Consider the following 55,254-nt stretch of genomic DNA (forward strand, 5'->3'; position numbering starts at 1 on the left):
CCGGTCAAAACACAACCAGAACCCAAGGAAACGCCGCCAACGCTGGTGTTTTATCCCTTGTGTTCTTTCATTGGAGCGAATCCATGATCTCTGCCAAACTGACGTCACTCACCGCTGTTCTTCTCGCACTTGGCACGACTGGCGCTTTCGCCTCGTCGCAAGATACCGTCGACCTCGTCTCCAGGCAGATGATGAAATGCCTGAAGATCCCGGCAGACGCGCCGGAGACCTACAGCGTGAATGCGGTGGTGGTCTTGAAGAATGGCTCGGCGGATGTGGTTTCCATCAACTTTCGACAAATGCCGTCACCGTGGGAACAAGCCGCAGCGCCTGCGATCACCGATGCGATCACACAGTGCGAGCCATATGGTTCGATCTCCGAGAGAATCGAGCTCTTCGTGACGCCTGAACTCGTCGATGCACATTAGAGCCTCGGGATCATCTTCAAACGCGGACACGATGGACGCGCGCACCGCTCGGTTGCTCCCTGCCCGACTATTCGTGTCTGTCGTTGTCCTGTGCGTGTTTTTTCTCGCCCTCTTGTTCTATCAATTCCTGCCGATTTTGAGCGTCGGCTTGGTGATATGGGGGCTGATCCTTTCTGCCAATTTGTTCGACAGAGGACACACGATCAGACGTTCAGCGTCCGCGACGGAGTTTGTGTGTCCGTCGGCAGTACATGCGGCTGCGGACGACTCAATCGACTGGATTTACGAACACCCGAACTTCATCGTCGTCAGGTTCAAAACTGCGATCAAGCAGCGATCCTATTTCGGACCGATGACTTTCGGCCGTAGGGAAATCACGATTCGGCGCGCCTACATCAAAAACGCATCGGAGATCTGGGCACTCATCCGCGAAATTCCGGGAGACCGCCGCCGGTTTTTGATGCGAGAGCTTCTCTACTGGGCATTCTGAGGCTTCCCAGCACGACGCCGACGCCCATCTGCAAGCGTCTTGCCCAAACGTCGTTCGCGGCGCTTTTCATCAAGCCGTTCACGAACGTCTTCAGGAAGCTCGTCGCGCAGCGTCTTCCAGTCAGTGCTCATGGTCTTTCTCCATCAACAAACCGCGCCCATCATCATGCCGAATGTTATCTAAAAATCTAGCTTGGCTCAACAGAGCCCCTACCCCGCCTTCGCGTCAATCATCGCCACCAGCGTCGTCAGCCTATCAGCCTCATAGGACGGCTTGTCCTGGCGCAGGCGCGAGATGCGGGGGAAGCGCATGGCGACGCCTGACTTGTGGCGGTTGGAGCGATTGATGCCTTCGAAGGCGACTTCCACCACGAAGCCGAAATCCTTGTCGGCGCGCACGGCGCGCACCGGGCCGAAGCGTTCGGTGGTGTTGTTGCGCACGAACTTGTCGAGGATCTCGAGCTCGGCGTCGGTAAAGCCGAAATAGGCCTTGCCGACGGGCACCAGCTGCTCGCCGTCAGGCGTTTCGGCCCAGACGCCGAAGGTGAAATCGGAATAATAGCTCGAGCGCTTGCCATGGCCGCGCTGCGCATACATCAGGACGGCATCGACATTATAGGGGTTACGCTTCCACTTGAACCACGGCCCCTTCAGCCGCCCGGCCTGGTAGACGCTGTCACGGCGCTTGATCATCACGCCTTCGATGACGGGATCGGGCGGGGTCGAGCGCAGGTCGTCGAGTTCTTCCCACGAGGAAAACGGAACCAGCGCGGAGAGGTCGAAGCGCTCGTGCGGGGCCGTGTCGACGATTTCGCTCAAGCGGGCGCGGCGTTCGAGATAGGTCCTGGCGCGCACATCCTCCTCGCCGTCGAACAACAGGTCGTAAGCCCTTATGAAGGCGGGGTAATCGTCCTGCATCTTCTGCGTCACGGTCTTGCGGTTGAGGCGCTGCTGCAGGTCGGAGAAGGTGCGTGTCGGGCTGTTGGAGCGGGCGGTGCCGCCGACCAGAAGCTCTCCGTCGATGACGCCGTCGAAACTGATCGAATCGACGATATCGGGGAATGCGGCGGAGATGTCGTCGCCGGAGCGGGAGTAGATCTTGCGGGTCTCGCCGGCGCGCGACAGCTGCACGCGGATGCCGTCCCATTTCCACTCGGCGGCGTAATCGGCCGGATCGAGCTGCGTGAGATCGCCCTCCTCCACCGGATTGGCCAGCATCACCGAATGAAAGATCGCCGGCGTCGCCAGCACCGGCTTGCCGCCCTTGCCCTCCAGCCAGGCAAACAGGCTTTCATATGGCGGCTGCAGGCCGTGCCACAGGGTTTCGATCTCGGTCACATCGGGTTCACCGAGATCGGCCAGCGCTTGCTTGGCGAGCCTTGCCGAGACGCCGATGCGCAGCGCGCCGGTGGCGAGCTTGATGAAGGCGAAGCGGCCGGAGGCGTCGAGCCGGTCGAGCAGGTCGCGGACATAGCCGCGCACCTCGGTGCGGCCGAGCGAGTTCATCTCAGCCACCACCTCGCCGAGCCTCGGCTGCGCCAGCGCCGAGCGCTCTATGTCGCGCTCATTGTCCCAGACGAGCGAAATGGTTTCGGCGAGATCGCCGACATAGTCGTAGGAGTAACGGAAAAGGACGTCGTCGATGCGCTCCAGCGCCAGTTCGCGCAGCATGGCGGGCTTGACGTTGCGCACATCGAGGGTGCCGGCGATGGCCGCGAGGCCGTAGCCGCGGTCGGGGTCGGGCGTATCGCGGAAGTAGTCGGTCAGCAGCTTCAGCTTGCCGTTGCGGGATGGCGTTAGGACCAGGCGGTCGAGGAGGTCGGCGAAGGCTTTCATGGGTGGCCTCCGCTTGTTTTCTCGGAGGCGTTGGTGGGTGGGATACCCCCCTCTGTCCTGCCGGACATCTCCCCCACAAGGGGGGAGATTGACTTGTTGCAATGGCCTCCCCAAACAATGAGCGTGGAGCGAGCGGCCGCCCCCAGCCAATCTCCCCACCTGTGGGGGAGATGCCCGGCAGGGCAGAGGGGGGTATCACGGGCGCCAAGCGTATCGACGGCGCGAAGGGCCATTATACTCATCACTCCGCCTCATCCTCATACCCCACCAGATGCAGCGGTTTGGCCTTGATGCCCTGCAATTCGCACCAGCGCACCAGCGCCTCCTCGCGCCCATGCGTCACCCAGACCTCGGCCGGATGAAGCTCGGAGATCGTGTCGGTCAGTTCCGGCCAGTCGCAATGGTCAGAGATGACAAGCGGCAGTTCGACGCCACCCTGCTTGGCGCGCTGGCGCACCATCATCCAGCCGGAAGCAAACGCCGGGAGCGGGTCGTTGAAGCGGCGGGCCCAGCGGTCGGCAAAGGCTGAGGACGGGCCGACGACGACGGCGCCCTTGAAGGCGGATTTGTCTCGTCCCTCGACGGTTGCCGGGCGCAGCTCGCCCAGGTCGATGCCTTGGCTGACGTAGTAGTCGCAGAGCCGTTCCATGGCGCCGTGGATATAGATGGGCTGGTCATAGCCGGTGTCGCGCAGGAGGCGGATGACGCGCTGCGCCTTGCCGAGCGCGTAGGCGCCGATCATGTGGGTGCGCTCGGGAAATTGGCGGAGCGACGCATAGAGCTTGGCCATTTCGCCCGCGGGGTCCGGGTGATGGAACACGGGCAGGCCGAAGGTCGCCTCGGTGATGAAGACGTCGCAGGCAACAGGTTCATAGGGCGCGCAGGTCGGGTCGGGGCGGCGCTTGTAATCGCCCGACACGACGATGCGGATCGCGTCCTTCTCGATGGCGATCTGGGCGGAGCCGAGCACATGGCCGGCGGGATGGAAGCTCACCTTGACGCCGTTGACGACGATTTCTTCGCCGAAGGCCGCGGCCTGTTCCGATCCGCAGAAGTCCTCGCCGTAGCGGATGCGCATGATGTCGAGCGTCTGGCGGGTGGCGAGCACATGGCCGTGGCCCGAGCGGGCGTGGTCGGAATGGCCATGGGTGATCAGCGCGCGCTCCACGGGCCTGACCGGATCGACATAAAATCGGCCCAGCGGGCAGTAGAGCCCCTCGGGCGCGGGATAAAGCAGCGCGTCAAATCTCATTGCCATAGAGATAGCGGCAAATGGCGGAAGAACCAGAGGGGATGGAGAGCTGTCCTCCCGCCATTTGCCACGCTGAGCGCACACCCTGACCACGGCGTGCGTTCAGCTAACCTGTGGGCCTGCCAGTCCGCTGGCTTGCCAGCCTGCCGGCGTGTCAGCCGACCTGCGGCATTTCCCGCAGCAGCTTGTCGAGCGTGACCGGGTAATCGCGTACCCTGACGCCGGTGGCATTGTGGACAGCATTGGCGAGCGCGGCCGCAACGCCGCAAAGTCCAAGCTCGCCGACACCCTTTGCCTTCATCGGCGAGGAGTATGGGTCCGTCTCATCCAGGAAGATCACGTCCTGGTGCGGAATATCGGCATGAACAGGAACCTCGTAGCCGGCGAGATCGTGATTGACGAAAAAGCCGCGGCGCTTGTCCACCGCCAGCTCCTCCATGAAGGCGCCGCCGACGCCCATGGTCATCGCGCCGATCACCTGGCTGCGCGCCGTGATCGGATTGAGGATACGGCCGGCGGCGCAGACGCTCAGCATGCGGCGAATACGGATTTCCGCCGTATAGGCATCGACGCCCACCTCGACGAAATGCGCGCCGAAGGTAGCCTGCTGCATCTGCTGGCCGAGATCGCCGAACTCGATCGTGTCTTCGGCGACGATGCCCTCCTGTCCCGCGGCCTCGGTCAACGGAATGCTCCTGTTGCCAGAGCGGATCGCGCCGTCCGCAAAGGTCGCGTCGGTCGAGTTGAAGCCGACCTTGCGGGCGATTGCCTCGCGCAGCGCAACACAGGCCGCGTAGACGCCGGCGGTCGCGCTGTTGGCGCCCCATTGGCCGCCCGATCCCGCCGAAACGGGAAAGCGGGAATCGCCAAGCTGAACCGCGACCTTGTCCATGCCGACACCCATCATCTCGGCGGCGGTCTGCGCGATGATCGTATAGCTTCCGGTGCCGATATCCGTCATGTCGGTCTCGACGGTGACCACACCTTCGGCATCCAGGCGCATGCGGGCGCCCGACTTCATCACCAGATTGCCACGGAACGCCGCCGCGACGCCCATTCCGCGCAACCAGCGGCCGTCGCGAAGGCGGCCAGGCTGGGCACTGCGCCCCGACCAGCCGAAGCGATCCGCGCCGGTGCGCAGACACTCGACCAGCTGCCGGTGCGAGAATTTCTTGTCGGGCTTTTCGGGATCGACCTGCGTATCGTTGAGAATGCGGAATTGCACCGGATCCATGTTCAGCTTTTCAGCCATCTCGTCCATGGCGATCTCAAGCGCCATGAGACCGGGCGCCTCCCCCGGCGCGCGCATCGCGTTGCCTTCCGGCAAATCGAGCGTGGCGAGCCGCATCGCCGTCATCCGGTGCTCGCCCGCGTAAAGCAGGCGCGTCTGCTGGACGGCGGATTCGAGCTTGCCATCAGGCAGGTTCCCGCTCCAGCTTTCATGCGCAATCGCCGTAATCCGTCCCTCGCGGGTGGCGCCGATGCGCAGGCGCTGGATGGTTGCCGGGCGGTGGGTGGTGTTGTTCATCAGGAACGGCCGGGGCAAGGCCACCTTGACGGGTCGCCCGGCGGCCTTGGCGCCCAGCACTGCAAGCAGTGCATCGGCGCGCAGGAACAGCTTGGAGCCGAAACCGCCACCGATGAAGGGCGACATGATATGCACCTTCTCGGGCTCGACGCCCAAGGTGGCGGCCAGTTCAGCGCGGTTCCAGGCCACCATCTGGTTGGAGGTCCAGACCATGACCTCGTCGCCATCCCAGGCCGCCATCGATGAATGCGGCTCCATCATCGCGTGCGACTGGTCGGGCGTCGTGTAGCGCTCATCCAGCTTGACCGCTGCCTGCTCGAAAGCCGATGCGAAGTCGCCGGCCGCGCTGTCGGCGTCATCCCCCTCGGAACCGGACGGCTTCGTGGCCGAGCTCTGGGCGGCCTGAAGATCGTAGGCGCCGGGGGCCTCGACATAATCGACCTTCACGAGACTCGCGGCCGCCCTCGCCTGCTCGAAGGTTTCGGCGACCACGACCGCGATCGCCTGATGATAGTGCGAGATCTGCGGGCCGCCGAACAGCTGGGCGATATTGAATTTGCCCTTGCCGAGCTCGCCTGCGCTCTGGGCCGTGACGACGGCAATGACGCCGGGTGCGCGCTGGGCGGCCTGCACGTCCATGGAGCTGATCCGCCCCTTGGCGATGGCAGCGCCGACCGGATAGCCATAGGCCGCGTTGAGATTGGCGCCGTGCCATTCGTAAGCGTAGGTGGCGGTGCCTGTGACCTTGCGCGGACCATCGATCCGGACGATCGGCTGACCGACAACCTTCAGCTGATCGATCGGGTTTGTCGTTGCGGGAGTGTCGAAGCGCATGGTTCAACCTTTCATTTCGTCGAGGATGCCCGCGAGCGTGCGCTCGACGAGGGTCACCTTGAATGCATTCTCGTGCGTGGTGCGTGCCCCCTCGAGCAGCTTCGCGGTGACGGCGACAGCACCGTTCGGCAGTTCGGCGTCCGCCGCCTCGACCCGCCATGGCTTGTGCGCAACGCCGCCAAGCGCCACGCGCCCGCTGCCGTCGTTCCGCACGATGGCGGCGACCGAAACCAGCGCGAAGGCATAGGATGCGCGATCACGAACCTTGCGATAGACATGCCGTCCGCCGATCGGCGGCGGCAAGATGACCGCGGTGATCATCTCGCCGCGCTCCAGCGCGGTTTCGATATGCGGCGTGCTGCCCGGCAGGCGATGGAACTCGCCGATCGGGATCGCGCGTGTCGAGCCGTCGGGTTTCACCGTCTCGACCACGGCGTCGAGCGCGCGCATGGCAACCGCCATGTCGCTCGGATGGGTGGCAATGCAGCCATCGCTGACACCCATGATGCCATGCAGCCGGGTAAAGCCGCCAATCGCCGAACAGCCGCTTCCCGGCTGGCGTTTGTTGCAGGGCTGGTTGGTGTCGTAGAAATACGGACAGCGTGTCCGCTGCAGGAGATTGCCCGCGGTCGTGGCCTTGTTGCGCAATTGTCCGGATGCTCCGGCCACCAGCGCCCGCGACAGCAGGCCGTAATCCCGGCGTATCCGCTGGTCCGAGGCGAGATCGGTGTTGCGCACCAGCGCTCCGATCCTAAGCCCCCCGGCTTCCGTCGGCTCGATCCTGTCCATACCAAGACCATTGACGTCGATAAGGTGGGTTGGCGTCTCGATCTCGAGCTTCATCAGGTCGAGAAGGTTGGTGCCGCCGGCGATGAATTTTGCGGTCTCGTTGCGGGCGGCGGTGGCGGCGGCGTTCGCCACCGAGGTCGCGCGTTCGTACGAAAATGTTCTCATGCCTGCCTCCCTGCGACTTCGTTGATGGCTGCAACGATGTTCGGATAGGCGCCGCATCGACAGATGTTACCGCTCATGCGTTCGCGGATTTCCGCATCGCTGACTTCGGTCGGCGCCGTCAGGTCATTGGTGACATGGCTTGGGATGCCGGCCTTGATTTCCTCGAGCACGGCGACGGAGGAACAGATTTGTCCGGGCGTACAGTAACCGCACTGGAAACCGTCATGCTTGACGAAGGCGGCCTGCATCGGATGCATGTCGGCCGTGGTGCCGAGCCCCTCGATCGTGGTGATCTGGTCGCCCTCGTGCATGACGGCGAGCGACAGACAGGAATTGATCCTGCGGCCATCCACCATGACGGTGCAGGCGCCGCACTGTCCGTGATCGCAGCCCTTCTTGGTACCGGTCAGGTGCAGATGTTCCCTCAGCGCATCCAGCAGGGTCGTGCGGTTGTCGAGATCCAGTTCGTGTCGCGTTCCATTCACCGTGAACGCGACCTGCGAATGATTCTCCGCGCCTGCCGGCGCAACGGATTGGGCGAATACCGGGCTTGCCGCATTCGCGGTCGCGACGGAAACGGCGGCGGTCCCCACCATCAGGTCCCGCCGAGATATTTCGATCATGCTTGGGACGGTCTTCAAGGCTTTCTCCTTTGCTCAGTCGCCACGGCGGCGGCCGACCTCGGACGAAGTTTGAGGCAAGGCCGACAGTCCGCTTCGTTGAGTGAGAAAGGTTAGGTCAGAGAGAGACGGTGATTACCGGCCACATGACGATAAGGCTTATACTCTGCGTTCACCAATGCAGAAAATTTGAAATAACAATATATTTCAATAGGTTGAATAATCGGAAACTGGCCAGGATCAAATTCACGGCCGGTTAAAGAGAAAGTGAACCGGTCGTTAGAAGCGTGGTGCTGTCCGATTTCAAAGTTTGTGTCATATATGCGAGAGATTGCTCGGCGCACGATGTCGGTAAAACGACGGGGCGTTGGAACTAAATGCTTCGCAATTCGTTAGTCCACGCTCGTATCTTGCACGATCGATCATAGCATCTGCCACGCCTGCGGATTTATGCTCTGGATTCATAACCCTTATGACTTCTAGCGGTCTATTCAAGCCGCGGATATTCGGGGAAGCTGAGCGACCGAAGCGTGACTGACATTGGTCAGCGCGACGGATCGCGAGACATTCTCACCAGTATCCGACCAAGCTAAGGCACAAAGATGAAAATCCAGATCAATGGTCAGGCCCACGATGTGACATCGGAGGGCGACACACCACTCCTGTGGGTAATTCGTGACGAGCTCGGAATGACGGGCACGAAGTATGGTTGCGGACTTGCGCAGTGCGGGGCCTGCTCCGTCATGGTCGATGGCGAAATCGTCCGATCCTGCGTCACGCCGCTCGAAAGCGTCGTCAGCCGATCGGTTACCACGATCGAAGCGATCGAGAACGATCCAGTGGGCCAGCGCGTCGTGGCCGCATGGATCGCGCACCAGGTGCCGCAATGCGGCTACTGCCAGTCCGGCCAGGTGATTGCGGCAACCGCGCTCTTGAAGCAGACCGCCACTCCATCAGACGACGAGATCGCCGCCGCCATGGTCAATCTCTGTCGTTGCGGAACGTATAACGCCATCAAGGCAGCGGTTCAGGATCTCTCCGGTCAGAAGGTGGAAACGCTATGACCGCCCCCGTTCGCGAAATCGACGGTCAGACGGAACTGACCACGGCCGTACCGGTCAACGTATCACGGCGCAACTTCCTGCTCGGCTCCATCGGCGCGACCGCCGGTGCCCTGGTGCTGGGTTTCGGGCTGCCGATCGACGGCGCACGCGCCCAGGAAGCGGCCAAGACGATGGCGCCGGGAACCCGCGTTCCGGCGTTTCTGGAAATCCGCCCGGACAATACGGCGCGGCTGATGAGCCCCTTCGTCGAGGGTGGCCAGGGCGTTTTCACCGCAATGGCCCAGATCGTCGGCGAGGAGCTCGACCTCGACCCGGCCTCCTTCGTGGTGGAAAACGCGCCGACCGGACCGGATTATCTGGTCGTCAACGGCACGATGCGCATCACCGGCGGCAGCATGTCGGTGCGCACCAGCTATGACACGATGCGCAAGCTCGGCGCCCTCTGTCGGGCGATGCTGGTGCAGGCGGCCGCAACGCGGCTGAACGCGCCCGTCAGCGAATTGACGACGGAGCCCGGCCATGTGGTGCACGCGGCCTCGGGACGCAAGCTCGCTTACGGCGAACTCGCGACGGAAGCGATGGCGCTTGATGTTCCGGCCACCGACAGCGTTACGCTCAGGGACCGGTCGCAGTTCCGCTGGATCGGCAAGCCCGTGCAGCGCCTCGACGTGCTCGACAAATCAACCGGCAGAGCGGTCTACGGCATCGACTGCAAGGTCGACGGCATGTTGCATGCGGCTGTCCAGCACGCGCCGCGGCTCGGCATGTCGGTCGGCGACATCCGCAATGAGGATGCCGTCAAGGCGATGCCGGGTATCCACTCGGTGCACCGTCTGCCCGGCGCCGTCGCGGTCGTCGCGGAACGCTGGTGGAACGCCAAGCGCGCCGCCGAAGCACTGCAGGTCGAATGGCAGGAGGCAGGCGCCAAGCCGGTGATCGACGGCATCCGCACGATGCCGGCGGATTTCTCGACCGCAGCCTTCAGCCAGCGTCTGGCCAATGAGCCGGGCGACGGCAAGGACGCGGAAAAGGTGGGAGATGCGACGGCAGTGCTTGCCGCTGCCAAGACCGTCGTCTCGGCCACCTATCACAGCCAGTATCTGCATCACGCACAGCTGGAGCCGCCTTCGACGCTGGCGCGGTTCAACGAGGACGGCACCCTGGATCTGTGGATGCCGAACCAGGCGCCCGAACAGTATCAGGCGAACATCGCCACCCTTACCGGTCTCGATGCATCGAAGATCAACGTGCACAGCCCGCTGCTCGGCGGCTTCTTCGGACGCCACTTCCTCTATCCCGCGGCCAACCCCTACCCGCAGGCAATCCAGCTTGCCAAGGAAACCGGCCGTCCGATCAAGCTGATCTGGAGCCGTGAAGAAGAGTTCCTGCGTGATCCGATGCGGCCGATGGCGGCCGTGCGGTTCCGTGGCGCGCTCGACGATAACGGCATGCCGGTGGCCATCGAGGCCGTCAGCATCTGCGAGGGACCGAGCGAGAACATCTACGGCCACAGCGACGACAAGATCGACGACACCGCCGTGGAAGGCCTGACAGGCAAGGCCTACGCCATCCCCAACCGGCGCATCGCTCAGCTATACGTCGAAAATCCGACCATGCTCGCCTACTGGCGTTCGGTCGGCAACTCGATGAACGACTTCCTCTATGAGTCGTTCCTCGACGAGCTGGCCGACAAGGGTGGCAAGGACCCCTACGAGCTGCGCCTTCAGCTGTTGAAGGACAATCCGCGACTGAGCACCCTTCTCAAGGCGGCGGGCGAGCTGTCGGGGGGCTGGAAGCGCGGACCGTTCACGGCGGCCGACGGCTCACGACGCGCCCGTGGCGTGGCCATGGCGTCGGCTTTCGGCAGCTTCACCGCAGCCATCGCCGAGGTGTCGATCTCGGCGGGCAAGGTTGTGGTGCACGACCTGTGGGAAGCGGTCGATCCGGGCAACATCGTCAATCCGGCGATTGTCGACGCCCAGATCAACTCGGCGGCGGCGCTGGGTGTTTCCCAGGTCCTGCTCGAGGAAGTGGTATATCAGGATGGGCAGCCGATTGCCCGCAACTACGACCTCTACCCGATCCTTTCGCCAGCCGAGATGCCTCGCGTTCACACGCGGGTCGTCGAAAGCGGCGAGAAGATGGGCGGCATCGGGGAACCGGGTCTTCCGGCTGTCCCGCCGGCGGTCGCAAATGCGGTCTCGACCCTGACGGGCCAGCGCATCCGCAGCATGCCTCTTTCTCAATACACGTTCGACAGCTAGCGCGCCGCGCCCCTCCGCCGTCAGCAACGTTGCCGGGATCTTTTATCCCGGCAACGTTCTGGTAACCGCCGCGGTCGAGCCACGCGCGCTTGCGCAAAGCCGTCAACATCAGCCTGTTTCAAGAGGATGGATTGTCCTTGAAAAAAGTCTTTCTGGTCGTTCTTCTAATCATTATTATCGTCGGAGGCGGCCTTTTCTGGTTCGTCACCTCCAAACCCTCATCACCATTCGAGAGCGCCGGCATCACCACCGGCGCCGCCAGCGAGCTCGTTGCCCGCGGCGAGATGGTCGCGCGGCAGGCCGATTGCGTTGCCTGCCACAGCCTTCCCGATGGCAAGCCGTTCACCGGCGGGCTCGAAATGGGCACGCCGCTCGGCTCCATCTTCGCCACCAATATCACGCCGGACAAGCAGACCGGGATCGGCAACTATACGCTCGCCGATTTCGACCGCGCCGTCCGCCACGGCGTGACCCCCGATCGCCGGCGGCTTTACCCCGCCATGCCCTATCCGTCCTACGTCAAGCTGAGCGACGATGACGTCCGCGCGCTCTACGCGTTCTTCATGGACGGCGTGCAGCCCGTCAATCAACCCAACCGCCAGACGGGCATCGAGTGGCCGATGAACATGCGCTGGCCGCTGGCGCTCTGGAATGCTGTTTTCGTCGACCAGGGCATCTATGCCGACAAGCCAGCGCAGGATGCGCTGTGGAACCGCGGCGCCTACCTGGTGCAGGCAGCCGGCCATTGTGGCGCGTGCCACACGCCACGCAGCGTCACGATGAACGAAAAAGCGCTCGACGACGGCAGTCCGCTGTTCCTGTCCGGCGCGCTGCTCGACGGATGGTATGCACCGAGCCTTCGGCAGGATCACAATACCGGCCTTGGACGCTGGAGCGAGGACGATATCTTCGCCTTCCTCAAGAACGGCCGCAACCAGCATGCCGTGGTCTTCGGCTCGATGGCCGAGGCCTATAACAACTCGACGCAGTTCATGAGCGATGACGATCTCCGGGCGATCAGCCACTACCTGAAGTCGCTTCCGGGCGATCCGGCCCGCGACGGCACTCCATGGGTCGTTCAGGCATCGGCGACCGCCGTCACGAATGTGAGCAGCACCGCGGATGCAGCGCCCGGCGCCAAGACCTATGCCACCAGATGCGGATTCTGCCATGGGCCTGACGGCGGCGGCAAAGCCCCCTGGATTCCGCCGCTTGCAGGATCGACGGCTTCGCTGATCGACCACCCGGATTCCCAGATCAACGCAACGCTCAACGGCTCCGCCCGCGTCGTGACCGCCGGTGTTCCCGACGCCTACCGCATGCCGCCCTTCCGCGAACAGCTCTCGGACCGCGAGATCGCCGATGTCCTCACCTATGTCCGCTCCTCGTGGGGCAACCATGGCAAGGCCGTCGCCCCGACCGAGGTCAAGGCCATGCGAGAGCATACCGACCCGGCAAGCAGCAGCCCGATCGTTCTGCAGATGCGCTAAGGCAGTCGTTTAAAGGTCACGGAAAACAGCGCCTCCCGTCCCGCTCAGCGCGGGGCGGGAGGCTATCACGTTGATCCGGCATATACCGGGCTCTAGAGCCTTTCCTGGTTAGCTTGCAGCATTCTGCCGGAGCAGGTTTTCGTCAGGGCAAAGGCGATTGGCGAAGGGCATACCCCTAGGTACGGTCGAGCCGATCGCCTTTGATCCTGGCGGAAAGATGCCCGGCCCTTCGGGTTGGCTGAAACGGGCCGCCTGATCGTCCGGCCGGCGCGTGTCGTAGCCAACGCATACGGCCAAGCCGGCCGGACGACCATCCGACTCCGTTTGAGCCAACAGAATGCTGCAATCTAACCAGGAAAGGCTCTAGTTGGCCGGCTGGACCGAGACGCTTTCCAGGTAGGATATGATGTTGTGCCTGTCCGCGGCATTGCCCACGGAGATCGGCATGAAGGAGCCCGGGACCATCTGGCGCGGGTTGGTGAGAAACCTGTCCAGGCTTTCCGCATTCCATTGAACGCCGAGTGCCTGCATTCCCTTCGAATACCGCGCGCCCTCGACACTGCCAGCATGGCGGCCGACGACACCATCGAGATGCGGCCCTACCCTCTTTTGAGCGGCATCCAGCGCGTGGCATGCCGAGCATCGCTGCCGGAACAACATCGCGCCGGCGGAGGCATCCTGTGCTCTTGCGCCGATATTGGGAACGGCAACGAGAACCAGACAGGACATCGCGAAAGCGAGGCGGTTTCCCGAAAATGTCATGGGTATCCTTTATTCAAACGGCTCTGGGCTGATTGTTGTTTGCGCGCGGAAAGGCCGGACTAGCGGCGGAGAGCGGCGATATCGGCGAGGATCGACAGGGAAAGCGATACCGCGTCCCGCGCCTTGGAAAAGATCCCGATCGGCGCCTTGATCCTTTCGATGGACGCTTTCGAGCATCCGAGCTCCTCGAGCTTCGCAACGCGCCGCGCATGCGTTCTGACGCCGCCGAGCGCCCCGATATAAAACGGCGCGCCGGCAAGGGCGGCGATCAACGGCCCGACTTCCCGCTCGATATCGTGATGCAGAAGGACGAGCGCGGAATCGGGATCGAAATCTTCCGGCTTTGGCGCGTTGGCCGGATCGAGCTGGCGCACCTCGTAACTCGCCGATTGCGCTATGCGCGACAATGTCTCGGTTTCGATCGACTGTCCCGACACGAAAATGAGCGGCGCCGGACGATACGCCATCGTGAAACCGGCGTGGGACCAGCCGGTCTCGGACGCCTGCGCATCGAGCACGAGGGAGGAGGATGCGGGGACGTAGCGCAGGGCAACGCGGCGCCGCGCCATCAGACCGCGGACGATCTCACTCAACGCCGTGCCGTCCTTCAGACAGTGTATCGTCAATGTCAGGCCGCCGCCGCAGGGCAGAACAATGTCGAAGTAAGGCGAGCCCGCGCCAAGCATCAGCTCCTTGTCCGTGCCAAGCTCCAGCGCCTCCAGCGCCTCTGCCGCAACCGCGGCCTCGACGCATCCGCCGGAGACAAATCCACAGAAGCCGCCATCGGCCCGCACCGCCATCTGCGCGCCAAGCGCGCGCGCCGCACCGCCTCGGATTTCGGTGAGAAAAATGAGGGCGGCCGGCATTCCGGATTTCAGGGCATCGAGCGCGAAGGACAGGATTTCGAGCGGGGCGTCCGAGCTTTTCTCGCGAAACGGCACAGCCAGCGCCGTGCTGTCGACACCCTGGTCAAATCTCGTGTTCATCGGCGCTCACCTCGCTGTGACCGATCATGGAAGCGACAGGCTCGAAACAGACCTACGACATCGCAACCGACAATGCCAATGTTCCGGAAATGCTCATCGTCGATTCCGCGATCGATTGAAGTCGGACACAAACGGTCGACCATCCATCTTGGAAAGTTAGTGGCGAAGAGGCAAGATCGGTAGATATTGAAAACAGATAAAGCTTATGAATTGAGATTATGAATGTGACGGAAGACCAAATCTAGAGCCTTTCAGGAAGCCGGGAACCTGATCGGCGGGCAGCGGCCTGGAGAAGCGATAGCCCTGCGCCTCCTCACACTTGGCGAAGCGCAGGAACTCCCGCTGCTCATCGGTTTCCACGCCCTCGGCGACCACTGTGAGCTTCAGGGTCTGGGCCAGCGAAATGACGGCGAGGCCGATGGCGACGGCGGTCTTGTCCGACGGCAGCGCCTCGATCAGCGAGCGGTCCATCTTGAGGCGGTCGAAGGGGAAGGTCTTCAGCGAAGCCAGGCTCGAATAGCCGCTGCCGAAATCATCGATCGAGAAGCGGATGCCCAGCGGGCGCAGCGCATTCATCGTCGCCAGCGCGCGGTCCGCATCCTGCATCAGCACGCTTTCGGTGAGCTCGAGCTCAAGCCAGCGCGGCGCGAGGCCGAAGCGCTCCACCGCTTCCTTTACCAGACGCGCGAAGTCCTTGTCGGTAAACTGCCGCGCCGAGACGTTGACGCCAATGCGCAACGGCGGCAGGCCCATGTCCTGCCACGCCCGCGCCTGGCGGCAGGCTTCGTTAAGCACCCAAAGGCCGAGCGGGACGATCAGACCGCTCTCCTCCGCCATCGGAATGAAATCCGCCGGCGGCACCATTCCGCGGGTCGGATGCTTCCACCGGACAAGCGCTTCGAGACCCGTGACCGCGAGTGTCGAGACATCGACCTGCGGCTGATAGTGGAGGATGAGCTGATCGGAGATAATCGCCTGCCGCAGTTCCTCCTGCTCGCTGACCGGTAAATTGAGATCGGCGTCGCGAGCGCCGTGGTAATGTTGCAGCGTGTCGCGCCCGAGCTGCTTGGAGCGGTACATGGCGCTGTCGGCGTTTGCCAGAAGCTCGTCGGCCGTGGCGCCGTCGCTCGGGAAAGAAGCGACGCCGATGCTGCAGGTCACACGCAGCTGCTTGTCCTGGTAGTTTATCGGCTTGCGCACCGCCTTGTGCAGCTCGCGCAGGCGCCGCGTGATGCCGGTGTCGTGGTTGGACTGGTGCACGAGGACGACAAGGAATTCGTCGCCGCCGAGGCGCACGACCATATCGGAGGCGCGAACGCCATTCGCCATGCGGGCCGCGACTTCCTTCAGCACTTCGTCGCCTGCCCCGTGGCCCAGCCTGTCGTTGATATCCTTGAAATCGTCAAGGTCGATATAGGCGACGGTCACCTTGCGGCCGCTGCGGCGCGCCTGATGCAGGGTCTTGGCCATGCGCTCCTTGAAGAAGGCGCGGTTGGGCAGGCCGGTCAGATCGTCGTGATGGGCCATGAACTGGATGCGCTCGTCGCCGCGGCGGCGCTCTATGGCGATGCCTGCGATATGGGTCGCCATGGCGACGAACTCCATCTCGCGCGGCGTCGGGCGGCGGACCTCGCTGGAATAGAGCGCGAAGGTGCCGAGCACATTGTTCTGCGCCGTCATGACCGGCATCGACCAGCAGGAGCGAAAGCCATATTGCTGCGCGACACCACGGTAATCAGCCCAGAGCGGATCCACCATCATGTCCTCGACCATGACGAACTTGCCACGCCAGGCCGCCGTTCCGCACGAGCCGGCGTTCGGACCAATGGTGACGCCATCGATCATGCGGCTGTAGATGCTTGGCAGGCTGGGCGACGCGCCGTGACAAAGCCGCCGTCCGTCGCGATCCAGAATGAGCACCGAGCCCATTATGCCCTCGATCTCGGCCTCGACCAGAAGGACGAGTGCCTCAAGGATCATCTCGAGCGGCTCGTTGCGGGCGATCATCTCCACCACCTGCGCCTGGCCGCGACGGAATTCTTCCTGCCGCTTGCGCTCGGTGATATCGCGCGAAACGCCGATCAGGCCGACGACTTCCCCCTTCTCGTTGCGCAACGGAAGCTTCGAGGTGAGCCGGCAGGTGACGAGTTCGCTCAGGGGCGAACGGACCATCTCCTCGACGTCGAGCCGATGCTCGCCCGTCGCCATGATCTCCTGCTCGATCTCGAAATAGCCGCGAGCAGTCTGGAAGTCGAAGAAATCGAAGTCACGCTTGCCGGTGAGATCCTCGGGATCGTCAACATCGAAGGCCCGCGCGACGGTTGCATTGGCGAAGACGAAGCGGCTGGCGCGGTCCTTGACATAGAAGAAGTCGGGAAGCTCGTGGATGATCGCCTTCAGCCCGAGATCCTCGATACCGGCGGCCATGCTGCGGCTGCTGGAGACAATGAGCGCTTGCGCGGCGGTGACGATCCTGCCCGTATCGATCTCGGTCGTATCGGCATCACCAAAGCTGGCACTCAAGTCATTCATGGTCAGCCCCCAGAGTGGCCGCACGGCGAGCCACACCATCAAACACAGTCGCACACATAGTAAATCCTGAAGTGTTTCCGAATTCTTGGCGCACACTCAAATAAAAAGGTGAATCATACACCAACGGAACTGCACGAATTCCATGATTAATAAATAATAATGCCCGCAACCTTGAGTGTGCCAAAACGATACTTCGATCGCGGCACGGTTCCTGCATGGCTGACATCATGAACAAATCGCCGCTCCTTTCGTCCCTCCCGCTGGCGTCCCGCCGCAACCTCTTGCGCCTTGCCGCCTGCTCCACCGTCGCCATGCTCGCGCCTCCCGCCTTCGCGGCGAGCCGGCAGCCGGATCTGCGCGGCTCGATCGACGCGGTGAAATACAAGGCCGCACCCGATCCCGGCGATCGCAAGAGCAGCAGCCTGCAGAAGATGATCGACGATGCCTCGGCGGAGAACGTTCCGGTGTTCCTGCCGCCAGGTGTCTACAAGGTGTCGAACCTGACCTTGCCCGACAACACGCGCATCACCGGCGTGCCGGGCGCATCGCGGATCGTCTATACCGGCGACGGGCGCCTGTTTACCGCCGAGAACGTCAAGCGCATCGAGCTCTCCAATATCGTGATCGACGGGCAGAACCGCTGGCTCGGCGACAATGCATCCGCGTTGGTGCAATTCTCAGGCGTCGACGACGTCGTGATCGATAATTGCGAGATTTCGGGAAGCCGCAAGCATGCGCTGCAGCTGGAGCGCTGCGGCGGGCGGGTCGAGCGCAGCCGGATCTCGGGGGCCGCGCAATCCGGGCTCTACGCGGTGGAATCCTCGGGCCTTTCGGTGACCAACAACGAGGTGTTCGATTGCGGCAGTGGCGGCATCCTGATCCATCGCTGGAAGAAGGCGGCCGATGACAGCATCGTCAGCGGCAACCGGATCTACAGGATCGGCGCGACCGATGGCGGCACCGGGCAGAACGGCAACGGCATCAACCTGTTTCGCGCCGACAATGTCATGGTGAGTAACAACCATATCTCCGACTGCGCCTTCACCGCGATCCGCGCCAACTCGGCCTCCGACGTGCAGATATCAGGCAACCAGTGCCGGCGATCGGGCGAGACGGCGATCTATGTCGAATTCGAGTTCGAGGGGGCCGTGGTCGCCAACAACATGATCGATGGCGCCGCCAACGGCATCTCGATCGCCAATTTCGACAAGGGCGGCAGGCTTGCCAGCGTCACCGGCAACGTCGTGCGCAATCTCAAGCTAGACGGCCCCTACAAGCCGGATGTGAGCTTCGGCATCGGCATTGCCGCCGAGGCCGATACGCTGGTTTCGAACAACATCATCGAGGGTGCGCCAAGATGGGGCATGCAGCTCGGCTGGGGTCCCTACATGCGCAACCTGGTGGTGACGGGCAACGTCATCCGCAAGGCGCCGGTCGGCTGCGCGGTCTCCGTCGTCGATGGAGCGGGCACCGCCGTCATCACCGACAACGTGTTTCAGGATATGGCCGAGGGCGCGGTGGTCGGGTTCGAATGGGACAAGAAGATGTCTGGAGAAATGGCGGATGGCGCCGGCAGCTACGCGCATCTGACGGTCGAGCGCAATCGCGTGTCTTAAAGCATGTCGCGCAAAAATGTGCAGCGGTTTTGCGGCGCCGACATGCGACGAGCCTTAAGTCACCATCAAAAGCTTTGATTGACCCATCAGTCTTGAAAGCTTCCGCTTGATCGCCCTAACCTCTAGGCTCGCCGCAGGTTTTAAGAGGGGCACATCATCATGCTGACAATCTACGGCGTTTATCGCTCGCGCGCCTCGCGCGTCTACTGGATGGCGGAAGAGCTCGGGCTGGAATTCACCTCCGTGCCGGTGCTGCAGGCTCGGCGCCTCGACAACCCGCTGGCGTCTGATGCGCCGGTCAATACGCTGTCACCTGATTTTGCCGCCATCAATCCGATGGCCATGATCCCGGCCATCAAGGACGGCGATCTCGTCATGCACGAGTCGCTGGCGATCACGCTCTATCTCGCCCGCAAGCACGGCGGCTCGCTCGCCGGCCAGAGCGTGGAGGAAGATGGCCTTCTGACCATGTGGACGATGTGGGCGGCGACCGAGGTCGAAATCCACACGATCAAGCTGGTGATGACCTACGACAACGAAAAGGAAGACACCGAGGAAGGCCGGGCGACCATCGCAGTGGCCAGCCGCTCGCTGAAGCGGCCGCTGGCGATGCTCGAAAAGCATCTTGGCACGGCCGACTATCTCGTCGGCAACCGCTTCACCGCCGCCGACCTCAACCTCGCCGAAGTGCTGCGCTATGCCCAGTCGGAGCAGGCGTTGTTTGATGCGCATCCCAAGGTCGATGCCTGGATCAAGCGCTGCCAGGCCCGCCCGGCCTATATCGCCATGCAGGCGGCACGGTCCAAAGAGGCGGTGTGATCAGATAAAGAGCTTCAAGGTCTCGGCCATCTCGGCGCGGATCCAGGCCTTGAAGTCCCTGACCTTCTTCGGTTCGCGCACCCCGTGCGCGGTCACGAAATAGTGGCCGAAGCCGGTTCTGGCGCGAATGCCGAAGGGCGCGACCAGCTGGCCCTGCTGCAGCGCATAGCCGGCCAGCGTCTGCCAGGCGAGCATCACCCCCTGCCCGGCGATGGCCGCATCGAGGCACAGCGAGGCGTCGTTGAAGACGTGGCGGGTTTCGAGCGCCGCCCCGTCAAGCCCCGCCGCGCGCATCCAGACGTCCCAGCCAAACATCGCGCGGCCGTCGATGATCGCGGGCAACGCCAGAAGGTCGGCGGGTTCGCGCAAGCGCTCGGCCATTGAAGGCGTGCAGACCGGGAACACCTCCTGCTCCAGCAACAGCTCCGCCTTCACATCCGGCCAGCGCCCGTCGCCGACGCGGATGCCGATATCGACATCGCAGAGCGCCGGATCGACCAGCTTCATGGTCGCATCCATGCGCAGGTTGATGTCGGGGTGGTGTTCGGCGAAACGATCGAGGCGATAGACCAGCCAGCGCGCGGCGAAGACCGGCGCCACCGAGATCGTCAGGATGCTGTCATCGCGGCGCTGCGCAAGCGCCACCGCCCGCGACAGATGCGCGAAGCCTTCATTGAGCGCCGCCAGCAGCGGAGCGCCCGCTTCGGTCGCCAGCATGCCCTTGGGCGTACGCTCGAAGATCATTCGATCAAGCTGTGCCTCGGCCTTGATCACCTGCTGGCTGACGGCGCCGATGGACACACCAAGCTCCTCGGCCGCCGCCTGCAGCGAGCCTAGCCGCCCTACCGCTTCAAGCGCGCGCAAGCCGTTCAGATGTACCGAGTTCAGATTTCTCATATAGATTTTCTATATCAGAATTCCGTTATTCTCAATTGAAACCTTCCCCGTTTCGAGAGGATATTGCCTCGCATCACGCATGCATCTTTCGATTGCCAAGCGAGCTCCCACCGCTGGCAGCGACCGAGAAAGCGAGGCATCCGATGCAATGGCTAAAGTTTTTCTTGAACGAAGAGATAGTTGAGCCGTCTTATGGGACGGACCCGACAGGCGATCCGCTCTCCCATCCCGATCTTGCGCGGATGTCGCTCATTGAGTTGGCGGACTTGCCGCTCGAACGTTGCGAGCAATCCAGCCCCAACCTGGAGCGGCCCGAACTGGCGCTCTGCGCATAGGCTTCGAAATCTGCTAGTCTCTCCCTGACGAGGACGGGGAAGATGTATGGCTGAGGATATCGACGCGATCTTCAAGCGGCTGCTGCGGCTTGTGGCCGAGGCGAAACTGCCGGGCGTCGAGGAAGGCACGTCCTACGGCAACCATGCGCTGAAGGTCGGCGGAAAGTCCTTCGTGGCCGTGAAGGACAACGAGACGATCGTGGTCTCGATTGCGCTCAACGAAAAGGAAGCGCTGCTTTCGCTGGCACCAGAGATCTATTTCCAGACGCCGCATTATGTCGGCTGGCAGTATCTGCCCGTGCGTATCGACGCTATCGGCGATGCGGAACTGACGGATCGGCTGATCGGCGCGTGGCGATTGCGCGCGCCGAAGAAGCTTTCGGCAAATTACCAGCGGTGACGCGGCTTACGCCTTCTCGCGGGCGAGCGCGCGCCGCACGGCCGGGCGCTCGAGCATGCGGGCGTAGTGGTCGGCGACCTTGGGGAAGCGTGCCGGGTCGACATCGTCGCTCGGCAGCCAACCGGTCATGACGAAGAGATAGGGATCGGCGACGGAGTAGCGCTCGCCCATCACCCAGGGCCCGGCAAACATGCCGTCCTCGATCAGCGCGAAGCTCTCCGCCATGGTCTGCGGCACCTTGGCCTTCATCGCTTCATGGGCGGCGGCGTCATCGGCCCAGCGGCTAGCGCGGCGGCCGTGGGCGTGGTTCACATGCACCGTCGAGCAGATGTAGCTGTTGAAGGCCTGCAGGCGGGCGAATTCGAAGGGGTCGTCGAGCGGCGCGAGGCCGGCCGCCGGCGCGATGGCGGCGATATAGGCGAGGATCGCCGGCGTTTCGGTGAGCACGCCCTTTTCGGTCGCAAGTGCCGGAACGCGGCCCTTGGGGTTGATCTTGAGATAGGCTTCGGAGCGTTGTTCGCCATTGGCGGTATCGACCCGCTTCGCCTCGAAGGGAAGGCCCGATTCCTCGAGCGCGATGAGGCTGGCGCGGGAACATGTGCCGGGCGCGTAATACAATGTCAGCATGACGACTCCTGTTTTTCAGGAGAGCATAGAGCGCGCGCGGGGGATTGCGAGCGAGAAAGAGAGACCGCATGCGCGGCCTCCCCGATTTGTCTGGCGTAGCTTCAAGCAGCCTTGGCGCAGCCCGGCACGTCTTCCAGACGGTACCAGACGGGAATGCCGCGCTCTCTCGCAATGCGGACATCGTTGTCGGCGCCCTTGGATTCCCCTTCCAGCCGCAGCACGCCTTCGCACAGTTGCAGCAGGCGGCCCGCGACCGGGTGGAATATCCGCTCGTAGAGATCATCGCCCACGCTCTTGCCGCCGGCGGCATGCCAGACCGGCAGGGCGACCCATTCGCCGATCATCGGCACGTGGCCGGCTTCGAACAAAGCGTGCGACGGCGCTTCCAGCCGCTGCAGGTTAGCCGCCATCTTCGCCGGATCGTCACCGGTTCCGGAACGATAGGGGCCTGCAATCAAGATCAACATGTCATTTCTCCTCAACTCCCGGCTTCATGCACGGGATTGCGTGAAAATGCATGATATTTCTTGATTGTCGAATCATTTCGTGCAAACTCAAGAAAATTCATTCAACTTCGTGAGCCTTATGCTGACCTCCCAACGCAAGACACTGATCCTCGACCTGCTGCGCCGCGACGGCCAGGTGATTGCCAAGCGGGTGGCCGAGGACCTCTCCGTGTCTGAAGACACGATCCGTCGCGACCTGCGCGAGATGGCGGCGGAGGGGCTTTTGAAGCGCGTGCATGGCGGCGCGATGCCGCTCTCGCCGGAGCTGCCCGATTTTACGACCCGCAAGGATGTGTCGCGGGACGCCAAGCAGCGGCTTGCGACAAAGGCGATCGGGCTGATCAGGCCGGGCCAGATGGTGTTTCTCGACGGCGGCACGACCACGGCGGAGATCGCCCGGCAGCTGCCGCGCGGGCTATCGGTCACCATCGTCACCCACAGCCCGACGATCGCCGCCGAGCTCGAGCACCATCCGAGCGCCGAGGTGATCCTGATCGGCGGCAAGCTCTACAAGCATTCGATGGTGGCAGTCGGTGCCGTCGCGATGGCTGCCATATCGCAGCTGCGGCCGGACCTGTTCTTCCTCGGGGTGACGGCGGCGCATCCGGTGAACGGGCTGTCGACGGGGGATTTCGAGGAGGCCGCGATCAAGCGGCATATCGCCGGCTGCGCGATCGAGACCTACGTGCTGCTGACGGCGGACAAGCTCGACCGGGCATCCGCCTGCCAGGTGCTGCCGGTCGCTTCGGTTTCGGGGTTGATCATGCCTGACGATATCGACGAGGCGCAGCTTGCGCCCTATCGCAGCCTCAACGGCGCGATCCTTTCAGCATGAAGGGCGTCATCAGGCGGGCACGGAAGTCCTCGATACGGGGGCCGAACAGGCTTGCCGCGAGTGCGACCGAGAAGACGGCAAGGGCCAGATAGGCCAGCCGATCATCCAATGCGCCAAGTGTCAGCGCTGTCTCCAGCTTCGGCTGCCAGGTGGCCAGCAGGACTGAGAGCGCGGGCATGTCGAGCAGCCGGCCGGGCATCCAGGCAAAGGTGGGTGTCTGCGCGAGCGCTATCATGGCGCCATACAGGGCCGAGAGCCGGATCGCGACGCGCAGCCAGCGCCAGGGACCGAGCGGCTTACCCCCTCCATCCTCGAACGACCAGCCGATATAGGTGCAGAACACCACGAGGAAGGGGAAAGCCACCGGCAGGTTCTCCATCACCATTTCCGCGTTCATCTGGCCGGTCCAGACATTGGCGAGCAGAAGCGGAAACGGCGCCGAAGCGCCGAAGAGGACGAGCACGAAGAGGCACCAGAGCCAGCTCATGCCGACGTGATGGATGCGGGCGCAGGTGATGACGAGGATGATGCCGCCGGCGATGTAATAGCCGATGGGCTTGATCGTGCCGGTCATCAGCAGGATCAGCGGCCCGCAGGAGCCGGCCACCCGCGCGCAACTCGATGTCGCGACCGTTGCCCAGGTGACGTAATCGAAGCTCATGGCAAAGAACAGGAAGACCGCCAGAGCGATCAGCATCCACCAGAGATAGCGGCCTGCAAACATATCCTGCCCTCATGGCAATCGATGTACTGCGCCAAGAGTAGCTTAACCGGATGAAAGCGCACGCGCCGTCATCCGGTTCAGTTTCGCATATATTAGAATTGGCTATCTTTTATGTTTGGAATGTATCGTTCCGGTACGCTTTAATCAGAGAGTACCGCCGCCGCGCGAATGTCGCCGACGTGAATACCATTCCAGTTGTGCATGCTTGAAGTCGCGAGGTCGGTGAGACCGACGCCGATGGCGCTATCCTTGTCGAAGAAGCGGGCAAGAGCCGCGGCAACCATGCTTTCGGCGGCGCGCGCATGGCCGTCGTCGCATTTGACGGCGATCGAGATGCCCTGGTCGGGAATGGCGGCGCAGAATACGCCCTCGGCACCGGTCTTCGCGAAGATACGGCCGGGCGCCAACTGCATCAGCTTCGTGCAGAAGCGGCCGGTGCCGGCGACATAGAAGGGCTCGGCCATGCATGCGTCAAACAGCCGGCGCGAGGCTTTGGCGCGCAATGGTTCGAGGCCGTTGCCGGTCGCCATCCTGGCGAAGCCATGAGCCAGCCCCTTCAGCGGCACGGCGTAAGTCGGGATCGAGCAGCCGTCGGTGCCGCAATTGTCGTGGCCGAGCACGGCGCCGGTCAGGCTTTCCATGGTGGCGCGGATTTCGCGCTGGAGGGGATGATCGTAGCCGATATAGCCCTTGGGATCGACGCCCTGATGCACGCAGGTGCAGACGAAGCCGGAATGCTTGCCGGAGCAATTGTTGTGCAGCGCCGTCGGCTTCTCCATCGTGCGGGCCTGGTGGATCAGCACCTTCTGGCTCGATGACCAGTGGCCGCCGCATTCGAGCGTTTCGACATCGCGGCCGGCGCGCGCCAGCATCGAGGCGGCGACCGCAACATGCTCGTCCTCGCCATTGTGCGAGGAACAGGCGAGCGCCAGCTCCTTGTCGCCGAAACCGTAGGCATCGGCGGCGCCGCTTTCGACCAGCGGCAGCGCCTGCATGGCCTTGCAGGCCGATCGCGGAAAGGTGGGCGCCTCGACATCGCCCAGCGAGAAGACGACCTTGCCGTCGCCATCGACCGCGATGACGGCGCCGCGATGCCGGCTTTCGACGCGCGCGCCGCGGGTGACTTCAACGGTGACGGGATTGGTCATGAGCTTATCCTAATATTCTGAACAGGCTGTCACGCATAAATGATGGGCGCGATAAAGCAATCGGGTTCATGTTGAAAAAGAGCGGCGCAATTGCGCCATCTTGCTCGTCACATCCTTGGCCGCAACCGCACGTCAGCAAAGGTCCCCGGCGTTTCATGCGTCATCTCAAACGGCTCCTTCTTCTCATCCTTGTCGTCTATCTGCTGCCGGCCCTGGCGTCGGCCGGGTGGTGGTCCCTGCAGAACCACCCCAGCTCATGGCGGGAGGCCGAATGGGGCACGTCGGGCGTGCTGCCTAGGGCTGACGCCAGCGGGGACGCCAAGATCTACATCATGTCGGCCAGCACCGGCGGGCTGAAGGGCGCCGTCGCCAGCCACTCGTGGATCGTCACCAAGGCCAAGGGCGACGCGACCTACAATCGCTACGACAAGGTCGGCTGGGGCTCGCCGATCCGCCGCAACAATTACGTCGCGGACGCCTACTGGTATTCCAACACACCTCATATCGTGAAGGAAGTCTCGGGCGACGAGGCCCAGAGGCTCATCCCGGCCGTCGAGGCCGCGATCCAGTCCTATCCCTATGCCGGCGTCGGCGACTACCGGATCTATCCGGGGCCGAATTCCAACAGCTTCGTCGCGCATGTGCTGCGCACCGTGCCCGATCTCGACGCGGTGCTGCCGCCCGATGCGGTCGGGCGCGACTACCTCAGCGACGGGCGGATGTTTGCGATCGATGCCGATGGACGCGACATGCATGCGACGCTCTACGGCCTGATCGGCATCGCCGCCGGCCAGCGCAGCGGCTTCGAAGTGCATTTCATGGGTCTGGTCGCCGGCATCGATTTTGCCAATCCCGGCGTGAAGATCCCGGCGATCGGGCGGATCGGGCTCTAGGGTCAAAACATCGATCACATAATTGAATGGACGCCATCACGGACACGAGGTTGCAATCAGGTGGTGCGGGTCTAGACTTTTGGCAACTGGAGTCGCCGCATGTCATCCGCCTTCTCGTCCATTCTCCGCGATCAACGAATACGCATTCCGTCGCTGACGCTTGTGACGCTTGCCTTCACCTATGCCTCGACGATGCCGTATCAATCCATCATCGGAATTACCGAACTGGGCATGTCGGATCACGCCTATTCGATACTGATCTTCGCCGCCGCCCTTATCAATGTCGTGACCAGCCTGACGCTCGGCATCTGGTCCGACAAGCTTGGCGACCGGAGGCTGCTGGTGCTGGCACTGTCGGTAAGCGGCATGATCGGCTTCGGGATGATCTACGCGTTCCGCAACGCAGCCGCCTTCATGATCGGCGTGCTGCTGTTCATCCCGATCAGCAACGCGACCTATTCGGTCCTTTTAGCGAGCATCCGCGCGGCAACAAACACCATGGATCGCGGCAAGGCGGCTGCGATCACTTCGACGGTACGGGCGCTGTTTTCCGGGTCATGGGCGCTGGCGCCGGGTTTGATCGGCCTCTATCTCGTCAGCGCGCACTCGATGACGCCGGCCTACGGCATTGCCGGGCTGGCGAGCCTCGTCTGCTTCTGCCTCTATCTCTTTCTGGCGAAGGGCGAGCCAAGGCGAGATGCGTTGTCCTCGCAACAGGTTGGCTTCTTCAGTTCGCTCGCGCTTGTCTTCTCGCCTCGCGTGCTGATGCGGGTCGGCATCTTGTCGATGATGCTGGGCCTGCAGCGTTTGAGCAGCGTGGTGTCGCCGCTGATCATCACTCATGATGCCGGCGGCAGCGTGGCGGATGTGGGCATCACGGCCGGCATGGTCGCGTTCCTGGAAATGCCGTTCATGCTGATGTGGGGCGCATTGCAGCGACGTTTTCGCAGCGTCCATATCCTGGCTACCGGGACGCTGATCTACTGCGCCTATCTGGTGATGCTCAGCCGCGTTACCGCGCCGTGGCAGATCTATGCGCTCGTCGTCGTCAACGCCTGCGGTTGCGCGGCGATCCTCAGCGTGCCCATCACCTACCTACAGGACCTGATTGCCGACCGGCCAGGGCTCGGCACATCCCTCATCTCGGTCAATACCTTTGCGGCGAACGGCGTCAGCGCGGGAATTTTCGCCCTGGGAACAAGCTTCACAAGCTATTCCGGAACCGCCTTGCTGGCGGCCGGTGTCGGCGTTGCGGCGATATTGCTGCTGCTATTCGTGGAGGCTGAAAAGCCACAGCTACAGCAATCCGCTACCCCGCGCTAATCCTGTAAGCACAACGCCGCGCGCCGTGGAGGATGTGTTCCTCGCGCTCGACGTCCGCGCCGAGGATGCTGCGGAAGGTTTCGAGTTCGGAGCGGCAGAAGCCGGCGCAGGCGGTGGCGGCGGCGCAGATGGGGCAGTGGTTTTCGATCAGGAGCAGCGAGCCGTCCTCCTCCTGCCAGCTATCGGCCATGTAGCCTTCGTCGGTGCGGATGCCGGCCAGCTGGCGGACGCGGGTGGGGAGATCCTTGGCGGTGATCTCGCTGCGGTAGCGCGCCAGCGTCTCAGCCTCGCGGGCGGCGATGACGGTGTCGAGCGCCTGGGGGCCGAGGCTCTGGACCATGGTTGCGAGAAGCGTCGCGGTTAGTTCGGCGTGGCGGTCCGGGAAGCGGGCGTTGCCCGATGGGGTCAGGTGCCAGAGCTGGCGGGGACGGCCCCTGCCCGGCGTGGGCTCGGAGACGGGCTCGACCAACCCTTCGTCCGCCATCTTCGCCAGTTGCTGGCGCGCGGCCTCGCCGGAAATGGACAGCGCTTCGCCGATGGCCGATAGGAGTTGCGGCCCTTCGGTCTTGAGCAGCATCAGGATTCGGTTGGCTGATGATTGGCGCATAGGCTGATATTTTTCCAAGCTTGTTCTTGCTTTAATAACGCGGCCGTGTAATTTTTCCTAGCTATAACTTGCAAAAAACTTCCCAAGAGCTTTCCAGGAAACATTCAAGGCATTCCGCATGAGCAGCATCGACGACGTCGCGACGGAGCGCTCCTCCGTCTTCCATCTCTTTTCCAGACCGGTCCTAGCAGCCACGCTGATGCTCGGCGGCGGCGTGACGCTCTATGCGGTCGAGGCCTATATCATGGCGACCATCGCGCCATCGATCGTGCGCGATATCGGCGGGCTGGAACTGCTCTCGTGGGTCACCACGCTGTTCGTCGCGGCTGCGGTGCTGGGGTCCATCTTCGTCGCGATGCGGCCGCGCGGCATCGGCCTGCGCACGGTTTATGTCGCCGGCGCACTGATGTTTGCGGCCGGCAGCCTGATTTGCGCGCTGGCGCCCTCGATGCAGGTCATTCTGGCCGGACGCGCGGTGCAGGGATTTGGAGCCGGCGCGCTGGGCGGGCTTGCCTATGCATTCATCCGCTTTGCCTATCCCGAGCACCTGTGGCGCAAGGCCTCGACGCTCTATGCGGCGATCTGGGGCGTGGCGACGCTGCTCGGCCCAAGCCTCGGCGGGCTGTTTTCCAATGGCGACACATGGCGTCACGCCTTCATGCTGCTTGTCCCCGTGAGCGTGCTCATGGCTATCCTTGCGCCCGTGCTGCTGCCGTCGGCGCATGACGACCGGGCTCCCGGGCGTACGCCGATCACGCAGATCGCGCTGCTTTTGGCCGCCGTGCTTCTGGTCAGCATCGCCGGCACGATCGAGACGACGCAATCGAAAGCGCTGCTGGTCGCGGCATCGCTCATCGCCGTGGTCGCCATGCTCGGCATAGAGCGGCGAAGCGAGAACCGCCTGCTGCCGACAGGCGCCGTCGCCCTCAGCATGCCGATTTCACGCGTCTACCTGATGATGTTCCTGCTGATCCTGGTGCTGACCAGCGACATCTACATCCCCTATTTCCTGCAATCCCTGCACAATGTCAGCCCGCTGGAATCGGGATACCTCACGGCGCTCGTCGCGCTCGGCTGGACGGTGGCAGCGTTCCTCAGCGCCTCGTTCTCCGGTCGCCGCGCCGGGCGCGCGATCGTTGTCGGCTGCGTGATCGAGACGGTTGCGGTCGCGGCGCTGGCGATCTTCCTGGCACGCGACAACCAGGCAGGCAGCATCGCGCTGCTCGCGCCGGCCGTCGTCTTCATGTTCCTCATGGGGTTCGGGGTCGGGCTCGGCTGGGCGCATCTGGTGACCAAGGTGCTGCGCCTCGTGGCGACATCGGAGCAGGACAAGGCCTCGGCGGCGATCACCACCGTGCAATCGCTCGGAAGCGCATTCGGCGCAGCCTTCGCGGGCGTCATCGTCAACAGCACCGGCCTGCTTGCGCCAGGCGGCGTTGCCGGCGGCATATCCGCGGCGCATTGGCTGTTCGTGCTGATGGCGCTGCCGGGGATCGTGACGATCCTGATCTCGCTGTCGATCCAGAAGTCCGGCAACGAGACGCAAGCGACGGCAGCGGCGTGATCGTCAGACGCGCAGCATGATCTTGCCGATATGGCTGCTCGATTCCATCAGCTTGTGGGCTTCGACCACATCCTCGAAGGCGAAGGTCTTGTGGATCACGGGGGCAAGCTTGCCCTCGTCGAGCAGCGGCCAGACCTGCGACAGGAGATCGTCGCGGATGGCGCGCTTTTCTTCCGGCGTGCGCGGGCGCAGGGTGGAGCCCGTCACCGTCAGCCGCTTGACCATGATCGGCGCGAGGTTGGCCGTTTCGGCAACCGCGCCGCCGAGGAAGGCGATGATCGAGAGGCAGCCGTCCTTCGCCAGCGAGGCGAGGTTCTTCTCGAAATAGGCGGCGCCGATCATATCGAGGATCATGTCGACGCCCTGGCCGGTCTCGGCCTTGATCACCTCTGCGAAATCCTCGGTCTTGTAATTGATGGCGCGCTTCGCGCCGAGCTTGACGCAGGCGTCGCATTTTTCCTGCGAACCTGCCGTGGCGTAGACCTCGGCGCCGAAGGCGCGGGCAAGCTGGATCGCGGTGGTGCCGATGCCGCTCGTGCCGCCGTGGATGAGCACCTTCTCACCTTCGGTCAGGCCCGCCATCTGGAACATGTTGGCCCAGACCGTGAAGTAGTTTTCAGGAAGTGCTGCCGCCTGGACCGCATCGTAACCTCTTGGGAACGGCAAGGCTTGCCCTGAGGGGATGAGGCAATACTCGGCATAGGCGCCGCCATTGGTGAGGCCGCAGACCTTGTCGCCCACAGAATAACCACCGACGCCGGGGCCGATCGCGACCACTTCACCTGCGATTTCAAGGCCGAGGATCGGGCTTGCGTCCTTCGGCGGCGGATAGGTGCCCTGGCGCTGCGCGACATCGGGACGGTTGACGCCGATCGCCTGGGTGCGCACGAGGATCTGCCCCTCGCCCGCCACGGGCAGCGGCCCGCTCGATATGATCATCACGTCAGGGGCGCCGAAGCGGGGCAAATCGACAAAACGCATAAGCGCAGGCAAAGACATCACCGGTCTCCTCATTCGGATAGCAGTGAGATAGTTCAGCAACGCCGCGTTGAGAAGGGCGGAAACGCCGGAGCGTCAATTCGCCTCGCCCAGCCGATGGAAGACCAGGCCTTCCGCGCTTTCCTTCGCCAATGCCTTGATATGGGCAATGGCGGCGGAGACGCGGCTGATGTCGTCGATGACGAGACCCTTGGGGAGTTCCAGAACGCCGATCGAGCAGCGCATCAGCGGGAATAAGGCTTCGACGCCGGCGCGGTCGTGGCCGCGGATGCGGCCGGCGGCACGGTCGATCTCGGAGTAGAGATCCTGGGCATCGTCGTGGAAGTCGCCGATCAGACGATCGAGAATTTCCGTCAGCTCCTCCTTGGTCCAGCCCTGCACGCCGATGAAGAAATCGTCGCCGCCGACATGGCCGAGGAAATGGCGCTCGGCGAAGAAGTAGCGCCGCATCAGGGCTGCAAAGAGCGAGATCGCGTGGTCGCCGAGGTGGAAGCCATAAGCATCGTTGAAGGGCTTGAAGTTGTCGAAATCGCAATAGCAGAAGTGGCGGGTTTCGTCGCTGTCGCGGCTCGCCTCGCGCATGAAATCGCGGATGGCGTGGTTGCCGGGAATGCCGGTCAGCGGGTTCTGGTCCTGCGCGGTCTTCAGCTTCTTCTCGTTCATCACCTTGATAAGCGAGGCGGCCGAGACGACGCCGGCATAGCGCATGTTTTCCGTCAACAGCAGACAGTTGGCGCCTTCCATGTTGGCGAAGATGGTCATCAGCTGCTCGGCATCGGAATCGAGGCCGACGATCGGCGCCATTTCGACGAAATGCGAGATGGTGCGCTCATACATCTTGTTCTTCAGCAGATCGCGGCCGAAGGGGTGGTAGATATATTCCTTCAGATGGCGCTCGTGCAGGATACCGCGCGGCTCGCCATTGGCGTTCAGAACCGGGAAGAAGGCATTCTGCGGATGGCGGCGGAAGACCTCGAAGACGCTGTCGATCGTATCGTTTTCATAGACCGTCGGCAGCACTTCGATCTGCTTGCGGATGAGGATTTCGTCGAGCGACTGATTGTTGCGCTTGCTTTTGCCGAGTTCCTGCAGATGCGGGAATGACGGGACCAGCTCTGAGACATGGGTGGTCGGGCGCGAGATGAACCAGCCCTGCACGAGATCCACACCATATTCGCGGCATGTGATGAACTCGGCTTCGGTCTCGATGCCCTCGGCAATGACGCGGGTGCCGAGCACATGGGCGATGTGGACAATGTTCTTCAACAGGTGGCGCTTGCGCGGGCTGCCATCGATATCGGCGATGAAGTAGCGGTCGATCTTCAGGTAATCCACCGGATGATCGCAGAGCAGCTTCATCTCGCCGTGACCGACGCCGAAATCGTCGATCGCCAGCTTGAAGCCGCGCTTGCGCAGCAGCGACACCAATGCGGCGAATTCGGGAACCGAGGTGTTGTCGAAGCGCTCGGAGAATTCGAAGCAGATCGAGGATGGCGGGATATTGGCAAGCTTCAGATGCTGCAGCAGGTTTTCCACCAGCTGCTCGCCATGCGGAATGAGGCGGACATCGAGATTGAGGAACAGCGTCGCGGTGGAGAAATTCGGCAGCGACGCGAACTTGGCGAGCGCACGGCTGGCCACCATCTGCTCGAGCTGCAGCAGCTGATCGCCGCGCTGGGCCTCGTCCAGAATTTCCAGCGGCGAATTGAAGCCCAGGCGCTCCTGGCCGCGCATCAGCGATTCATAGCCGAAGGCAACACCGGTGCTGGCTTCGACGATCGGCTGGAAGGCGTTTTCGATAACGAGTTTTGCGAGAGTAATGATTTGATCGCTGGTGTAGCGACGAATAAGGGCGGGCTCTACGGTGGCAGCCAACGACATGCCATTCTCCACTATACGGCATTTATAATTATAATTTTTCGCGCGGAGACTACGGGCGAAGCGTCAACGAACACTTTCCCCAATGTGAAGGTTTTGTGAAAACTGGCGTTTTATCAATTGCATGCCGCAACCGCCGCACTGGGCGGCGGTCATACATAAGCCGCGTTCACGCGGTGCGGCGATGCTCGTGGTCGGCGAACATGTCGGCGACGCATCTGGCATCGGCGGGGGCGCAATCGCGCGCTTTCGGCAGGCCATCGACCTTGCGGGCGGCGTCCCAGAGCCGGAGCGCTTCGCGCACCACCTCGCTGCTGGAAACATAAGTGCCATCGTCTATCGCCGCGCGGATATCGGCCGCCTGCAGCGGAGAGATGGAAACGGTTACCATCGGCATGACATCACTCCCATTGCCTCGTGGTCTCCCATCGCCTCGTCGGGCAGACACCTGCCCGGTCGAGAAACGGATACACACTCGCTTCGGCCGCCCTTCCGGTCGCGGGTGCTGGGCTTTGAGCAGCGTCGCTTTCACACGTTTGCGACCTCTGCCATGAGGTTAATTTTAGTCTTCACTCACATTCTTGTCAAAAAAGAAACAGTGCGTGATGAACAGGCTGTGAATAGCGGGCACAATCAGCGGCGGATGGCGAGGCCGAAAGCGAGCATCGACCAGCCCTGCAGCAGCAGGTCGCAGGCGAGGAAGAGGCCGAGGATCCACAGGCTGTTGACCGGCCAGCCAAGCACGATGACGAAGCCCGCGAGCGCCGTGATCAGGCCGCTCAAGAGCACCCAGCCCCAACCTCTCGACGGGCGCATGCGCCAGCCGACGAAGACGCGGAAGATGCCCGCCACCAGCAAGGCCATGGCCAGAAACAGCGTGAGCGCCGCCGATGCCAGAATGGGATTCATGAAGGCGAAGACGCCGGCCAGCACATAGAGCACGCCGCTCAGCGCCCAAAACAACAGCTGCTCCCACTCGCGCACCTGAAAGGCATGGGCGAGATAGACGATGCCGCCGACCAGCATGAGCAGGCCGACATAGTAGACGGACACGACGGTGGCCAAAAAGACGTTGGCGGCGGCGATGGCGCCGAAGACGATCAGCAGCGCGCCGAGGACCACAAACCAGACCCATTTCGACCGCAGCGCGGAGGACGAAGGCATTTCGTTGGACATGTCTGTCATCATGCACCTCCCGGTTGTTCATTGAGTATGGCGCAGAAACGGCGGATGGAAAGAGATATCTTACGGAAAAGGCGATCAGATTTTTATTGATTGATCAGTCAATCAAAATTATGTTGGCTCTATTGCAGGAGAAAGACCGTGCCGAAAGTCGGAATGGAACCGATGCGCCGCAAGGCGCTCGTCGATGCAGCGCTGCGCGTGATTGGGGATCACGGCTCGCTCAGCGTCACCATGTCCGAAATCGCCAAGCAGGCCGGCGTTTCACCGGCGCTCGCGCACCACTATTTCGGCAGCAAGGAGCAGCTGCTGATCGAAACGATCCGCTCGCTTCTAAAGCAGCTACGCGACGACGCGGTGACGGCATTGAAGGCGGCCCCCACGCCGCGCGCGCGGCTTTCGGCGGTGATCCGCGTCAGCTTCCACGCCGACCAGTTCGCGCCGCAGACGATCGCGGCCTGGCTTGCCTTCTATGCCGAGGCGCAGCGCTCGGAAGAAACGCGCCGCTTTCTCGTCATCTATGCCAGGCGCCTGCGCTCCAACCTCGTCGCCAATCTGAAACCGCTCTGCCCGGCCGATGTCGCGGAACATATCGCAGAAGGCGTGGCCGCGATGATCGACGGGCTCTACATCCGCCAGAGTCTCGGCTCGACGCGTGTTGGCGCCGAGGCCTCGATCGCGCTGACGGAGGATTATGTGACGATACAGCTAAGAGGGACGGCGCGATGACCGCATCGATGCCCTCCCCCACTCTGCCGCAGCCAACCGCTAAAAGGATAGACCCATGAGAGCCCAGCCCACAGCATCGCACTTCATCGATGGCGAGTATGTCGAGGACGATGCAGGCACCGTGATCGAGAGCCTTTATCCGGCGACCGGCGAGATCATCGCACGGCTCTATGCTGCCACGCCCGCCATCGTCGAAAAGGCGATCGCCGCTGCCAAGCGCGCCCAACCGGAATGGGCGGCAATGAGCCCGACGGCGCGCGGCCGCATCCTGAAGCGGGCCGCCGACATCATGCGCGAGCGCAATCGCGAACTCTCGGAGCTTGAAACGCTCGACACCGGCAAGCCGATCCAGGAGACCATCGTCGCCGATCCGACCTCGGGCGCCGACAGCTTCGAGTTCTTCGGCGGCGTGATCGCGGCCGGCCTCAACGGCTCCTACATCCCGCTCGGCGGCGATTTTGCCTATACCAAGCGCGTGCCGCTCGGCGTCTGCGTCGGCATCGGCGCCTGGAACTATCCGCAGCAGATCGCCTGCTGGAAGGCAGCACCGGCGCTTGCCGCAGGTAACGCCATGGTGTTCAAGCCGTCCGAAAATACGCCGCTCGGCGCCCTGAAGATCGCCGAGATCCTAATCGAGGCGGGCCTGCCCAAGGGGCTCTTCAACGTCATCCAGGGCGACCGCGACACAGGCCCGCTGCTCGTCAACCATCCCGATGTCGCCAAGGTGTCGCTGACCGGCTCAGTGCCGACCGGCCGCAAGGTGGCGGCGGCGGCGGCAGGCAATCTCAAGCATGTGACGATGGAGCTCGGCGGGAAATCGCCGCTGATCGTCTTCGACGACGCCGATATCGACAGCGCGGTGGGTGGCGCCATGCTCGGCAACTTCTACTCGACCGGCCAGGTCTGCTCCAACGGCACCCGCGTCTTCGTGCAGAAGGATATCAAGAGCGAATTCCTGAAGCGGCTGAAGGCACGCACCGAGGCGATGGCGATCGGCGACCCCATGAACGAGGCGACGCAGATCGGCCCGATGGTCTCCTGGGCGCAGCGCGAGAAGGTCCTCGAATACATCGAGAAGGGCAAGACCGAGGGCGCGACGCTTGTGGTCGGCGGCGGCATTCCGAACAACGTCTCGGGCGAAGGCTATTACGTTCAGCCGACGGTGTTTGCCGACGTGACCGACGAGATGACGATCGCCCGCGAGGAGATCTTCGGGCCTGTCATGTGCGTGCTCGATTTCGAGGACGAGGCGGAAGTCATCGCGCGCGGCAACGCCACCGAATTCGGCCTGGCGGCCGGCGTCTTCACCTCCGACATAAGCCGCGCGCACCGGGTGGTCGACCTGCTCGAAGCAGGCACGCTGTGGATCAACACCTACAACCTCTGCCCGGTCGAGATCCCCTTCGGCGGCTCTAAGCAATCCGGCTTCGGCCGCGAGAATTCGATTGCCGCACTGGAGCATTACTCCGAGCTGAAGACGGTTTATGTCGGCATGGGGCCGGTTCAGGCGCCTTATTGATATTCAGTTGATGCCTTTTCGGCTTTGCTTTGAGGCCCCCTCATCCGCCCTACGGGCACCTTCTCCCCGCTGGGGCGAAGGGGGAACGAGACGGTGCGGCACATCCCTTCTCCCCGCCGGGGAGAAGGTGGCGGCAGCCGGATGAGGGGGCCACCCGCTCCACAAAAATATAAGGGAACATCATGCAGCAGGCAGATTTCGTCATCATCGGTTCCGGCTCGGCGGGCTCGGCGCTTGCCTACAGGCTGTCGGAAGACGGCAAGAACAGCGTTATCGTCATCGAGGCCGGCGGGTCGGATTTCGGGCCGTTTATCCAGATGCCGGCGGCTCTGGCCTGGCCGATGAGCATGAAGCGCTACAATTGGGGCTATCTTTCCGAGCCAGAGCCAAACCTCAACAACCGCCGCATCACCGCGCCGCGCGGCAAGGTGATCGGCGGGTCGTCGTCGATCAACGGCATGGTCTATGTGCGCGGGCATGCGGAGGATTACAACCGCTGGGAGGCGCTTGGCGCCAATGGCTGGGCCTATGCCGACGTGCTCCCCTATTTCAAGCGGATGGAACACAGCCACGGCGGCGAAGAGGGATGGCGCGGGACGGACGGACCGCTGCATGTGCAGCGCGGCGGCTTCCGCAACCCGCTGTTCCACGCCTTCATCGAGGCCGGCAAACAGGCGGGCTTCGAGGCGACGGACGACTATAACGGCTCGAAGCAGGAAGGCTTCGGACTGATGGAGCAGACGATCTTTCAAGGGCGCCGCTGGTCGGCCGCTTCAGCCTATCTGAAGCCGGCGCTGAAGCGGGCGAATGTCGATCTCGTCTACGGCCTTGCCCGCAAGATGGTGATCGAAAACGGCCGGGCTGTTGGCGTCGAGATCGAGCGCGGCGGCAAGGTCGAGGTCATCAAGGCCAACCGCGAGGTGATCGTCTCGGCTTCCTCGTTCAATTCACCGAAGCTGCTGATGCTCTCGGGCATCGGCCCGGCGGCGCATCTGAAGGAGATGGGGATCGAGGTGAAGGCGGACCGGCCTGGTGTCGGCGCCAACCTGCAGGACCATCTGGAATTCTATTTCCAGCAGGTCTCGACCAAGCCCGTCTCACTTTACTCGTGGCTGCCCTGGTTCTGGCAGGGCGTTGCCGGCGCGCAGTGGATGTTCACCAAATCAGGGCTCGGCACCTCCAACCAGTTCGAGGCCTGCGCCTTCCTGCGCTCAGGGCCCGGCGTCAAGCAGCCGGATATCCAGTATCACTTCCTGCCTGTCGCGATCAGCTATGACGGCAAGGCGGCCGCCAAGAGCCACGGCTTCCAGGTGCATGTTGGCTATAACCTGTCGAAATCGCGCGGGAACGTGACGCTCGCCTCATCCGACCCGAAGGCCGATCCCTTGATCCGCTTCAACTATATGAGCCACACAGAGGATTGGGAGAAGTTCCGCCACTGCGTGCGGCTTACCCGCGAGATCTTCGGCCAGCAGGCCTTCGACCAGTATCGCGGCTCCGAGATCCAGCCGGGCGAGAACGTCCAGACGGACGATCAGATCGATGCCTTCCTGCGCGAGCATCTGGAAAGCGCCTATCACCCCTGCGGCACCTGCAAGATGGGCGCCAAGGACGATCCGATGGCGGTGGTCGATCCGGAAACGCGGGTTATCGGCGTCGATGGCCTGCGCGTCGCCGACAGTTCGATCTTCCCGCACGTGACCTATGGCAACCTCAACGGCCCCTCGATCATGACTGGAGAGAAGGCCGCCGATCACATCCTCGGCAAGCAGCCGCTGCCGCGCTCCAACCAGGAGCCGTGGATCAATCCGCGCTGGGAAGTGAGTGATCGGTAGGGCTGAATGCCCTATTTCGGTTTCGCGGCCCGTGCCTTGTCGAGCTTCGCTCTCAGTTCGGCGAGGACCTCCTCGGCGGTGTAGTACACGCCGGTCCGCCTTGCCTCTTCCGCGGAGGCAAGGCCGCGCGCAATGAACTGGCGGTGCTCGATCCGAGCGCGCATGGCGCCTTCGACAAATGCCTGCAACGTCTCGCCGTCCCGCAAGACGCTTTCGGCGGCGGCGCGCAGGTCGGGAGCGAGGTCATTTGCAGAGGAGCTTGCGGGTTTCACGGCATCCATCTCAGCGTTGCCATTGCTGCCCAGAATGCAAGACAACTGGCGACATGGAAACCTTCGCCTTTAAGGGGTTTTGTCTTGCCACTCGCGCCTGATCTCGTCCTGATAGGCGAGACCATCGACCGTTCGATTTCTCCAAAGGCCGAATGCCTCGCTCCGATCATTCGGTGAATTCCCCTTGAGGAATTTGCCGATCGCCCGGCGAATGAGAGACGAGCGTGAGACGTTCTCAAGTGCGGCGATGGAATCCAGAGCCTTCAGGTCATCCTCGCCGATATCGACGCTTATTCTCATCTTGGCTCCTCCTGTTTGGTCGGAGGATAACACATATCTCAAAACCGCAACCTCGCCCGCATATTCGCCAGGGCTTGCAAACGCGGGCCACGGGGCAGATAAGACCGGTGCCCCCTATTCTGTCCCCACGCCCCCAAGTGACCGACATGCCCCCTCTCTACCGCAAATCCAAGCTGCTCCGCCGTTCGCGCGTGTTTCGGGGCTCGTTCTCGCTCTGGCGTCCGCGTCTGGTGTTCTGGTGCGGTGCATTGGCGATCGGGTTGATCAGCGTCGCCTTCGCGGAACTTGCCGACATGGCGCAGAAGGCATTCGCGGCGGTGACGACGTCGGGGCGCTGGTCGTTTCTCTTGCCGCTGGTCATTACGCCGGCCGGCTTCGTGCTGTCGGCCTATCTGGCGGCGAAGTTGTTTCCAAATTCGCAGGGGAGCGGGATTCCGCAGGCGATCGCGGCGCGACACCTGCATGACGAGGCTGACCGCACACGGCTGCTGTCGCTTAGGATCGCGGGCGGCAAGATTCTGCTCACGGTGCTCGGCCTCTTCTCCGGCGCATCGATCGGCCGCGAGGGGCCGACGGTGCAGGTGGGCGCGTCGATCATGCTGGCGGTCGCGCGCTTCGGCGGCATGGCGCAGGCGCGCGGGCTGATCCTGGCGGGCTCGGCCGCCGGCATCGCGGCGGCCTTCAACACGCCGCTTGCCGGCATCGTCTTTGCGATCGAGGAGATGAGCCGGACTTACGAGTCGCGGTCGAACGGGCTGGTGCTGACCGCGGTGATCCTCTCCGGTCTCGCCGCGCTCGGGCTGTCGGGCAGCTACAACTATTTCGGCTCTACCTCGGTGGCCCCGATGCATATGGCCGATTGGGGCCTCGTCATCATCTGCGGCGTCGGCGGCGGGGCGCTTGGGGCAGGCTTCAGCGGCCTTGCGCTGCATGTCGGTCAGCGCGTGCGCCGCTGGGCGCAGCCGCAGCCCTTGAAGCGCATGCTCTTTCTCGCGGGCGGCTGCGGTCTGGCGATAGCGGTCATCGGCATCGCGTCGGGCGGCAATACGTTCGGCACGGGCTACGAGCAGGCGCGCGGTGCGGTCGAGGGACATGCGCTGCCGCTGTTCTTCTTCGTGGAGAAGCTGCTCGCCAGCTTCCTGTCGATGATTTCAGGCATTCCGGGCGGCATCTTCGCGCCGTCGCTTGCCGTCGGCGCCGGTTTCGGCAGCACGGTCGGCTCGCTGATCGGCAGCAGCATCGCGCTGGCCGCGATCCTTGGGATGGCTGGCTATTTCGCCGGTGTCGTGCAGGCGCCGATGACGGCCTTTGTGATCATTCTGGAGATGACGGGCGATCATGAGGCGGTGATCCCGATCATGGCGGTGTCGATGATCGGCTATGTGACGTCGCGTTTCCTGTCGCGCGAGCCGCTCTATCATGGCCTGTCGCGCGTGTTCATCGCAGCCACGATCCGGGCGCGGCGCGCAGCCGAGAAGGCGTCACATCAGGAAGAGCCGGCCCACTAGTCTCGGCTTAGGCCAGCATCCGCGTGACTTCGGCACCGCGTGGTGCCACTGCGTCGGCGATGGTGGTGGAGAACAGCACCTTGCGGGTGGCGTCTGCCACCTTGGCGAAGACGTGGCGGATTTCGCAGTTCTGCTCGCCGTCGCAATCGTCGCACTTGCGGTAGGCGGTGATGGACAGGCAGGGGAGCGGGGCGATCGGGCCGTCGATGATGCGTAGCACTTCGCCGAAGGTGATCATGTCGGCCGGCTTCAGGAGCAGATAGCCGCCCTGCTTGCCGCGGCGGCTGACGACGATGCCCTGGTGCTTGAGGTCGAGAAGGATCTGCTCGAGGAACTTCTTCGGGATTTTCTGCTGCGCCGCGATATCGGAGATCATCACAGGTTCGCCGTCATCGGCCTCGGCCAGAACGGTGAGCGCCCTAAGCGCGTATTTCGCCTTCTGCGTAATCATTTTCAGCCATCGACACACAAGCGGCGGACACTAATTGCGCCCGGCGGAACTCTTCTTTTTCTTTCTATCTCACGCGCTGGATGAACATAGTTTGAACAAGCGCGCAAAACCCCTGAGAAACAGGCTTTTCAGCCTTGTTTTCAATCTCAAATCAGCAATCTCGAATTTAACCGAAAAAGCGACCCTCCAGGCATCAAATCACATTTCCGATTGACAGGCGACGTGTAACCCTACTAAATCAATAGAGATTAAGGCGCGACGCTGGCCATCCATGCCGGCGCGGCTGCTTTTCTGCATTGCAGCGGCCGGGGAGAGATATTTGCTCCATTCCAGCCTGCTTTCGAAATGCCTGTTTCTGTCCTCTCCATCCCCAAGCTGCGATACTCCTGTCAACATCTAGGACAGGATTCCCATGACTGTTGCTCATACAATCGAAGAAGCGGAAACGCTGAACACGAAGCTTGCAAGCCTATCTCTGGCGGAACGCCTGTCGTTCGTCGCCGGCCTTGGCGGGCGGGTCGTGTTCACGACATCGCTTGGTATCGAAGACCAGGTCATTACCGCCGAGATCGGCAATCACCGACTGCCGATCGACGTCGTGACGCTGCAGACCGGCCGCCTTTTTGCCGAGACGCTCAACCTGATCGACGAGACGGAAAAGCAGTACGACATCCACATCAGCCGCTACGAGCCCGAGCAGGCCGATATCGACGCCTATGCGGCGCAATACGGCCTGAACGGTTTCTACGAAAGCGTCGAAGCCCGGCATGCCTGTTGTGGCGTGCGCAAGCTGAAGCCGCTTGCGCGCGCGCTCAATGGGGCAACCATCTGGATCACCGGCCTGCGCCGCGGCCAATCGGCCAATCGCTCCGAAACGCCGTTTGCCGAATATGACGCCGATCGCCATCTGCTGAAGGTCAATCCGCTGGCCGACTGGGACATCGACGTCATCAAGGCCTATGTCGCCGACAACAGCGTGCCGATCAATCCGCTGCATGCGCGCGGCTATCCGTCGATCGGCTGCGAGCCGTGTACCCGCGCCATCAAGCCCGGCGAGCCCGAGCGCGCCGGCCGCTGGTGGTGGGAACAGGACCAGACGCGCGAATGCGGCCTGCATGTGGCTGAAGAGGCGTCCGCCATTTCCATCCAACAGTAACCCCTCGGCATCGGGATCAGAGCGCGGCAGCCGCCAGCGCTCCCCGATGCATAGTCTCATTGCATTCCGGGCCATGTGTCCGCGAATGATCGAAGTCTGGAGTAAGACATGCCCGATAGCCGTCCGGATACGGAACTCAGCAATCCGCAGAGCACCAAGCCGCCGCTCGACCCTCATCTGAAGGCGCTCGAAAACGAATCCATTCATATCTTCCGCGAAGTGGCGGCCGAGTTCGAGCGTCCCGTGATGCTCTACTCGATCGGCAAGGACAGCTCGGTGCTGCTGCATCTGGCGCGCAAGGCCTTCTATCCCGGCCGCGTGCCCTTCCCGCTCTTGCACGTCAACACCGGCTGGAAGTTCGCGGAGATGATCACCTTCCGCGACAAGATCGTGAAGGAATATGATCTCGACCTGATCGAGCATATCAATCCGCGCGGTGCAGCCGAAAACATCACGCCGTTTACCTATGGCTCGGCGCGCTACACCGACATCATGAAGACGGAAGCGCTGCGCAATGCGCTCGACGCCGGCAAGTTCGACGCGGCCTTTGGCGGCGCGCGGCGCGACGAGGAAGCCAGCCGCGCCAAGGAGCGCATCTACTCCTTCCGCACGCCCGACCACCGCTGGGATCCGCGCAACCAGCGCCCCGAGCTCTGGAACATCTATAACGGCCAGATCCGCAGCGGCGAGAGTGTGCGCGCCTTCCCGCTGTCGAACTGGACCGAGGTCGATATCTGGCGCTACATCCAGGCGGAAAACATTCCGATCGTGCCGCTCTACTTCGCCGCCAAGCGTCCCTTCGTCGAACGCGACGGCATGATGATCGATGCGACCGATCCGCGCCTGGAGCTGTTGCCCGGCGAGACGAAGCAGGAGGATTACATCCGCTTCCGCACGCTCGGCTGCTTCCCGCTGACGGGCGCGATCAAGTCCACCGCCACGACGATGGACGACATTATCGCCGAACTTGAAATTGCCACTGTCTCCGAACGCCAGGGCCGCGCCATCGACCGCGACCAGTCCGGCTCCATGGAGAAAAAGAAGCGTGAAGGATATTTCTGAGATGACTGCAGCAGCAACAGCAAGCGCCATCGCCGCCCCCGCCGCCGAGCCCGCCCAGGCCGTGCGCGACACGCGACCGTTGCGCCTCATCACCTGCGGCAGCGTCGATGACGGAAAGTCCACGCTGATCGGCCGCCTGCTCTGGGACACCAAGGCTGTCAAGGAAGACCAGGCAGCGACGCTGCGCCGCGATTCCACCGGCAAGCAGAACGATCTCGGCCTGCCCGACTTCGCGCTGCTTCTCGACGGCCTGCAGGCCGAGCGCGAACAGGGCATCACCATCGATGTCGCCTATCGTTATTTCGCGACCGACAAGCGCTCCTTCATCGTTGCCGACACCCCCGGCCACGAGCAATACACCCGCAACATGGCGACCGGCGCATCCACCGCCGATCTCGCCATCCTCTTGGTCGACGCCCGCGCCGGCATCCTCGAGCAGACGCGCCGCCACGCGACGATCGCCTCGCTGCTCGGGATCAAGCAGTTCGTGCTCGCGGTCAACAAGATCGACCTCACCAACTACGACCGCGCCGGCTTCGAGAAGATCGTCCACGAGTTCCGCGAATTCGCGCTGTCTCTCGGCGTCAAGCAGATCACCGCCATCCCGATGTCGGCGCTGAAGGGCGAAAACGTCGTCTATTCCGGCGAGGCTTCGATGCCGTGGTATGCCGGCCCGACGCTGGTGGAAACGCTGGAGCTCGCCACCGTGCGCTCGTCGCAGACGGTCGGCTTCCGCCTCTCCGTTCAGCGCGTGTCGCGCCCGGGCGAAAGCTTCCGCGGCTATCAGGGCACGGTTGCCGGCGGCTCTGTAAAGCCGGGCGACAGCGTCATGATCCTGCCGTCGGGTATGGTCGCCAACGTCACCAAGATCGTCACCTTCGACCTCGTGCGCAATGCCGCGGTCGCGGGCGACGCGATCACGCTGGTGCTCGACCGCCAGGTGGACGTGGCGCGCGGCGACATGATCGTTTCGATCGACAGCCAGCCGCAGGTGGGCCTGTCCTTTGACGCCCAGATCGTGGCCTTGCAGCCCGAGGGCATCGAGGCCGGCAAGCGCTACTGGCTGAAGAGCGGCAGCCGCCGCCAGCGCGTTCAGGTTCAGCCTGTCGCGCAGCTGCAGCTGAAGACCGGCACATGGACCTCGGCCGAGACGCTCTACATGAACGCCATCGGCAAGGTGCATCTGACCTTCGACGAAGCGGCGATCTTCGACCCCTACGAGCAGAACCGCTCGTCGGGCGCCTTCATCCTGATCGATCCGGAGACCAACAATACGGTTGCCGGCGGCATGGTGACGGGCAAGCGCTCGGAGCTCAGCGGCCTGCACAGCGCCGACGGCCGCGTGATCCTGTCACTGCCGGCCGACCTTGCCGACCAGATCATGGCCAGCGAGCTGTTTTCCAGCCGCCGCGACGAGGCGGAAGTACGCCGGATGACGGCGGCGGAGGCCGCCAACCTCTGGACCAACGCCGGCGGCGATATCTGACATGACGACATGAGACGGGGCCGATCGGCCCCGTTTTCTTTTGGGGAGGCAAGGGCATGCGTGGCATCGCAACACCGGTAAGGCCCGTCTCGTCACACAGCATCGTCGTGCCTGCCGCAGCGGGGCGCGCCATGTCCTCACAGGATTGGAGCCGGCTGCTGCTGCTTGGCGCGCTGTGGGGTGGTTCGTTCTTCATCGGACGGATCGCCGTTTCCGAGATTTCGCCGCTGGCTCTCGTCTTCTACCGGGTATCGATCGCGGCACTGGCGCTGCATCTCTGGCTGAAGCTTCGCGGCCTCTCCTTCGCGCCGGTGCTGGCGCACCCGGCCGGCTTCCTCGGCCTGGCGCTGCTAAACAACGTCATCCCCTTCTCGCTGATATTCGCCGGGCAGACCGAAATCGGCGCAGGCCTCGCCTCGATCTTCTACGCGACGACGCCACTATGGACGATCTTGGTCGCCACCATGCTGACGAAAGACGAGAGGCTTTCAGTCTTGGCGCTCGCGGGCATCGCGCTCGGCATCGCCGGTGCTGCGGTGCTGATCGGGCCCGGCCTGATCTCCAATCTCGACGGTCCCCTCTGGGCCAAGCTCGCCGTCATCGGCGCCTCCATCTCCTATGCATTTGGCGTGGTGCTTGCGAGGCGCTTCCGCAGCGTCGGCGCCGAGGTGATCGCCACCGGCCAGCTGACGGTCTCGAGCCTGCTGATGCTGCCCGTCGTCGCCATCTTCTGCGCGCCTGATGACATCATCCCCGTGAGCGGCTCGACATGGCTGGCGATCGCGATCCTCGGTCTCCTGTGCACGGCGCTCGCCTTCATCCTCTATTTCGGCCTCATCGCCTCGGCCGGCGCGACCAATGCCTCGCTGGTGACGCTGCTGGTGCCGGTGAGCGCCACGCTCTTGGGCGCGCTCTTCCTCGGCGAGCGGCTGCGGATGTTCGAGCTCGCCGGGATGGCGCTGATCATGAGCAGCCTTGTTGTGATCGATGGTCGGGTATTGCGGCGGCTCGTCGGTGGCGGCGAGATACGGAGGATGACGGCGGCGCAGGCGGTGCGGCGCTGGCCTCATGCGGCGAGCGATATTTGACGACAGAGGCTAGCGCGTCGTGCGCTCCATGAGGATATCCCTCTGCACGTCATCGCCCACCGTGAACGTCGTGCTGCCGACCGGCACGAAGCCGACCTTGTTGTAGAAGGCGATGGCGCGGGCGTTCTTTTCGTAGACCGTCAATTGCAGGCGCTCCACATCGCGCGCGGCACATTCCGAGACAACGGCGTCGAGCAGGCGGTTGGCGAGGCCCTGGCCGCGCCAGGCGGCGTCGATGTAGATGCGGCTGAGCAGGCTGGCGTCGGCATTGGATGGCGAGACGACGAGATAGGCGTAGCCGGCAAGCGTGTCGCCGTCTGTCGCCAGGAAGACGGCGGCTCCGGGATCGGCGATTTCGGCGGCCTGGATGTCCGGACGGAAGGCCTTGGTAACATAGGCTTCGAGATCGGCGGGCGGCGTATCCTCGCCATAGGTGGCGCGGAACAGGCGGGCGGCGAAATGGCTGAGTGCCGCCGCATCCGCCGCTTCGGCCCGCCTGATCTCGATCGATGCCGTCATCGGTATTGCCTCCGCCTAGAACAGCGGCATGTGCCGGTTGACGTCCTTGTAGAGCAGGTAGCGGAAGCGGCCAGGGCCGCCGGCGTAGCAGGCCTGCGGGCAGAAGGCGCGCAGCCACATGTAATCGCCGGCCTCGACCTCGACCCAATCCTTGTTGAGCCGATAGACCGCTCTGCCCTCAAGCACATAGAGCCCGTGCTCCATGACGTGGGTTTCCATGAAGGGGATGACGCCGCCGGGCTCGAGCGTGACGATGGTCACATGCATGTCGTAGCGCAGGTCGGCCGGGTCGATGAAGCGGGTGGTCGCCCAGACGTCGTCGGTATCGGGCATCGACTGCGGCGGGTTCTGATCCTCATGGGTAAAGAGCGCCGGTGGCGGCTCCAGGCCTTCAACCGGCTGGAAGGCCTTGCGGATCCAGTGGAACTTGGCTGTAGCAGCACCCTTGTTCCAGAGCGTCCATTTCGAACCGGCGGGCAGGAAGGCGAAGGAGCCGGGGCGCAGCACATGGGTGGCGCCTTCATGATCGACCGTCACCTCGCCATCGACGACGAAGAGCACGCCCTCGGCGCGCTTTTCCGGCTCCGGCCGGTCACTGCCGCCGCCGGGCTGCACTTCCATGATGTATTGCGAGAAGGTCTCGGAGAAGCCGGTCATCGGGCGGGAAATCACCCAAGCGCGCGTGCCCTGCCAATGGGGCAGATAGCTGGTGACGATATCGGTCATCACGCTGCGCGGGATGACGGCGTAGGCCGTCGTGAACACCGCCTTGCTCGACAAAAGATCGGTCTGCGGCGGCAGGCCGCCCATGCTGGAATAGTAATCTCTGCTCATCGATCCGCTTCTCATGACATTTGTGACATCAAGCTTTAAGCGCGAGATTCCAACGAGGCAATATGCGGATTGGCGGAAGTGTTTTTCTGTCCGGGAGACCATAAGGCCATGGGCCAGGCAACCTGACCACGACGCTCATCGCGAAAGCGGCATCAGGCCGCTTTCTTGGCACCATCAACTGGCAAAGGCTGCGCCATGCGCGTGACCGCGTATAGCTCCGCCTCGGCGATTTCCTTTGCGAAACGCTGACGGAATGGGATGTAGTGCGGCCTGCCAATCGGCGCGGAAATACAAGACAGGTGCGAGTTGTCGCCCACAAATCGTAGGCCCGCCCGATCAAAGCCGATGGTCGAATAGTAGTAAGGAAGTTGCCCTTCCTCGATAAGGTTCGCCAGAATCAAGTTCAGAACCGACTGCTCCGGGCAGAACCATCTGTATTCCTCGTGATGATCACCGACCAAAGGCGGAAGAATGAACTTCTGCACCTTGCACAGTGCGAGCCAGTACAGCAGTATTTCCTTGGCGGCCGGCGTGTTCCTGGACACAATCCTGTTGACGATGTGCATCGGGAAATTGCAGGAAAACACCGTATTCCCGCCAATTTCGACGATCTGGCGGCCGCTCGCATGTTGCGCGACCTTTCGGCGCTGATCCTCACACTCGCGGCCCACGAAGAAGTCATGAACATCGCCCGTTCCGGCAACGAATTCCGGAATGTTTTCCATGGCAACCCGCAGGCCGGGATACTTGCCAATATTGGCGTCGGTGTAGATCACGAGGTCATTTTTGTTCATCGATTGCAGAGCGTGGAGCAAGACGAACGGCTTCCATGCGCACATGCCGATCGTGTGCAGGCCCGGATTTTTCGGCAAGGCGTACTTGTCGTCATAGCGCTGCACCAGATCCTCGGCGCCTAGGGCGCGGAGTTTTCGCGGCGTATAGGCCTCAAACTCGCATCCCTGCGATAGAACGAGCGCCTTCAGATCTTCCATGGATTGGTCCAGCGGCAGACCATCATCATGCGGAAAACCTTCGGTGTGGAAAGTAATGACCTTTATTCTGGTAATCATGGCCTGCATTCCCCCACGCCTATTTGGCTCGCTCAGAATAGCTATCGTTTTATGGTTAACAGATTGTTACCACTGGCATGCGACTAATCTACACACGCAATACGGGTCATTACAGCGAGCCGCTCGGATTCGTGAAATATTGCGACAGAAGCCCGATGGCAGCAATCGCCGACTGACCTGTCCGTGAGGATATTCGCGCGAGGCGTATTTTAATCTTGCAGATGATGTTGGGGATCGGCGAAATCCGGGTGGCTGATGGGAAGAAAACCGCGCCGCGTTGGACAAGTATGAGCAAGGCCGACAGAGTTCTGCCATTGCCGCCGCGAGAATACAGGAAGTCAGAAGTTCGGGATCGGGCGGAAAATCCTGTAATGCCGGGATTTTCAGCTGGTCGGAGTGAGAGGATTCGAACCTCCGACCCCCACGTCCCGAACGTGGTGCGCTACCAGACTGCGCTACACTCCGTGACCAGCGGCGCCTCTATAGACCGGCCCAACGGCTTGCGCAAGCACCAAAATCCAAAGCGGGTTGCATTTTTATGACGGCGGCTGTGGGAAGCGCGGCCGGGCTTGCGCGCGAGCAAAAAGCCACACCCGCCGCAAATTTTGCAATCGCGAAAAAGAGCTGATTTTCTTTTGCCGGGTTCCGCGCTAAAGCGCTGTCAGGACAGGCTGAAACGCTGCAGGGGCAGTGATTCCCGCCGCCGAATGCGCGATAAATCCAGGGACGACATCATGAAACTCCGCACTTTCGCAGCCGCAGCGCTGGCCATCACCTTGGCCGGCTGCACGACCATCCCAACGGCCGCCGATCCGATCTCCAGCCGCTGGGTCGGCCAGTCCGCCGGCAAGTTCTTCGCAGCCTTTGGCCCGCCGCTTACCGATGCCGACAATGGCAGCGGCAACGTCTACACCTGGAAGGGCGGCTACAAGACCGTGACCGTTCCGGCGAAGTATGCCGACGGCACTGAGGGCAAGCGCGGCAAGCAGATCTCGCCCGCCCGCAAGCAGTATCTGCGCTGCCAGGTTACCATTACCACCAGCTCGGACTACACGATCCGCAGCATCAAGGTCGCCGGCGACATCCCCGGCGTGAACGGCCCCTCCTACTGCGCCGAATTCCTGGCGCCTGCCCAGCCGGCCGCGCAGTAAGGCGTAGTTGGGACGAGAGATATAAAAGGCGGGACGCGGGTTCCGCCTTTTTTGTTTGGCGGACACACGGTTGCCGCCACACAAACCAAACATGCTTGAAGCGCGATCGCGTTCAGGGATTTATTGGATGAAAAGGATCTCAGTGGCTGGGGCGCCAGGATTCGAACCTGGGAATGCCGGTACCAAAAACCGGTGCCTTACCGCTTGGCGACGCCCCACCAGAGACTGGCAGCGAGAAACGCTTGCCAATTGCGTCGCCTGATTAGCAAAGGTCCGTGAACGTCACAATCATTAAGTTTCGGGGCGAGCATATTTCTGTGCGGTCTTTTCCATGCGCTCTTTTTTGTACGCTTTGGCGGACGGCATGCTAGGTCTCTTCTCAGACCATACCGCTTCGGAGTGACAATGAGCCAGTATCGTGCCCGCCCGCCTGCCCTCGCTACCCTTCTCCTCGACGATGCCGTCGTCAGGATCACACGTTGGGACTTCGAGCCCGGCGCCGATACCGGCGTGCATACGCATGGGATGGGCTATGTCGTGGTGCCGATGACGGACTGCCAGTTCCTGATCGAGGAGAATGGCGATAGCCGGCGGGTGGATATCGCGGCGGGTGCCGCCTATCGGCGCGATGCGGGCACCGAACACAATGTCGTCAACAAGCCGATGTCCTTCATCGAGATCGAGTACAAGTAGGTCGTTACCGGATACGACCGGGTGGACGACCGCAGGAACGACATGGCCAATCCAGACTTCAATCGCGCCTTCGAGCCCGCCTACGGCCAAACGGTGCCTATTGCGCCTGGTGTTCAGCGGATCACGGTCAACAATCCGAGCGCTTTCACCTTTCACGGCACCAACAGCTATATCGTCGGCGACCGCTCGGTCGCGGTGATCGATCCCGGCCCTGAGGACGACGCGCATTTTTCGGCGCTGATGGCAGCGCTTGAGGGGCGCGAGGTCACGCATATCCTCGTCTCGCATACGCATCGTGATCACTCGCCGCTGTCGCGCCGGCTCAAGGAGGCGACGGGGGCTATCGTCGTCGCCGAAGGGCCGCACCGGGCGGCGCGGCCGCTGCATGCGGGGGAGACCAATCCCTTCGCCGAGAGCTCCGACATGTCGTTTCGCCCCGATATCGCGCTTGCCGACGGCGAAGCAATCGAGGGCGATGGCTGGCGGCTGACGGGCGTGCATACGCCGGGGCACGCGGCCAATCACATGGCATTCGCGCTTGACGACACCGGCATCCTGTTTTCGGCCGATCACGTCATGGCGTGGGCGACCTCGATCGTCGCGCCGCCGGATGGCTCGATGGCCGATTACATGGCTTCTCTCGACAAGCTGATTGCACGGCGCGACCGGCTGCTCCTGCCCGGCCATGGCGGCCCGGTGCGCAAGCCGATCTCCTTCATGCGGGCGCTGAAGACGCATAGGCGGATGCGTGAGCGCGCGGTGCTGGGGCGGATCAGGGCCGGCGATACGAATATCCCCGACATGGTGAAGGTGATCTACCGCGACACCGATCCGCGGCTGCACGGCGCGGCAGCGCTTTCCGTGCTCGCGCATATCGAGGATCTGATCGAGCGCGGCGAGATCGAGACCGATGGCCCGCCGGCGCTTCTGGGATCGTATCGGATGGCCGGGAAATAGGTCGAGGCAGACGACTCGATCAGCTGCCGGCGATGCCGAGCAGTTCGGCGTCCAGCGCCTTCAGATAGTCCTCGGCGATATCGGCGCTGAAGCCGAGGTCGGAGGGGCCGTAGCGGGAAGCGACGCGGACGTCGACGAAGGTGGTCTCGGCCTCTTCGCGTAGGCGGATGATGACGTCGAAGCGCAGGCCGAGAACCAGCGTGCGCGTTTCACCCTGCAGCGTCACGCCGTTGGCGCGGCGGATCAGCTGGGCGACGTCGTCATCATAGGGGCGCGGCGTTGGAACGGGCACGACATCGGGGGCCTCGTCGGGAACGGCGGTGTTGTCGGCGGCTTGGTTCTGGGCCTGGGGCTGGGCCTGTGGCTTGGCGGCCGGTTTGTCTTCCGGATCGCGGGTCGGCACGCTGTCGCCTTCGGCGCGCGTGATGCGGATGCCGTTCAGCTTGGCGACCTTCTTGACGGCCTCCAGCACGCGGTCGATGGCGCCGTCGTAGCGGCGGCCGGTGAGTTCCGGATAGGCTTCGAGCTGCTTTTCGCGATCCTCCGGCGTCACCGGAACCCGCTTCAGCCAGATCTGATCGGCGCTTGGGGTCTTCAGCCAATCCGGCACCGAGACGGGATCGGTGGAGACGTCGTAGATGACTGGCATGCTCAGATAGCGCTCGACCGCCAGCCCGCCGATGACGAGCGGCAATGCCGCGAAGATCAGCGCCTTCAGCGCATCATGGCCGCCCTCGGCGCCCGTCAGCCACAGGCTGCGCAGGCCGGCTGCGGCGAGAACCGCGGCCAGGATGCTGAAGCCGGTGGCGACGATGAGGATGAGGACGAGATAGGGCGTGGCGAGGCCGGCGAAGCGGTGGCCGATCAGCGCCGCCAGGCACAAGACCAGCGCAAAGGCCGCGAACCGCCTGGAAAAGCGGGCGGCACTGGAAATGGGGCGGTCGAAACGGATTGCCATCAAACTTACCGGTTAGTCGCAAGCGGCGCGTCCCGCATGAACGCGCAAATCGCCCAAGCACTTGTTTAGTGCAAGATTCGCCTAAATTGAAACTGTTGTCTTACGCGAGCGTGTCCAATCCACGATGAAGCCACGTTTTAGACCTCCAAAGCGGGCATGGATTACGTGAGCATTTTCTGATATTGAGTTGTTTTCCCGCAGTTGCAGCATGTTCATCGGTCACGGACGAACAGGAGAAAAGCAATGATTGCATCCGAGCTTGCAGTGGAAAGCCCCATGCCGACGCTTGCCGGGGCCGATGCGAGCGATCCGCTTCTGCCGATGGAGCTTCTGGAGCTAGAGCTTTCGCTTGAAAGCTATGATGGCGACAGCGACTTCTGCGACGCGGTGCGCACGGCGGCGGGCAAGAGCGGCGGCGAATTCCTGTTCGATCTCCCTGCCGAAGGACTGATCGACGATTGCAAACGGATCGCGGTGCTGCGCATCCCATCCGCTTCGACCGACATGCGGATCGTGCTGGCGGTGCTCGATCAGAACGGCACCGATATTCGCATGGAGAGCCCGGCGCCCGAGACCGCCCATATCGCGCAGTTCGCCGATGCCTTTATCGAGGTGCTCGAGCGGTTCTAGTCTCGTTCAATCGCGACCGGATGCGGCTTCCGCCAGCGTGCGGAAGGCGAACTTGCGGCCGCATTCGCACTTGATCACACTGGTTTCCTGAAAATTGGTCTGGCGCTGGACGAAAAGCCCGCGCGGCAGCTGGTCGATGTTGAAGCCGGGATGCTTGCGCTTTGGATCGTCCGTCTCCGAGGCTTCGGCAAAGCCGTTATTGCCGCATTGCGGGCAGGTCAGCTTTTTCGAGAATCGATCACGCAGTGCCATCAGTCGCTTCCATTTCCGTGAGGCGTCTTCTTATAGCGGTTCTCATCCATGCGAAAGCCGGAACCAAAGCTTGGGGGCATCGTTTTCCCTTTAAAGGAGACAATCATGCCCAATCGCGACCCGATCCCCGCTCCCACGCCAGAGACCCCGCGCGGCCCGACGCCGACACCCGGCATTCCCGACCGCGTGCAGGAAAAGCCGCCGCTGACGCCGGCCCAGGACCCGGGCGACAGCAAGAACCCGAACGACCCGACGCTCGATCCGGCGCTGCTGCCGATCGGCGATCCCGCAGGCGCCGCGTGACAACTTTTGCGGTTAACGGAGTTTTTAGTTGACGGGTGCTTGGGGTTGGCGTCTGCTATTTCAGCAAGATCAATCCGTTGAAGATAAGAAAATGCGTATTCTCCCGCTGACGCTCACCATCGCCGCCATTGCGATCGGCCTTTCGGCCTGCCAGACGATGACGCCGGAAGAACGGCGCGCGGCGGATGAGCGGCAATGCATGAGCTACGGCTTCAAGCGCGGCACCGAAGGCTTCGCGACCTGCCTGCAGCGCATCGATCTCAACCGGCAGGCGCAGGCGCGGGCCGACAGCGCTTACGTGATGTCTGATATGTCGTGGCGCATGGGCGGCCCCTATTATGGCGGCCCCTACTATCGTTGGTAAGCTTTAAAGCGACCTCTCCTTGATCGCCGCCTGCGCCGCCGCCAATCTGGCGATCGGCACACGGAAGGGCGAGCAGGAGACGTAGTCGAGGCCGATGCCCTCGCAGAAATGGATCGAGGCCGGATCGCCGCCGTGTTCGCCGCAGATGCCGAGCTTCATGTCGGCGCGGGTTCGCCTGCCGCGCTCGGTAGCGATGCGAATGAGTTCACCGACACCATCGAAATCCAGCGAGATGAAGGGATCATGCTCGATGATGCCCTTGCGCTGGTAGGTCGGGATGAAGGCCGAGGCGTCGTCGCGCGAAATGCCGAAGGTGGTCTGCGTCAGGTCGTTGGTGCCGAAGGAGAAGAATTCGGCGGCTTCGGCGATGATGTGGGCGCGCAGTGCCGCGCGCGGCAGCTCGATCATCGTGCCGACGAGATAATCGATCTGCATGTCTGCTTCCGTCATCACGTCGCGAGCGATGGCGTCGATGCGATCCTTGACGTAATCGAGCTCGGAGCGCAGGCCGACCAGCGGCACCATGATCTCCGGCACGACGGCGGCGCCCGTCTCGCGCGCCGCATGAACGGCGGCCTCGAAGATGGCGCGTGCCTGCATCTCGACGATCTCGGGATAGGAGATCGCCAGGCGGCAGCCGCGATGGCCGAGCATGGGGTTGAACTCGTGCAGCGCATCGACGCGCTGGCGAAGTGCTGTCGCGTCCATGTTCATGGCGGCCGCGACATCGGCGATTTCCTCGTCGGTCTTCGGCAGGAATTCGTGCAATGGCGGATCGAGCAGGCGGATCGTTACCGGCAGGCCGTGCATGACGTTGAAGAGGCTCTCGAAATCCTCGCGCTGCATGGGCAGCAGCCTGTCGAGCGCCGTGCGGCGGCCCGCCTCGTCTTCCGCCAGGATCATCTCGCGCATGACATGGATGCGCTCGCCCTCGAAGAACATGTGCTCGGTGCGGCAAAGGCCGATGCCCTCGGCGCCGAAGGAGCGTGCGGCGCGGGCGTCGGCCGGCGTATCGGCGTTGGTGCGCACCGTCATGCGGCGAACGCGATCGGCCCACTCCATGATACGGCCGAAATCGCCCGAAAGCGCCGGCTGCACCATCGACACCTCGCCCTTCAGCACCTGCCCGGCCGATCCATCGATGGTGATGATGTCGCCCTTCTTCAGCGTCACGCCCATGCCAATCAGCCGCTCGTTGCGCAGATCGATGCGCATGGTGCCGGCGCCGACGACGCAGGGGATGCCCATGCCGCGCGCAACGACGGCCGCATGGCTGGTCATGCCACCACGGGTCGTGAGAATGCCTTCGGCCGCATGCATCCCGTGGATGTCCTCGGGGCTGGTCTCGACGCGCAGAAGAATGACCTTGCGCCCCTCCTCTTCCGCCATGACCGCTTCCTCGGCAGTGAAGACGATCTCGCCGGATGCAGCGCCCGGCGACGCCGGAAGGCCGGTGCCGATCACTTCGCGCGCAACGCGGGGGTCGATGGTCGGATGAAGCAGCTGGTCGAGCGAGGACGGCTCTATGCGCAGCACCGCCTGCTCCTCGGTGATCATCTTCTCGTCCACCATGTCGACGGCGATCTTCATCGCCGCGCGGGTCGAGCGCTTGCCTGATCGCGTCTGCAGCATCCACAGCGTGCCGCGCTCGATAGTGAACTCGATATCCTGCATGTCGAGATAATGGGCCTCGAGACGATCGCAGATCGCCACGAACTCCCGGAAGGCCTCCGGCATCAGCTTTTCCATCGACGGCCGGTCGGAGCCGGAGGAGATGCGGGCTTCCTCGGTGATGCTCTGCGGGGTGCGGATGCCGGCGACGACGTCCTCGCCCTGGGCATTGACCAGAAACTCGCCGTAGAGCGACTTTTCGCCGGTCGACGGGTTGCGGGTGAAGGCAACGCCGGTGGCCGACGAGTTGCCGAGGTTGCCGAAGACCATGGCCTGGATATTGACGGCGGTGCCCCAGCCTTCGGGAATATTGTGGAGATGGCGGTAGGTGACGGCGCGGGCGCTCATCCAGCTCGAAAACACGGCGCCGACAGCGCCCCAGAGCTGCACCTGCGGATCCTGCGGGAACTCCTCGCCGAGTTCTTCTTCCAGCACCGCCTTGTAGAGATGGACGACGTGCTGCCATTCGCTCGCGGTCATCTCGGTGTCGTATTCGTAGCCGTGGCGGGCCTTCTCGTCTTCCAGGATTTCCTCGAAGACCTCGTTGTCGAGGCCCATGACGACATCGGCGTACATCTGGATGAAGCGGCGGTAGCTATCCCAGGCAAAGCGCGCGTCGCCCGCGTCATGGCCGAGCGCCTGAACGGTCTCGTCGTTGAGCCCGAGGTTGAGCACCGTGTCCATCATGCCCGGCATTGACACGCGCGCACCTGAGCGGACCGACAGGAGCAGTGGGCTCGCGCCAGCGCCGAAGCGACGGCCGGTGACGGCCTCGATGCTTGAGATGCCCGACAGCACCTGAGCGCGCACCTCGTCCGATATGCGGCGGCCGTCGCGATAATAGGCGGAACAGGCGTCGGCGGTGATGGTCAAGCCGGGGGGAACGGGCAGGCCGAGGCTGCACATCTCGGCGAGATTGGCCCCCTTGCCGCCCAGCATCTCATGGTCGAGCGCTCGCCCCTCCGCCGCGCCATTACCGAATGTATAGACCCACTTGGTCATGCTCTCCCCAACACCAAAATCGGGATCAGCTTAATCCCTTGGTGTTAAAATG

At 63.0% G+C, this 55,254-nt stretch carries 54 protein-coding genes and 2 tRNA genes; 26 read left to right on the top strand and 30 right to left on the bottom strand.

Features of this window, described 5'->3' with window-relative positions; translation table 11 throughout:
- The coding region (locus ACCD05_RS16530) for a hypothetical protein (RefSeq protein ID WP_413394018.1) at positions 1-428 on the top strand (428 nt) is incomplete at its 5' end.
- A gap of 31 nt (positions 429-459) precedes the next feature.
- On the top strand, positions 460-918 hold the full coding sequence (locus ACCD05_RS16535; RefSeq protein ID WP_413394020.1) for a hypothetical protein: 459 nt from the start codon (positions 460-462) through the stop codon (positions 916-918).
- On the opposite strand, the gene ACCD05_RS16540 is transcribed toward ACCD05_RS16535, so the two are convergent.
- From ACCD05_RS16540 to paoA, 6 genes are all read right to left on the bottom strand, one after another.
- Positions 903-1,049, bottom strand: coding sequence for a hypothetical protein (locus tag ACCD05_RS16540; RefSeq protein WP_413394022.1), 147 nt, complete (start codon positions 1,047-1,049; stop codon positions 903-905). The genes ACCD05_RS16535 and ACCD05_RS16540 overlap by 16 nt on opposite strands.
- Positions 1,050-1,127: 78 nt before the next feature.
- Complete coding sequence (locus ACCD05_RS16545) at positions 1,128-2,753, bottom strand: cisplatin damage response ATP-dependent DNA ligase (RefSeq protein ID WP_413394024.1); 1,626 nt, start codon at positions 2,751-2,753, stop codon at positions 1,128-1,130.
- A gap of 241 nt (positions 2,754-2,994) precedes the next feature.
- Complete coding sequence (locus tag ACCD05_RS16550; RefSeq protein WP_413394191.1) at positions 2,995-4,005, bottom strand: ligase-associated DNA damage response exonuclease; 1,011 nt, start codon at positions 4,003-4,005, stop codon at positions 2,995-2,997.
- Between the two features lie 154 nt (positions 4,006-4,159).
- Positions 4,160-6,367, bottom strand: coding sequence for an aldehyde oxidoreductase molybdenum-binding subunit PaoC (paoC, locus tag ACCD05_RS16555; RefSeq protein WP_413394026.1), 2,208 nt, complete (start codon positions 6,365-6,367; stop codon positions 4,160-4,162).
- A 3-nt stretch (positions 6,368-6,370) separates the two neighbouring features.
- Positions 6,371-7,321: an FAD binding domain-containing protein gene (locus tag ACCD05_RS16560; protein WP_413394028.1), complete on the bottom strand. Its 951-nt coding sequence runs from the start codon at positions 7,319-7,321 to the stop codon at positions 6,371-6,373.
- The gene (paoA, locus tag ACCD05_RS16565) at positions 7,318-7,944 is read right to left on the bottom strand and encodes an aldehyde dehydrogenase iron-sulfur subunit PaoA (protein WP_413394193.1); all 627 of its coding nucleotides are present in this window, start codon (positions 7,942-7,944) and stop codon (positions 7,318-7,320) included. Before paoA ends, ACCD05_RS16560 begins: the two co-directional genes overlap by 4 nt.
- Positions 7,945-8,543: 599 nt before the next feature.
- On the opposite strand from paoA, the gene ACCD05_RS16570 reads away from it, so the two are divergent.
- The 3 genes from ACCD05_RS16570 (at position 8,544) to ACCD05_RS16580 (ending at position 12,759) form a co-directional block, all read left to right on the top strand.
- Positions 8,544-9,005: a (2Fe-2S)-binding protein gene (locus ACCD05_RS16570; RefSeq protein ID WP_413394030.1), complete on the top strand. Its 462-nt coding sequence runs from the start codon at positions 8,544-8,546 to the stop codon at positions 9,003-9,005.
- Complete coding sequence (locus tag ACCD05_RS16575) at positions 9,002-11,269, top strand: molybdopterin cofactor-binding domain-containing protein (protein ID WP_413394032.1); 2,268 nt, start codon at positions 9,002-9,004, stop codon at positions 11,267-11,269. Before ACCD05_RS16570 ends, ACCD05_RS16575 begins: the two co-directional genes overlap by 4 nt.
- A 137-nt stretch (positions 11,270-11,406) precedes the next feature.
- Positions 11,407-12,759 (top strand): c-type cytochrome, encoded by a 1,353-nt coding sequence (locus tag ACCD05_RS16580; RefSeq protein ID WP_413394034.1) that lies wholly within the window; start codon positions 11,407-11,409, stop codon positions 12,757-12,759.
- A 363-nt stretch (positions 12,760-13,122) separates the two neighbouring features.
- Here the strand turns inward: ACCD05_RS16580 and ACCD05_RS16585 are convergent, their stop codons facing one another.
- The 3 genes from ACCD05_RS16585 to ACCD05_RS16595 form a co-directional block, all read right to left on the bottom strand.
- Complete coding sequence (locus ACCD05_RS16585) at positions 13,123-13,521, bottom strand: c-type cytochrome (protein WP_413394036.1); 399 nt, start codon at positions 13,519-13,521, stop codon at positions 13,123-13,125.
- A 59-nt stretch (positions 13,522-13,580) separates the two neighbouring features.
- On the bottom strand, positions 13,581-14,507 hold the full coding sequence (locus ACCD05_RS16590) for an XdhC family protein (RefSeq protein WP_413394038.1): 927 nt from the start codon (positions 14,505-14,507) through the stop codon (positions 13,581-13,583).
- Between the two features lie 216 nt (positions 14,508-14,723).
- Positions 14,724-17,039 (bottom strand): EAL domain-containing protein, encoded by a 2,316-nt coding sequence (locus ACCD05_RS16595; RefSeq protein ID WP_413394040.1) that lies wholly within the window; start codon positions 17,037-17,039, stop codon positions 14,724-14,726.
- 260 nt (positions 17,040-17,299) lie between these two features.
- On the opposite strand from ACCD05_RS16595, the gene ACCD05_RS16600 reads away from it, so the two are divergent.
- Both ACCD05_RS16600 and ACCD05_RS16605 read left to right on the top strand, forming a co-directional pair.
- Positions 17,300-18,655, top strand: coding sequence for a TIGR03808 family TAT-translocated repetitive protein (locus ACCD05_RS16600; protein ID WP_413394195.1), 1,356 nt, complete (start codon positions 17,300-17,302; stop codon positions 18,653-18,655).
- 159 nt (positions 18,656-18,814) lie between these two features.
- Positions 18,815-19,474 (top strand): glutathione S-transferase family protein, encoded by a 660-nt coding sequence (locus tag ACCD05_RS16605; protein WP_413394042.1) that lies wholly within the window; start codon positions 18,815-18,817, stop codon positions 19,472-19,474.
- On the opposite strand, the gene ACCD05_RS16610 is transcribed toward ACCD05_RS16605, so the two are convergent.
- Complete coding sequence (locus ACCD05_RS16610; RefSeq protein WP_413394044.1) at positions 19,475-20,371, bottom strand: LysR substrate-binding domain-containing protein; 897 nt, start codon at positions 20,369-20,371, stop codon at positions 19,475-19,477.
- A 381-nt stretch (positions 20,372-20,752) separates the two neighbouring features.
- Between ACCD05_RS16610 and ACCD05_RS16615 the strand changes: the two genes are divergently transcribed.
- Complete coding sequence (locus ACCD05_RS16615) at positions 20,753-21,106, top strand: MmcQ/YjbR family DNA-binding protein (protein WP_413394046.1); 354 nt, start codon at positions 20,753-20,755, stop codon at positions 21,104-21,106.
- A gap of 6 nt (positions 21,107-21,112) precedes the next feature.
- Here the strand turns inward: ACCD05_RS16615 and ACCD05_RS16620 are convergent, their stop codons facing one another.
- On the bottom strand, positions 21,113-21,733 hold the full coding sequence (locus ACCD05_RS16620; protein ID WP_413394048.1) for a glutathione S-transferase family protein: 621 nt from the start codon (positions 21,731-21,733) through the stop codon (positions 21,113-21,115).
- 101 nt (positions 21,734-21,834) lie between these two features.
- The gene (locus ACCD05_RS16625; RefSeq protein ID WP_047507802.1) at positions 21,835-22,200 is read right to left on the bottom strand and encodes a hypothetical protein; all 366 of its coding nucleotides are present in this window, start codon (positions 22,198-22,200) and stop codon (positions 21,835-21,837) included.
- A 118-nt stretch (positions 22,201-22,318) separates the two neighbouring features.
- Here ACCD05_RS16625 and ACCD05_RS16630 point away from each other — a divergent pair, with 118 nt between their 5' ends.
- Complete coding sequence (locus tag ACCD05_RS16630) at positions 22,319-23,074, top strand: DeoR/GlpR family DNA-binding transcription regulator (protein ID WP_413394051.1); 756 nt, start codon at positions 22,319-22,321, stop codon at positions 23,072-23,074.
- Here the strand turns inward: ACCD05_RS16630 and ACCD05_RS16635 are convergent.
- Both ACCD05_RS16635 and ACCD05_RS16640 read right to left on the bottom strand, forming a co-directional pair.
- Positions 23,049-23,798, bottom strand: a complete 750-nt coding sequence (locus ACCD05_RS16635; RefSeq protein WP_413394053.1) for a hypothetical protein — start codon at positions 23,796-23,798, stop codon at positions 23,049-23,051. The genes ACCD05_RS16630 and ACCD05_RS16635 overlap by 26 nt on opposite strands.
- Before the next feature lie 140 nt (positions 23,799-23,938).
- Entirely contained in the window at positions 23,939-24,946 is a 1,008-nt protein-coding gene (locus ACCD05_RS16640; RefSeq protein WP_413394055.1) for an asparaginase, read from the bottom strand.
- A gap of 155 nt (positions 24,947-25,101) precedes the next feature.
- On the opposite strand from ACCD05_RS16640, the gene ACCD05_RS16645 reads away from it, so the two are divergent.
- Both ACCD05_RS16645 and ACCD05_RS16650 read left to right on the top strand, forming a co-directional pair.
- Positions 25,102-25,839 carry a DUF3750 domain-containing protein gene (locus ACCD05_RS16645; RefSeq protein WP_413394057.1) on the top strand — a complete coding sequence of 246 codons (738 nt, stop codon included), beginning with the start codon at positions 25,102-25,104 and terminating at the stop codon, positions 25,837-25,839.
- A 99-nt stretch (positions 25,840-25,938) separates the two neighbouring features.
- Positions 25,939-27,162, top strand: coding sequence for an MFS transporter (locus tag ACCD05_RS16650; RefSeq protein WP_413394059.1), 1,224 nt, complete (start codon positions 25,939-25,941; stop codon positions 27,160-27,162).
- Here ACCD05_RS16650 and ACCD05_RS16655 read toward each other — a convergent pair.
- On the bottom strand, positions 27,149-27,769 hold the full coding sequence (locus ACCD05_RS16655) for a helix-turn-helix transcriptional regulator (protein WP_413394061.1): 621 nt from the start codon (positions 27,767-27,769) through the stop codon (positions 27,149-27,151). The two genes, ACCD05_RS16650 and ACCD05_RS16655, sit on opposite strands and share 14 nt — an antisense overlap.
- Before the next feature lie 118 nt (positions 27,770-27,887).
- On the opposite strand from ACCD05_RS16655, the gene ACCD05_RS16660 reads away from it, so the two are divergent.
- Positions 27,888-29,333 (top strand): MFS transporter, encoded by a 1,446-nt coding sequence (locus tag ACCD05_RS16660; RefSeq protein ID WP_413394063.1) that lies wholly within the window; start codon positions 27,888-27,890, stop codon positions 29,331-29,333.
- A gap of 3 nt (positions 29,334-29,336) precedes the next feature.
- Here the strand turns inward: ACCD05_RS16660 and ACCD05_RS16665 are convergent, their stop codons facing one another.
- The 4 genes from ACCD05_RS16665 to ACCD05_RS16680 all read right to left on the bottom strand — a co-directional run bounded on the left by ACCD05_RS16665 (position 29,337) and on the right by ACCD05_RS16680 (position 33,395).
- Positions 29,337-30,332 (bottom strand): NAD(P)H-quinone oxidoreductase, encoded by a 996-nt coding sequence (locus ACCD05_RS16665; protein ID WP_413394065.1) that lies wholly within the window; start codon positions 30,330-30,332, stop codon positions 29,337-29,339.
- Positions 30,333-30,407: 75 nt separating this feature from the next.
- Positions 30,408-32,213, bottom strand: a complete 1,806-nt coding sequence (locus ACCD05_RS16670; RefSeq protein WP_413394067.1) for an EAL domain-containing protein — start codon at positions 32,211-32,213, stop codon at positions 30,408-30,410.
- Positions 32,214-32,379: 166 nt separating this feature from the next.
- Positions 32,380-32,607 (bottom strand): type II toxin-antitoxin system ParD family antitoxin, encoded by a 228-nt coding sequence (locus ACCD05_RS16675; protein WP_018899011.1) that lies wholly within the window; start codon positions 32,605-32,607, stop codon positions 32,380-32,382.
- A 236-nt stretch (positions 32,608-32,843) separates the two neighbouring features.
- The gene (locus tag ACCD05_RS16680) at positions 32,844-33,395 is read right to left on the bottom strand and encodes an HdeD family acid-resistance protein (RefSeq protein WP_112982258.1); all 552 of its coding nucleotides are present in this window, start codon (positions 33,393-33,395) and stop codon (positions 32,844-32,846) included.
- Between the two features lie 138 nt (positions 33,396-33,533).
- Between ACCD05_RS16680 and betI the strand changes: the two genes are divergently transcribed.
- From betI to betA, 3 genes are all read left to right on the top strand, one after another.
- The gene (gene betI, locus ACCD05_RS16685; RefSeq protein WP_413394070.1) at positions 33,534-34,121 is read left to right on the top strand and encodes a transcriptional regulator BetI; all 588 of its coding nucleotides are present in this window, start codon (positions 33,534-33,536) and stop codon (positions 34,119-34,121) included.
- A gap of 55 nt (positions 34,122-34,176) precedes the next feature.
- On the top strand, positions 34,177-35,640 hold the full coding sequence (gene betB, locus ACCD05_RS16690; RefSeq protein ID WP_413394071.1) for a betaine-aldehyde dehydrogenase: 1,464 nt from the start codon (positions 34,177-34,179) through the stop codon (positions 35,638-35,640).
- 182 nt (positions 35,641-35,822) lie between these two features.
- Complete coding sequence (gene betA / locus ACCD05_RS16695; RefSeq protein ID WP_413394073.1) at positions 35,823-37,475, top strand: choline dehydrogenase; 1,653 nt, start codon at positions 35,823-35,825, stop codon at positions 37,473-37,475.
- Between the two features lie 11 nt (positions 37,476-37,486).
- On the opposite strand, the gene ACCD05_RS16700 is transcribed toward betA, so the two are convergent.
- Entirely contained in the window at positions 37,487-37,747 is a 261-nt protein-coding gene (locus ACCD05_RS16700; protein WP_413394197.1) for a prevent-host-death protein, read from the bottom strand.
- A 69-nt stretch (positions 37,748-37,816) separates the two neighbouring features.
- Positions 37,817-38,047, bottom strand: coding sequence for a ribbon-helix-helix protein, CopG family (locus ACCD05_RS16705; RefSeq protein ID WP_413394075.1), 231 nt, complete (start codon positions 38,045-38,047; stop codon positions 37,817-37,819).
- A 146-nt stretch (positions 38,048-38,193) separates the two neighbouring features.
- Between ACCD05_RS16705 and ACCD05_RS16710 the strand changes: the two genes are divergently transcribed.
- Entirely contained in the window at positions 38,194-39,555 is a 1,362-nt protein-coding gene (locus ACCD05_RS16710; protein ID WP_413394077.1) for a chloride channel protein, read from the top strand.
- A 7-nt stretch (positions 39,556-39,562) separates the two neighbouring features.
- On the opposite strand, the gene ACCD05_RS16715 is transcribed toward ACCD05_RS16710, so the two are convergent.
- Positions 39,563-40,006 (bottom strand): RrF2 family transcriptional regulator, encoded by a 444-nt coding sequence (locus ACCD05_RS16715; RefSeq protein ID WP_026283096.1) that lies wholly within the window; start codon positions 40,004-40,006, stop codon positions 39,563-39,565.
- Between the two features lie 412 nt (positions 40,007-40,418).
- Here ACCD05_RS16715 and ACCD05_RS16720 point away from each other — a divergent pair, with 412 nt between their 5' ends.
- The 4 genes from ACCD05_RS16720 to ACCD05_RS16735 all read left to right on the top strand — a co-directional run bounded on the left by ACCD05_RS16720 (position 40,419) and on the right by ACCD05_RS16735 (position 44,798).
- A complete protein-coding gene (locus ACCD05_RS16720) occupies positions 40,419-41,162 on the top strand; it encodes a phosphoadenylyl-sulfate reductase (protein WP_112982156.1) in 744 nt (247 codons plus the stop codon).
- A 108-nt stretch (positions 41,163-41,270) separates the two neighbouring features.
- The gene (cysD, locus tag ACCD05_RS16725) at positions 41,271-42,224 is read left to right on the top strand and encodes a sulfate adenylyltransferase subunit CysD (RefSeq protein WP_413394079.1); all 954 of its coding nucleotides are present in this window, start codon (positions 41,271-41,273) and stop codon (positions 42,222-42,224) included.
- Position 42,225: 1 nt separating this feature from the next.
- Positions 42,226-43,710, top strand: coding sequence for a sulfate adenylyltransferase subunit CysN (gene cysN, locus ACCD05_RS16730; protein WP_112982158.1), 1,485 nt, complete (start codon positions 42,226-42,228; stop codon positions 43,708-43,710).
- Between the two features lie 56 nt (positions 43,711-43,766).
- Positions 43,767-44,798, top strand: a complete 1,032-nt coding sequence (locus tag ACCD05_RS16735) for a DMT family transporter (RefSeq protein ID WP_413394081.1) — start codon at positions 43,767-43,769, stop codon at positions 44,796-44,798.
- A 9-nt stretch (positions 44,799-44,807) separates the two neighbouring features.
- Here the strand turns inward: ACCD05_RS16735 and ACCD05_RS16740 are convergent, their stop codons facing one another.
- From ACCD05_RS16740 to ACCD05_RS16755, 4 genes are all read right to left on the bottom strand, one after another.
- The gene (locus ACCD05_RS16740) at positions 44,808-45,317 is read right to left on the bottom strand and encodes a GNAT family N-acetyltransferase (protein ID WP_413394083.1); all 510 of its coding nucleotides are present in this window, start codon (positions 45,315-45,317) and stop codon (positions 44,808-44,810) included.
- A 15-nt stretch (positions 45,318-45,332) separates the two neighbouring features.
- Positions 45,333-46,151, bottom strand: coding sequence for a bifunctional allantoicase/(S)-ureidoglycine aminohydrolase (locus ACCD05_RS16745; RefSeq protein ID WP_413394085.1), 819 nt, complete (start codon positions 46,149-46,151; stop codon positions 45,333-45,335).
- Between the two features lie 152 nt (positions 46,152-46,303).
- Positions 46,304-47,230 (bottom strand): hypothetical protein, encoded by a 927-nt coding sequence (locus ACCD05_RS16750; RefSeq protein ID WP_413394087.1) that lies wholly within the window; start codon positions 47,228-47,230, stop codon positions 46,304-46,306.
- Positions 47,231-47,609: 379 nt separating this feature from the next.
- Positions 47,610-47,686 (bottom strand) — tRNA-Pro (locus tag ACCD05_RS16755).
- Between the two features lie 269 nt (positions 47,687-47,955).
- Between ACCD05_RS16755 and ACCD05_RS16760 the strand changes: the two genes are divergently transcribed.
- On the top strand, positions 47,956-48,372 hold the full coding sequence (locus ACCD05_RS16760; RefSeq protein WP_113235707.1) for a hypothetical protein: 417 nt from the start codon (positions 47,956-47,958) through the stop codon (positions 48,370-48,372).
- Positions 48,373-48,515: 143 nt separating this feature from the next.
- Here the strand turns inward: ACCD05_RS16760 and ACCD05_RS16765 are convergent.
- Positions 48,516-48,590 (bottom strand) — tRNA-Gln (locus ACCD05_RS16765).
- A 187-nt stretch (positions 48,591-48,777) separates the two neighbouring features.
- Between ACCD05_RS16765 and ACCD05_RS16770 the strand changes: the two genes are divergently transcribed.
- Positions 48,778-49,065, top strand: coding sequence for a cupin (locus tag ACCD05_RS16770; RefSeq protein ID WP_413394089.1), 288 nt, complete (start codon positions 48,778-48,780; stop codon positions 49,063-49,065).
- 42 nt (positions 49,066-49,107) lie between these two features.
- Complete coding sequence (locus ACCD05_RS16775; protein WP_413394199.1) at positions 49,108-50,022, top strand: MBL fold metallo-hydrolase; 915 nt, start codon at positions 49,108-49,110, stop codon at positions 50,020-50,022.
- A 19-nt stretch (positions 50,023-50,041) separates the two neighbouring features.
- On the opposite strand, the gene ACCD05_RS16780 is transcribed toward ACCD05_RS16775, so the two are convergent.
- On the bottom strand, positions 50,042-50,980 hold the full coding sequence (locus tag ACCD05_RS16780) for a DUF1499 domain-containing protein (protein ID WP_209232897.1): 939 nt from the start codon (positions 50,978-50,980) through the stop codon (positions 50,042-50,044).
- Between the two features lie 243 nt (positions 50,981-51,223).
- Here ACCD05_RS16780 and ACCD05_RS16785 point away from each other — a divergent pair, with 243 nt between their 5' ends.
- Complete coding sequence (locus ACCD05_RS16785; protein WP_047507852.1) at positions 51,224-51,610, top strand: hypothetical protein; 387 nt, start codon at positions 51,224-51,226, stop codon at positions 51,608-51,610.
- A gap of 6 nt (positions 51,611-51,616) precedes the next feature.
- Here ACCD05_RS16785 and ACCD05_RS16790 read toward each other — a convergent pair whose 3' ends face one another.
- Entirely contained in the window at positions 51,617-51,862 is a 246-nt protein-coding gene (locus ACCD05_RS16790; RefSeq protein ID WP_413394091.1) for a hypothetical protein, read from the bottom strand.
- 105 nt (positions 51,863-51,967) lie between these two features.
- Between ACCD05_RS16790 and ACCD05_RS16795 the strand changes: the two genes are divergently transcribed.
- Together ACCD05_RS16795 and ACCD05_RS16800 are read left to right on the top strand one after the other, a co-directional pair.
- The gene (locus ACCD05_RS16795; RefSeq protein ID WP_413394093.1) at positions 51,968-52,165 is read left to right on the top strand and encodes a hypothetical protein; all 198 of its coding nucleotides are present in this window, start codon (positions 51,968-51,970) and stop codon (positions 52,163-52,165) included.
- A 91-nt stretch (positions 52,166-52,256) separates the two neighbouring features.
- The gene (locus ACCD05_RS16800) at positions 52,257-52,529 is read left to right on the top strand and encodes a hypothetical protein (RefSeq protein ID WP_047507856.1); all 273 of its coding nucleotides are present in this window, start codon (positions 52,257-52,259) and stop codon (positions 52,527-52,529) included.
- A 3-nt stretch (positions 52,530-52,532) separates the two neighbouring features.
- Here ACCD05_RS16800 and ppdK read toward each other — a convergent pair whose 3' ends face one another.
- Positions 52,533-55,202: a pyruvate, phosphate dikinase gene (gene ppdK / locus ACCD05_RS16805; RefSeq protein ID WP_413394095.1), complete on the bottom strand. Its 2,670-nt coding sequence runs from the start codon at positions 55,200-55,202 to the stop codon at positions 52,533-52,535.
- Between the last annotated feature and the right edge of the window lie 52 nt (positions 55,203-55,254).

This window comes from Rhizobium sp. Rhizsp42 (assembly GCF_047304155.1).
Taxonomy (GTDB): Bacteria; Pseudomonadota; Alphaproteobacteria; order Rhizobiales; family Rhizobiaceae; genus Rhizobium.

What these genes read in the sequence shown, in the direction of transcription:
- ACCD05_RS16535 (WP_413394020.1), top strand. Translation starts at nt 460, where the DNA reads ATGGACGCGCGCACCGCTCGGTTGCTCCCTGCCCGACTATTCGTGTCT.
- ACCD05_RS16540 (WP_413394022.1), bottom strand. Translation starts at nt 1,049, where the DNA reads ATGAGCACTGACTGGAAGACGCTGCGCGACGAGCTTCCTGAAGACGTT.
- ACCD05_RS16545 (WP_413394024.1), bottom strand. Translation starts at nt 2,753, where the DNA reads ATGAAAGCCTTCGCCGACCTCCTCGACCGCCTGGTCCTAACGCCATCC.
- ACCD05_RS16550 (WP_413394191.1), bottom strand. Translation starts at nt 4,005, where the DNA reads ATGAGATTTGACGCGCTGCTTTATCCCGCGCCCGAGGGGCTCTACTGC.
- paoC (WP_413394026.1), bottom strand. Translation starts at nt 6,367, where the DNA reads ATGCGCTTCGACACTCCCGCAACGACAAACCCGATCGATCAGCTGAAG.
- ACCD05_RS16560 (WP_413394028.1), bottom strand. Translation starts at nt 7,321, where the DNA reads ATGAGAACATTTTCGTACGAACGCGCGACCTCGGTGGCGAACGCCGCC.
- paoA (WP_413394193.1), bottom strand. Translation starts at nt 7,944, where the DNA reads ATGATCGAAATATCTCGGCGGGACCTGATGGTGGGGACCGCCGCCGTT.
- ACCD05_RS16570 (WP_413394030.1), top strand. Translation starts at nt 8,544, where the DNA reads ATGAAAATCCAGATCAATGGTCAGGCCCACGATGTGACATCGGAGGGC.
- ACCD05_RS16575 (WP_413394032.1), top strand. Translation starts at nt 9,002, where the DNA reads ATGACCGCCCCCGTTCGCGAAATCGACGGTCAGACGGAACTGACCACG.
- ACCD05_RS16585 (WP_413394036.1), bottom strand. Translation starts at nt 13,521, where the DNA reads ATGACATTTTCGGGAAACCGCCTCGCTTTCGCGATGTCCTGTCTGGTT.
- ACCD05_RS16590 (WP_413394038.1), bottom strand. Translation starts at nt 14,507, where the DNA reads ATGAACACGAGATTTGACCAGGGTGTCGACAGCACGGCGCTGGCTGTG.
- ACCD05_RS16595 (WP_413394040.1), bottom strand. Translation starts at nt 17,039, where the DNA reads ATGAATGACTTGAGTGCCAGCTTTGGTGATGCCGATACGACCGAGATC.
- ACCD05_RS16605 (WP_413394042.1), top strand. Translation starts at nt 18,815, where the DNA reads ATGCTGACAATCTACGGCGTTTATCGCTCGCGCGCCTCGCGCGTCTAC.
- ACCD05_RS16610 (WP_413394044.1), bottom strand. Translation starts at nt 20,371, where the DNA reads ATGAGAAATCTGAACTCGGTACATCTGAACGGCTTGCGCGCGCTTGAA.
- ACCD05_RS16615 (WP_413394046.1), top strand. Translation starts at nt 20,753, where the DNA reads ATGGCTGAGGATATCGACGCGATCTTCAAGCGGCTGCTGCGGCTTGTG.
- ACCD05_RS16620 (WP_413394048.1), bottom strand. Translation starts at nt 21,733, where the DNA reads ATGCTGACATTGTATTACGCGCCCGGCACATGTTCCCGCGCCAGCCTC.
- ACCD05_RS16625 (WP_047507802.1), bottom strand. Translation starts at nt 22,200, where the DNA reads ATGTTGATCTTGATTGCAGGCCCCTATCGTTCCGGAACCGGTGACGAT.
- ACCD05_RS16630 (WP_413394051.1), top strand. Translation starts at nt 22,319, where the DNA reads ATGCTGACCTCCCAACGCAAGACACTGATCCTCGACCTGCTGCGCCGC.
- ACCD05_RS16635 (WP_413394053.1), bottom strand. Translation starts at nt 23,798, where the DNA reads ATGTTTGCAGGCCGCTATCTCTGGTGGATGCTGATCGCTCTGGCGGTC.
- ACCD05_RS16640 (WP_413394055.1), bottom strand. Translation starts at nt 24,946, where the DNA reads ATGACCAATCCCGTCACCGTTGAAGTCACCCGCGGCGCGCGCGTCGAA.
- ACCD05_RS16645 (WP_413394057.1), top strand. Translation starts at nt 25,102, where the DNA reads ATGCGTCATCTCAAACGGCTCCTTCTTCTCATCCTTGTCGTCTATCTG.
- ACCD05_RS16650 (WP_413394059.1), top strand. Translation starts at nt 25,939, where the DNA reads ATGTCATCCGCCTTCTCGTCCATTCTCCGCGATCAACGAATACGCATT.
- ACCD05_RS16655 (WP_413394061.1), bottom strand. Translation starts at nt 27,769, where the DNA reads ATGCGCCAATCATCAGCCAACCGAATCCTGATGCTGCTCAAGACCGAA.
- ACCD05_RS16660 (WP_413394063.1), top strand. Translation starts at nt 27,888, where the DNA reads ATGAGCAGCATCGACGACGTCGCGACGGAGCGCTCCTCCGTCTTCCAT.
- ACCD05_RS16665 (WP_413394065.1), bottom strand. Translation starts at nt 30,332, where the DNA reads ATGTCTTTGCCTGCGCTTATGCGTTTTGTCGATTTGCCCCGCTTCGGC.
- ACCD05_RS16670 (WP_413394067.1), bottom strand. Translation starts at nt 32,213, where the DNA reads ATGTCGTTGGCTGCCACCGTAGAGCCCGCCCTTATTCGTCGCTACACC.
- ACCD05_RS16675 (WP_018899011.1), bottom strand. Translation starts at nt 32,607, where the DNA reads ATGCCGATGGTAACCGTTTCCATCTCTCCGCTGCAGGCGGCCGATATC.
- ACCD05_RS16680 (WP_112982258.1), bottom strand. Translation starts at nt 33,395, where the DNA reads ATGACAGACATGTCCAACGAAATGCCTTCGTCCTCCGCGCTGCGGTCG.
- betB (WP_413394071.1), top strand. Translation starts at nt 34,177, where the DNA reads ATGAGAGCCCAGCCCACAGCATCGCACTTCATCGATGGCGAGTATGTC.
- betA (WP_413394073.1), top strand. Translation starts at nt 35,823, where the DNA reads ATGCAGCAGGCAGATTTCGTCATCATCGGTTCCGGCTCGGCGGGCTCG.
- ACCD05_RS16705 (WP_413394075.1), bottom strand. Translation starts at nt 38,047, where the DNA reads ATGAGAATAAGCGTCGATATCGGCGAGGATGACCTGAAGGCTCTGGAT.
- ACCD05_RS16710 (WP_413394077.1), top strand. Translation starts at nt 38,194, where the DNA reads ATGCCCCCTCTCTACCGCAAATCCAAGCTGCTCCGCCGTTCGCGCGTG.
- ACCD05_RS16715 (WP_026283096.1), bottom strand. Translation starts at nt 40,006, where the DNA reads ATGATTACGCAGAAGGCGAAATACGCGCTTAGGGCGCTCACCGTTCTG.
- ACCD05_RS16720 (WP_112982156.1), top strand. Translation starts at nt 40,419, where the DNA reads ATGACTGTTGCTCATACAATCGAAGAAGCGGAAACGCTGAACACGAAG.
- cysD (WP_413394079.1), top strand. Translation starts at nt 41,271, where the DNA reads ATGCCCGATAGCCGTCCGGATACGGAACTCAGCAATCCGCAGAGCACC.
- cysN (WP_112982158.1), top strand. Translation starts at nt 42,226, where the DNA reads ATGACTGCAGCAGCAACAGCAAGCGCCATCGCCGCCCCCGCCGCCGAG.
- ACCD05_RS16735 (WP_413394081.1), top strand. Translation starts at nt 43,767, where the DNA reads ATGCGTGGCATCGCAACACCGGTAAGGCCCGTCTCGTCACACAGCATC.
- ACCD05_RS16740 (WP_413394083.1), bottom strand. Translation starts at nt 45,317, where the DNA reads ATGACGGCATCGATCGAGATCAGGCGGGCCGAAGCGGCGGATGCGGCG.
- ACCD05_RS16745 (WP_413394085.1), bottom strand. Translation starts at nt 46,151, where the DNA reads ATGAGCAGAGATTACTATTCCAGCATGGGCGGCCTGCCGCCGCAGACC.
- ACCD05_RS16750 (WP_413394087.1), bottom strand. Translation starts at nt 47,230, where the DNA reads ATGCAGGCCATGATTACCAGAATAAAGGTCATTACTTTCCACACCGAA.
- ACCD05_RS16760 (WP_113235707.1), top strand. Translation starts at nt 47,956, where the DNA reads ATGAAACTCCGCACTTTCGCAGCCGCAGCGCTGGCCATCACCTTGGCC.
- ACCD05_RS16770 (WP_413394089.1), top strand. Translation starts at nt 48,778, where the DNA reads ATGAGCCAGTATCGTGCCCGCCCGCCTGCCCTCGCTACCCTTCTCCTC.
- ACCD05_RS16775 (WP_413394199.1), top strand. Translation starts at nt 49,108, where the DNA reads ATGGCCAATCCAGACTTCAATCGCGCCTTCGAGCCCGCCTACGGCCAA.
- ACCD05_RS16780 (WP_209232897.1), bottom strand. Translation starts at nt 50,980, where the DNA reads ATGGCAATCCGTTTCGACCGCCCCATTTCCAGTGCCGCCCGCTTTTCC.
- ACCD05_RS16785 (WP_047507852.1), top strand. Translation starts at nt 51,224, where the DNA reads ATGATTGCATCCGAGCTTGCAGTGGAAAGCCCCATGCCGACGCTTGCC.
- ACCD05_RS16790 (WP_413394091.1), bottom strand. Translation starts at nt 51,862, where the DNA reads ATGGCACTGCGTGATCGATTCTCGAAAAAGCTGACCTGCCCGCAATGC.
- ACCD05_RS16795 (WP_413394093.1), top strand. Translation starts at nt 51,968, where the DNA reads ATGCCCAATCGCGACCCGATCCCCGCTCCCACGCCAGAGACCCCGCGC.
- ACCD05_RS16800 (WP_047507856.1), top strand. Translation starts at nt 52,257, where the DNA reads ATGCGTATTCTCCCGCTGACGCTCACCATCGCCGCCATTGCGATCGGC.
- ppdK (WP_413394095.1), bottom strand. Translation starts at nt 55,202, where the DNA reads ATGACCAAGTGGGTCTATACATTCGGTAATGGCGCGGCGGAGGGGCGA.